Raw genomic sequence first — 57,671 nt, forward strand, 5'->3', positions numbered from 1 at the left:
CGCCGTGGCGCGGGCCTGCGGGGTGGGCGGAGCGGCTCATTTCCTCATCCTCATGTGACTGGCTGGTGGAGGCGCTGGGCTATGGAAAGGGGCGGCGACGGTCGTGGACCGACCGTCACCGCCCCGTCGTCGCGTCGGGGGCGGTTACATCCGCTCGGGGGCTGTCACGCCGAGCAGCGTGAGGCCGTTGGCGACGACCGTCCGTGCGGCCTCCACCAGCCAGAGACGGGCACGGTGCGTGTCCGTCGTCTCCTCGTCGCCCTTGGGCAGGAAGATGCAGTTGTCGTACAGGCGGTGGTAGACACCCGCCACGTCCTCCAGGTAGCGCGCCACGTGGTGCGGCTCGCGCGTCTGGCCGGCCTTGGCCAGGATCCGCGGGAACTCGCCGAGCGCGCCGAGCATGTCGCTCTCCCACTGGGTGGCGAGCAGCTCGGGTTTGAAGTCCTCGGCCGTGCCCTTGTCGACGCCCAGCTCCTTGGCCTTGCGGGCCACGCCGCACATCCGGGTGTGCGCGTACTGGACGTAGTAGACCGGGTTCTCGTTGCTCTGGCTGGTCAGCACGTTGATGTCGAGCGTGATGGTGGAGTCGGTGGAGGAGCGGGCCAGGGTGTAGCGGGCCGCGTCCACCCCGATCCAGTCCACGACGTCGTCGATGGTGATGATGTTGCCGGCCCGCTTGGACATGCGGACCTCCTCACCGTCACGCAGCATCTTGACGAACTGGCCGATCTTGACCTCGATGTTGCGGTCCATGTCGTCACCCGCGCAGGCCGCGATGGCCTTGAGCCGGTTGACGTAGCCGTGGTGGTCGGCGCCGAGCATGTAGACCGAGACCTCGCTGCCGCGGTCCCGCTTGCTCAGGTAGTAGGCGGCGTCGGCGGCGAAGTAGGTCGTCTCGCCGTCGGCCTTGATCAGGACGCGGTCCTTGTCGTCGCCGAAGTCGGTGGTGCGCAGCCAGATCGCGCCGTCCCGGTCGAAGACGTGGCCCTGCTCGCGCAGCCGCCCGATCGCCTCCTCCACCGCTCCGGAGTCGTGCAGCGACCTCTCCGAGAACCAGGTGTCGAAGTGCGTGCCGAACTCGGCCATCGAGCGCTGGATCTCGGCGACCATCAGCTTGAGGCCCTCGACCCGGAAGGTCTCCAGCTGCTCCTCGACCGGCAGGTCGAGCACGCCGGGGATGCCGGCCACCAGGGCCTTGGCGATCTCCACGATGTACTCGCCGACGTAGCCGTCCTCGGGCGCGGGCCGGCCGTTGGCGGCGGCCTGCAGCGAGGCGGCGAACTTGGAGATCTGCACACCGGCGTCGTTGAGGTAGTACTCGGTGGTGACGTCGGCGCCGGTGGCCTTGAGGACGCGGGCGAGCGAGTCGCCGACGGCCGCCCAGCGGACGCCGCCGATGTGGATCGGGCCGGTCGGGTTGGCCGACACGAACTCCAGGTTGATCTTCAGGCCCTTGAGCGCCTCGTTGCGGCCGTACGCGGCGCCCGCCTCGACGATCGTGCGGGCCAGCTCGCCCTGGGTGGCGGCGTCGAAGGTGACGTTCAGGAAGCCCGGGCCGGCGATGTCGACCTTGGCGACCCCGGGCAGCTCTCGCAGGCGGGCGGCGACCAGTTCGGCGACGGCTCGCGGCGGCTTGCCGGCCGGCTTCGCGAGCTGGAGGGCCACGTTGGTGGCGTAGTCGCCGTGGTCCCTGTTCTTGGGCCGCTCGACGGTCACGTGCTCGGGCACGGCGACGGTCAGCTCGCCCGCCTCGACGGCGGTGCGCACTGCGGCCTGGACTGCCTGGGAAAGCTCTGCGGGTGTCACGACGCCAAGCGTAGGCGAGAGGGGGCACCCGGCCGCCACCCGGTTTACCCGTTGAGACGCCGGTCGGCGGTGGGCCCCGCACGCCCCACGGGCAGCCGACCGGCACGCCGTTGACCCTCCGGGCCGTCGGGAGGGCCGACCGTCAACCCCGATCCGTTCGCTGAGAGCGGAAATCTCCCGGGCCACCGAAGGGTTTGCCGAGCCGGCCGCCCCCCGTCGCTCCGCCGAGCCCTACGCCGTCACCGAAGCCGAACGCGAAGCCCGACGCGCGCTCGCCGCCGGTGCGCAGCGCCATCAGCCGGTGCACCAGCGCCACCAGATCGGCCGGGTCGAACGGCTTGCCGAGATACCCGTCCACCCCGACCGACTCGCCGCGGTCCAGATCCGCCGGGGTGCAGGCGCTCACGATGGCGATCGGCAGCCGACTGGTCGCCGGAGCGGCCCGCAGCCGGGCCGCCGTCCGCAGGCCGTCCAGCCGCGGCATCATCACGTCGAGGGTCACGACGTCCGGGTCCACCCGGCGGACCACCTCCAGGCATTCGGCGCCGTCGGCGGCAGTCACCACCTCGAAGCCCTCCAGCTCCAGGTTGACTCTGATCAGCTGGCGGATCACCTCGCTGTCGTCCACCACGAGGACCCGCCCGGACACTCCAGACACCTCACCGAGGGTAGCCGCGCCCCCACCGCGCCGTCCGGCCTTTGCGCACTTCCGTCCACCCGCGCGGGACCGCTCGCGACGCGGCCGTCAAAACCCGTGCACGGACAGCGCCGACGGCCTGGTAATGTTCTCCACGTCGCAGCAGGATCGCGACAGAGCAGGCCCCCGTAGCTCAGGGGATAGAGCACCGCCCTCCGGAGGCGGGTGCGTAGGTTCGAATCCTACCGGGGGCACTTCGCGAGAAGTGCTGAAGAGGCCCAGGTCAGCGGTTAGTTACCGCCAGCCTGGGCCTTCGTCATGTGCGGGGACGGGCGGTGCCCGTTGACGCTCGCGCGCCCGGCGGCGGCCGTGCCCCTCACGTCCGGGCGCGGTTCGGGGGCACGGGCTTGGACCGACGGGGCGTCAGGACGCCTCGGCCACGGCGGTTGCGTACAGGCTCGCGATGGTGTGGTCGAAATAGGAGCTGTAGGAGACGTCCGGGCTGTTCCCGCCCTCCTGGTAGCCGCCGATCAGGCCGATGACCGCACCGGTGGTTGTGCTGACCCAGGGGCCGCCGCTGGTGCCGCCGGGGAACGCGGGGCAGTCGATCACGCGCTGGTAGGTGTCCTGGCGGCCGGTGGAGTTCACGCAGACGATCGGGGTGTCGTCGGAGCTCGCGTAGCCGAACAGCCGGACCTCCGCGGTGAAGGTCTCGTCGGTGCCCAGGGGATGGGAGCCGACGACGTCCTCGATCTCGCGGCCGCCGGACGGGGCGACCTCCAGGATCGCGAAGTCCTCGTCCGGGTCCTTCTGCTGGTCCCAGCCGGTCGTGGTGTGCACCCCGGTGACCTTCCAGGTCCCGTACGGGGCCGAGCCCTCGCGGTAGCCGGGGACGAAGGTGGTGTTGCCCGAGCTGCTCAGGCAGTGGGCCGCGGTGAGCAGCAGGTTCCTGGTCGGGCTGTGGACCACGCTGGCGGTGCAGAAGTGCTTGCCGGTCGACACGGCGCCGCTGAACAGGGCGCCCACCTTGGCGGACTCGGCGTCGGCCGGGGCGTCCTGGGTGACACCGAGACGGACGCTCGCGCTGGGGCTCGCGGCGGCCCTGGCCGTGGCGGTCGGCGAGTCCGAGGACGCGGGCGAGGACGCGGGCGAGGCCGACGGTGGATCGGCGGCCCCGGCCGGGTCCGCGGAGGCCGTGAGCGCCGGATCCGCCCCGGCCCCCGCCACCAGGTCGGCGGACGAGGACGGGGCGGCGGGGTTCCGCGCGGTCAGGGCGTGGGCCCCGGTCAGGACGGCGACCACGGCCAGGGCGGCGCAGGTCGTCAGGACGGCCGGACGCAGGATTCGGCGACGACGTGGTGTACGGCGGTGGTGGGCCATACCGTTCCTCCTGCCCCGGCGACGGTTTGTCTACCGTCCGACTATGGGCCGCGGAGCTGGGAGCTCGGTGATCCTGGGCTGGGAGGCGGATGAGAATCCCCCGGGCCGCCCGACCGGTGCGCCCCGCGCGGCCCCGTCGGGCTGCCCGACCGGGGTGTACCGGGCCGACCACGGCGCGCGAGGTACGCCCGCACTCCGGCCGCCGGTGGTGGCCGGCGGCCGGCGGTCCGGACGGCGGGCGCCGTCAGGACTCCGATCTCAGCGAGTCGGACCGCCGGACGGCCAGCACGTCGGCGTTCGCGTCGGCGTCCGTCCTCGGGGGCTCGGCGGACTGCGCCTCGGAGGTCGCCGCCGCGCTCCGGCCGACACCGGCGGTCGCGGTCGCGGTCGCCGCCGCTGCCTTCTCGTCGTTCGTCGCCGGGTGGCCGGTGGCCTCGCCGGGCGCCGGGCGGTGGTTGATCATCAGGAACGCGATCAGCGCCGCCACCACCAGGATGACCATCGCCACCGTCGTGGCGACCGCGTAGCCGTGCACCGCGCCCTTCGCCTGGACCAGCGGGTCGGAGGCCACCCGGGAGGCCAGGTAGGTCGCGGTCACACTGGCCGCGATGGTGTTGAGCAGCGCGGTGCCGAGCGAGCCGCCCACCTGCTGGGCCGAGTTGATGGTGGCCGCGGCCGCACCCGCCTCGTTCGGCGCCACCCCGAGGGTGGCCAGGCTCATCGAGGGCATGAAGATCATGCCCATCCCGAGTCCGAGCAGTATCAGGCCGGGCAGCACCGTGGTCACGTAGGAGCTGCCGATGTTCAGCTGGGTCAGCACGGCCAGGCCGCCGGCGGCCAGCAGCAGGCCCGGAGTGATCAGGTTGCGGGACGGCACTCTGGTCATCAGCCGCGCCGCGATGCCGGTGGAACTCAGGACGATGGCCACTGTCATCGGCAGGAAGGAGACACCGGTCAGCACCGGCGAGTAGCCCTTGATCACCTGTAGGTAGTAGGTCAGGAACAGGAAGACGCCGAACAGGCCGATCATGGCCAGGCCCACCGACAGCGCCCCGCCACCGCGGTTGCGCTCGCCCACGATGTGCAGCGGCAGCAGGGGATGGGTGGTGTGCTTCTCGACCAGCACGAAGGCGAGGAGCAGCAGCACGCCGAGGATGAGCGAGCCCAGCACCAGCCAGTCGATCCAGCCCCGGTTCACGGCCTCGGAGGTGCCGTACACGATGGCGAGCAGACCGCCGCAGCCCAGGAAGGCTCCGGGCAGGTCGAGTCTCACCCGGCGGCCCTTGGCGATGTGGTCGGAGGTGAGCACGTAGAAGGCCGCGAAGGCGGTCACGATGGCGATCGGCGTGTTGACGAAGAGGCACCAGCGCCAGTTCAGGTACTCGGTGAGCAGGCCGCCGGTGATCAGGCCGATCGCGGCGCCACCGCCGGCGATCGCACCGAAGATGCCGAAGGCCGTACTGCGCTCCCTCGGATCGGAGAAGGTGGTGGAGAGCAGGCCCAGGGCGGAGGGGGCGAGCAGGGCGCCGAACGCGCCCTGGAGGGCGCGGGCCGCGAACAGCATGGTCGGGCCGCCCGCCGCACCGCCGATCGCGGAGGCCGCGGCGAAGCCGAGCAGGCCGATCACGAAGACGCGTTTACGGCCGAAGAGGTCACCCAGTCGTCCGCCGAGCAGCAGCAGCCCGCCGAAGGCCAGCGTGTAGGCGGTGATCACCCACTGGCGGTCGGCGTCGCTGATGCCCAAGTCCTTCTGGGCCGACGGGAGGGCGATGTTCACGATGGTGATGTCGAGGACGATCATCAGCTGGGCGACGGCGATGACGGCCAGCGCCCACCAGCGGCGGGAGTCCGCCGATCGATCGCCACTCAGAGCATGAGAAGACACTGGAGAGCCTTCCGGAGAGATCGGAGAGGACACGCAGTCGCCTTCCAGCCAAACGCCGGAACCGGCGATTGGCAAGGAAAATTGCCCCCAAATCCTCCCAACTGGGACTTAAGTCCCAAACATCTCGTTCTTCTGTCCCGGATCGGCGGTCGCCCGCGGCGAGGGGACGGGGAGCCGGGGCCCGCCCCCGGTGGCCCCCGCCCCGGCCGGGCCCCGTCCCGCCCCGCCCCGGCTACAGCGCGGCCAGCTCCGCGACCAGGTCGTCCAGGCCGAGCGAGCCCTGCGACAGCGCGGCCATGTGCCAGGCCTTGAGGTCGAAGGCCTCGCCGCGCGCCTCGTGCGCCGCCTTCGCCGCCGCCCGTCCGCGCAGCCAGGCCCGCTCGCCGAGCTTGTAGCCGATCGCCTGGCCCGGCATGCCGAGGTAGCGGACCAGCTCGCTGTCCAGGAAGTCGGCGGAGAGCCCGCAGTACTGCCCGAAGAACACCCGGGCGTCGTCCGGCAGCACCGGCTCACCGGGCTTGAACGGCGAGTCGGCGGGGAAGTCCAGGCCGACGTGCATGCCGATGTCCACGATCACCCGCAGCGCCCGCATCATCTGGGCGTTGAGGTAGCCGAGCCGGTGGCCGGGCTCGGTCAGGTAACCGAGCTCGTCCATCAGACGCTCGGCGTACAGCGCCCAGCCCTCCAGGTTCGCGCTCACGCCGCCCAGGCTGACCTGGTAGGTCGACAGCCGGTCGGCGACGTAGTTCCACTGCGCCAGCTGCAGGTGGTGGCCGGGAACGCCCTCGTGGTACCAGGTCGAGACGAGGTCCCAGACCGGGAAGCGGTCCCGGCCCAGCGTCGGCAGCCAGGTGCGCCCGGGCCGCGTGAAGTCCAGCGACGGCGCCGTGTAGTACGGGGCGGCGGCGCTGCCGGCCGGGGCGAGCCGGGACTCGACCCGGGTGACCGGCTCGGCCAGGTCGAAGTGGGTGCCCTGGAGATCGCCGATCGCCTGGTCCATCAGGCCCTGGAGAAAGTCGCGGGCGGCCTCCTCGCCCTCGATCGCCGGTCCGTGCGACTCCAGCCACTTCATGGCCTGCATCGGGGTGGAGCCGGGCAGCACCTTCTCCGCCTCGGCCCGCATCCGGGCGTCGATGTCGTGGAACTCCCGCCAGGCCCAGCCGTACGCCTCGTCCAGGTCGAGGTCGGAGCCGGTCCAGTAGCGGACCCAGCGGGCGTAGCGCTCGCGGCCGGTGGTGTCCGGCGCCCCGGCCGCGGCCGGGCCGTAGACGTCGCGCAGCCAGTCGCGCAGGTCGGCCAGGGCCTCGGCGGCGCGGACGGCGATCTCGGTCAGCCCGGTCCGCAGCCCCTCGGGGGCTCCCTCGACGAACTGCCCGAACCAGCCACCGGGGGTGTCCTGGTCCAGCCACTCGCCGAACTGGCCGATCACGGTGGTGACCTGCCGGGGCCCGGAGAGCAGCCCGCGGGCGACGCCCTCCTCCAGCGTCACGCGGTACTCGGCGAGCGCCTGCGGCAGCCGGGCGAGCCTGCGGCCGATCCGCTCCCAGTCCTCTTCGGTGGCGCTCGGCAGCAGCGTGAAGACCTCGCGCACGTTGTGCACGGGCGAGCCCAGGTTGCGGACCGCCCGCAGGTTCTCGCCCGCGTCGTGGACGGCGAGTTCGGCGGTCAGCCGCTCGCGCAGCAGCCGGGCGCAGCGGCGCTCGGCCTCGTCGGCCGAGGCTCCGGCCGCCTCGGCCGCGTCGAGCTCGGCGAGGACGCGGCGGGCGAGGTCGGCGAGGGCCTCGGTGCCGGCCGGGGAGAGGTCCGGGAGTCTGTCGTCGTCGGGGTCGAGGCCGAGGTAGACCGCGGTCAGCGGGTCGAGGTCGGCGAGGGCGCGGACGTAGTCGTCCGCGATGCGGCGGGGGGTGGTGCCGCCCTGGCGGGAGTTGATCAGTTCTTCAACCATCCGGACATCCTGTCGCAGCCCGGCGCGATTGCAAGCCTCTCCGGGCAGGCTCCCGCCGACCACCCGGCGGCGCGTACCCGCCGGGCCGGGCCGGGTGGCGGGAGCGGCGTGGTGCGGGTGAGGTGACGGGCCGCGTCGCCGTCGCCGCCTCGGGGCCCTGCGGCAAGGGGCCCCGACGGTCAGGGTCGGATCGCCTGGTCCGCCGCTACGCTGACCGGCATGAACGCCAGCCCAACGCCTGACCCGTCCTCACCAGAGGCCCGTCCCCGCCGCACGGGCTACCGGCGGCTGCCGGTGCAGCAGCGGCGTGAGCAGCTGATCGCCGTCGCGTTGGAACTGTTCGCCGCCCGCCCGCCCGAGGAGGTCGGCCTGGACGACGTGGCCGAGGCCGCCGGCGCCTCCCGGCCGCTGGTCTACCGCTACTTCGCCGGTGGCAAGCAGCAGTTGTACGAGGCCGCACTGCGCAGCGCGGCCGAGGAGCTGATCAGCCGGTTCAAGGTGCCCAAGGACGGCACGCCGACCCGGCAGCTGGCTGCGGTGCTGGACAACTACTTCGCCTTCGTGGCCGAGCACGACACCGGGTACGCGGCCCTGCTGCGCGGTGGCTCGGTGGTGGAGACCGCGCGGACCTCGGCCATCGTCGACGAGGTGAGGCGCACGGCGCTGCGCCGCACCCTGCGGCATCTGGGGGTGCGGCAGGCCGGGCCCCGGCTGACGATGCTCGTGCGGTCCTGGATCTCGGTGGTCGAGGGCTCGTCGCTGAGCTGGCTGGACGAGGGCCGGCAGATCCCCCAGGACGAACTGCGGGACTGGCTGGTGGACGAGTTCGTGGCGATGAGCGCGGCGATGGCGCCGCGCGATCCGCAGACCGCCGAGGTGCTGGCCGGGATGCTCGCGCTGGAGGAGCCGGACGGCCCGGCGGTGGTACTGCTCGGGCGACTGCGCTCGCTGCTCGGACCGGACTCGGCGCTCGGACCGCGCTCGGCGCTCCGACCACGGAGCCTCCGGCCGCGGGAGCCGCCGGCCGTCCGACCGCCCGGGCACCGCTCCGCCCGCGATCCCGGCGCCGCACCGGTCGCCCCGGCCCCCGTGCCCGGGGCCGGGTCGTCCGGTCAGGCCTTGCCGAGCACCTGGCGCTGGCGGCCGAGGCCGTCGATCTCGATCTCGACCACGTCGCCCGGCTGCAGGAAGGCCGTGCCCCGGTGGCCCAGGGTGACGCCCGCCGGCGTGCCCGTGACGATCACGTCGCCCGGCTCCAGCACCATGAAGTGGGTCAGGTAGCGGACGATCTCCAGCACCGGGAAGATCATCTCGGCGGTGGAGCCGTTCTGCCGCAGACCGCCGTTGACCCAGGCCCGTACCGGCAGCCGCTGCGGATCCGGAACCTCGTCCGCGGTGACCAGCCAGGGCCCGAGCGGGGTGAACGTCTCCGCCGACTTGCCCTTGTCCCACTGGCCGCCGCGTTCGAGCTGGAACGCCCGCTCGGTGACGTCGTTGGCCACCGTGTAGCCGGCGACGACGTCCGCCGCGTCCCGGTGGGTCTCCAGGTAGCGGGCCCGGCGGCCGATCACGACGGCCAGTTCGGCCTCGTAGTCGGTCTTCTCGGCGCCGCGCGGCACCAGCACCTCGTCGTACGGGCCGACCACGGTGTCGCTCGGCTTGAGGAAGACCACCGGTTCGGTGGGGATCTGCGCCCCTGCCTCGGCGGCGTGGTCGCGGTAGTTCAGGCCGATGCCGACCACCTTGCCCGGCCGGGCCACGGGCGCGCCGACGCGCTGCCCCGCGATGTCGGTGACCGGCAGGTCGCCGGCGGCCACCGCCCGGGCGAGTTCGGCCGGATCCAGCCCGGCGAGGAAGGCGCCGTCGAGGTCGGGGGTCCGGCCCGAGAGGTCGTACGCGGTGCCGTCGGGGCCCAGTACGACCGGGCGCTCGGCGCCGGGAGGGCCGACACGGAGGAGCTTCATTTGACCGTCACCACCTGGTTCGTCGCAGCTCACCGGGCAGGCCGCACACCTCACCCGGTCTATGCATCCGAGGTATATCAACCCTTCACGCCTGCGAACCAGACCGTCCGGCTCGGCGAATTCCTATCAATTCCTCCAAAGGGCCGGGCTCGGGAATCGGTCGCCCGTACGGTTGACAACGCCCCGGGCCCCGCCCGGCCGACGCGGCGCGGGCCTCGCCGCGCGCGCTCAGGTCTCCCGCTGCGGCCGGTACTCCTGCTCGCCGATGCCGAACGTCCAGGCGACGCCCGCCCGGGCGGTCCGGGTGGTGGGCGGCACCCGCAGCCAGTACGTCCGGAAGGTGCCGTCCGGCTCGGCGGTGGAGTTCACCACCTCGACCATCACCGCCGGCTCGTCGCCGGGCAGCAGGATCCGCCAGAGCACGCCGGTCTCGTCCCGGTGCAGCGGCTCGGCACCGGACTCGGCGAGGTAGCGGTCGTAGCCGTAGTGCTCCAGCATGACCCGGCGCAGTTCGGCGTTCTCCTCCTCGCGGATGCGCTCGGCGGTCAGCTCGCCCAGCCCGGCCAGGAAGTCGGCGGGCACCGGCATTCCGCGCCAGGCGTGCACGGCGAAGCCGTCGGGGTACGCGAGTGCCGGGCCGTCCGCCCGGTCGAGGCGGCCGGCCTCGTCCCGGTGCAGTTCGGCCGGACGGGCGCTGAGCAGCGCGACCCGCTCGTACGGCCACCACCAACCCGAGCCACGGGCCACGGCGGCCAGCCCGGCCAGCGGCTCCGTGTCGCCGGCGAAGCCGGGGCCGGCGGCGTCGAAGACTGCCAGCCAGGGCGCGTCGTGCTGGCCGAGGACGGCGTCCAGCAGCGCCAGCCGGACGGCGCCGACGGCCCCGACGGCAGCCTCCCGAAGGCCCTGGTTCGCGCCCTCGTCGACCTCCGGGGCCAGCCGGTCGCCCACCACCCCGCGGATCCGGCCGGCCAGCGCCTGCGTCTGCGGCCACAGCTCACCGCCGGTCAGCGCCCAGAGCGAGGCCCAGCCGGACGCGCCGAGCCGCTCGTGCACCAGCCGCCTGGCCCGCTCCCACGGCCCGGTCCGAACCGCCTCACGGACGCTCGCCCCGCCGGCCCCGGCCACCGCCGCCACCCCGGCGGCGGACAGCCGCTCACCGGCCGCCGCGAGCACCGCGGCGGCCCCCGCCGCGCCGGGGCCGGCCAGCACGGCGGCCGATCCGCCGCCGAGCAGCAGCGCGGCCGCCGTCGCCTCCAGGGGCGACTCCAGCCAGACCACCGTGTCGGGCTCGCGGAGCCCGGCCGCGCGGTAGGCCGCGCGGACACCGCGCTCGGCCGCCGCACGGTCCGCCCCGGCCGCCTCACCGGCGGGCGCGGTGGCAGCCGCCACCCGGCGCCAGTCGGCCGCCACCTCGGCGGTGCCGCTCACGCGCCCGGCCTGCTGGGCCTGCGTCATCGTCTCGTTCCCCTCTTCGTCACTGCGGGCCCGGCTCGGTGGACCCGGCTCGGCGGACCCGGCTCGGTGGACACGGCTCGGCGGACCCGGCTCGCGGGACCCGGCTCGCGGGAGTCCGGTCGGGCGGGTTTCGGGTCGCCGCGGACCCGGTCAGTCGGCCACGACGCGCACCGCGCCCGGCGTGTACTCGCGCTGGCGCACCACCCGGTACCAGCCCTTGGGAAGCGGGATCACGGCGTGCTCCTCGTGCACCACCCGCCCGCCCTCCGGCAGGCGCAGCCAGGCCGCGGCGAACGGGCCCGGCTCCCGGAGCAGTTCGCCCGGCCCGACCACCGCGTGCGCGTGACCGGTCACCTCGCCGAGCGCCAGCACCAGCCGGCCCCGGGCGTCACGCGGCTGCCGGGGCAGCGCGCCGGTGCTCGCGGGCACCAGCGCCTCCTCCACCGGAACGATCAACACGTCACCCTGCCGGTACACGGCGCCTCCCCACGTTGCCTGCGTTCTGACGACCGGGCAGACGCTACGGCGAGGGTCCGACAGCGGACCCCGTCGACGGCCCGTGACCGGCGGCTGATAGGAATCCCGGGACCAGCACGGGCCATGCACAGGGAGCGGAATGACCATCGGCGCGCACCTCAGGGAGTTCCACGGCCTCCCGGTCCTCGACTTCCCCAGGCCCGGCGACCCGACCGAGCTGCCCGCGACCGGCAGCGTCGCCTGGCGGCTGCGGGTCGACGAGCAGTGGGAGTCCGGGCCGTCCTACCGCCGCCACCTGCTGGAGCCGTTCGCACAGAAGTGGGAGCGCTTCGTCGCCACCGTGGATCCGGCGCAGGTGAAGGCTCTGGTCGTCGGCCGGTGGGCGGAGTACTTCGAGGTGCCCGCCGAGGAGATCGTGGGACTGCTGACCGGCGCCGCCGACCGGTTCACCGGGCTGCGGGCGGTCTTTCTCGGCGACCTGGTCGGCGAGGAGTCGGATCTCGCCTACATCCAGCTCTGCGACCCGGCCCCGCTGCTGGAGGCGTACCCCCTGCTGGAGGAGCTGGCCGCCCGCGGCGCGGACACCTTCGCGCCCGTCCGGCACGAGGCGCTGCGCACCCTGCGCTTCGAGAGCGGCGGCCTGCCCTCCGCCGTCCTGGACGGCGTCCTCGGCGGGGAGTTGCCCGCGCTGGAGAGCCTGGACCTCTGGCTGGGCGTCGACGAGTACGGCGCCGACATCACCGTGGCGCAGCTCCAGCCGCTGCTGGACGGCACACTCTTCCCCCGGCTGCGCCACCTCGGCCTGGAGGACAGCGAACTCCAGGACGAGATCGCGGCCGCCGTCGCCGGCGCACCGGTGGTCCCCCGGTTGGAGAGTCTGAGCCTCGCCCTCGGCACCCTCACCGACGACGGCGCCGCCGCACTGCTGACCGGCCAGCCGCTCACCCACCTCAAGCGGCTCGACCTCCACCACCACTTCCTGAGCGACGCCCTGACGGAGCGCCTGCGCGCCGCCCTGGAGCCGGCCGGGACGGAGCTGGATCTGGCCGACCCGCAGGAGCCCGAGGAGGAGGAGGACGGCGAGATCTGGCGCTACGTCGCCAACGCCGAGTAGCCCGCGGCCCCGGGCGCCGTTCGAGTCCGTCGCCTGAAGCCCCACCGCTTCGAGCCCGGCCGCTCGAAGCCCCACCGCTGCGAGCCCGGCCGCTCGAAGCCCCACCGCTGAAGCCCCACCGCTGCGAGCCCGGCCGCTTCGATCCCTGTCGGTGGCTGCTGGTAGACAGGCTCTGCCCCCTTTCGTCCCGAGGAGAAGCGCCATGACGGTCAACAAGCACATCGAGGAATTCCACGGCCTGCCGGTGTTCGACGTCGCGGGCGCACTCGCCGACGGCAGGGCGCTGCCCGCGCCGGGCGACGTCGCCTGGCGGCTGGACGTGGACTTCGACTCGTCCGGCACCTTCGCGGAGCTGTGGGAGGCGTTCCTCGGCGCGGTCGACCCGGCCGGCGTCCGGGCCGTGGTGGTCGGCTCCTGGTGGGGCGACGACCCGATGCAGCCGCTGACCGAGTCGCTCGCGCTGATCGTGGGCAGCGCGGGGCGGCTGCCCGCCCTGCGGGCGCTGTTCCTGGGCGAGGCGACGTTCGAGGAGAGCGAGATCTCCTGGATCCAGCCGACCGACCTGACCCCGCTGCTGGAGGCCTACCCGCTGCTGGAGGAGCTGGCCGCCCGTGGCGCCTACTCCACGTACGGCGAGCTGCCGCCGCCGTACCTGCGGCCGGTGCGGCACGAGCACCTGCGGGCGCTGCGCTTCGAGTCGGGCGGCCTCTCCGGCACGGTCGTGCAGGCGATCGGCGCCAGCGAGCTGCCGGCGCTGGAGCGCCTCGACCTCTGGCTCGGCACCGACGACTACGGCTGCGACGTGACGCTGGAGGACCTCGCGCCGGTGCTCGACGGCGGCCGCCTCCCGGCCCTGCGCCACCTGGGCCTGGAGAACAGCCACCTGGCGGATGAGATCGCCGGGGCGGTGGCCGGCGCGCCGGTGGTCGCCCGGCTGACCTCGCTCAGCCTCGCCCTGGGGATGCTGACCGACCAGGGCGCCGCCGCGCTGCTGGCGGGCCAGCCGCTCACCCACCTCGCCTCGCTCGACCTGCACCACCACTACCTCGGCGAGGAGATGCAGCAGCGCCTGCGGGACTCCGTGGCGGCGGCCGGCGTCGCGCTGGACCTCTCGGACGCCGAGGGGCCGGACAACGACTGGCCCTACGTCGCCACCGGCGAGTGACCGGCGATCCGACGGACCACCCGGCCATGACCTCTCCGCGGCTCACCGTGCTGGGCGTCCCGGGCCACCGGCGGGTGACGCTGTTCGCCGCCGCCGCGCGGGCCGCCGGGCTGCCCGAGCCCGCCGTCCTGCCCTGGCTGGACGTGCTGCGCGGCTCGTACCGGATCGAGCCGGGCACCGTCCTGCGGGTGGACTCGCCCGGCGAGGACGCGGCGGTGGACGCGCTGCTGCGCGGTCCGGCCCTCGGCAGCGGGTACGCGCCGACCCGGGTGGAGGGCACGGCCGCCTGGTACGCCGGGTTCACCGCCGCGCTCGCGGGGGTGGCCCGGGCCGTCCGGGCGGCGCCCGGTGCCCGGCTGCTCGCCGATCCGGCCGAGACCGGCGTGATGTTCGACAAGCGCCGTACCCACCGGCTGCTCGCCGGGGCGGGTGTACCCGTCCCGCCGGCGCTGGAGCAGGGCGCGGAGCCCGTCCGGGGCTGGGCGGATCTGCGGGAGCGGCTGGCGGCCGCCGGTCTGCACCGGGTCTTCGTCAAGCCCGCGCACGGCTCGTCCGCCTCCGGCGTGGTGGCCCTGGAGTTCGGCCCGCGCGGGCAGGTGGCCGCGACCACCTCGGCGGCCTGGCAGGGCGGTGAGCTGCACAACTCACTGCGGGTACGGCGTTACCGGGAGGAGCGGGAGGTCGCCGCGATCGTCGACCGGCTGGCGCCGGACGGCCTGCACGTCGAGCGGTGGATCCCGAAGGCGTCCCAGCGCGGGCGCTCCGCCGACCTGCGGGTGGTGGTGGTCGCCGGCCGGGCCACCCATGTCGTGGTGCGCACCAGCGGCGGCCCGATGACCAACCTGCATCTCGGCGGCGCCCGGGGCGATCCGGAGCTCGTCCGGGCGGCGGCGGGCCCCTGCTGGGCGGATCTGCTGGAGACCGCCGAGCGGGCGGCCGCCTGCTTCCCCGGCTCCCCGATGGCCGGGGTCGACGTGCTGCCCTCGGCCGGGTGGCGGCGCTACCTGGTCGGCGAGGTCAACGCCTTCGGTGACCTGCTGCCGGGGCTCACCGGCCTGCCCGGCGGCCCCGCCGAGGACCTCGACACCTACGGCGCCCAGATCGCGGCCCTCCTGACGGCCGGCCGGGGAGCCACCCCATGACCGAACGGACGAACAGCCCCGTGCAGCGGACGAACCACCCGATCCCCGACATGAACCAGGTCGTCGGCAGCCACGACCTGCTGCTGGTCACCCTCGACACGCTGCGCTTCGACGTCGCCGAGGAGCTGGCCGCGGCCGGGCGCATCCCGCACCTCGCGGCCGTGCTGCCCGGCGGCCGGTGGGAGCGCCGGCACTCCCCCGGCAGCTTCACGTACGCCGCGCACCAGGCCCTCCTGGCGGGCTTCCTGCCCACCCCGGCGAGCCCGGACGGGCCGCATCCGCGCCTGTTCGCGGCCCGCTTCGCCGGCTCCGAGACCACCGAACCCCGGACCTGGGTCTTCGACACCGCCGACCTGCCGTCCGGGCTGGCCGCGGCCGGGTACCGGACGGTCTGCATCGGCGGCGTCGGCTTCTTCAACCGGCAGGGCCCGCTCGGCTCGGTGCTCCCCGGGATGTTCCAGGAGAGCCACTGGGAGCCGGAGTTCGGCGTGCCCTCGCCGGTCTCCTTCGAGGCCCAGGTGACCCGCGCCGAGCAGGTGGTCGCCGCCCAGCCCGCCGGGCAGCCGCTCTTCCTGTTCCTCAACGTGGCCGCGCTGCACCAGCCCAACTGGTTCCACCTGCCCGGCGCCACCCGCGCGCACGGCGACAGCCGGGCCAGTCACGCCGCGGCCCTGGAGTACGTCGACCGGCACATCGGGCGGCTGTTCGGCGCGATGAGCCGGCGCCGCCCGTGCTTCGCGATCGTCTGCTCCGACCACGGCACCGCCTACGGCGAGGACGGCTACACCGGCCACCGGATCGGCCACGAGGTGGTCTGGACGGTCCCGTACGCGCACTTCACGCTCCCCGCCACCACCCCCGCAGCCGAGGAGGCCCCGCCCCGATGACCACCGCCCTCCCCCTGCTCCCGGCCGACACCCCGGCACCGGACTCCCCCTACCGCAGCTACGTCTACGCCTACCCGCACAAGACGGCCTACCGCCCGCTGCCCGAGCGGCCCGCGCTGCGCGACCTCTGGGCGGGCGAGCCACAACACGCGCTCTCGCTCTACCTGCACATCCCGTTCTGCGAGGTGCGCTGCGGCTTCTGCAACCTGTTCACCCGGATCGGCAGCCCGGACGGCCTCACCACCGCCTACCTGGACGCCCTGGAGCGGCAGGCCGGCGCCGTCCGCGAGGCACTGGACGCCGACGCCCGGTTCGCCCTCGCCGCCTTCGGCGGCGGCACCCCGACCTACCTCACCGCCACCGAGCTGGAGCGGCTCTGCGACATCGCCGAGCAGCGGATGGGCGCCGACCTGCGGGCCGTCCCGCTCTCGGTGGAGGCCTCCCCCGACACCGCCACCGCCGACCGGCTGGAGGTGCTCGCCGCCCGCGGCACCACCCGGCTCAGCCTGGGTGTGCAGTCCTTCCTCGACGAGGAGGCGAAGTCCGCCGTCCGCCCGCAGAAGCGCGCCAAGGTGGAGGCGGCGCTCGGCCGGATCCGGGCGGCCGGCTTCCCCGTCCTCAACATCGACCTGATCTACGGCATCGACGGCCAGACCACGGCCAGCTGGCTGCGCTCGCTGGACGCGGCACTGGCCTGGGCGCCCGAGGAGCTGTACCTCTACCCGCTGTACGTCCGCCCGCTCACCGGCCTCGGCCGGCGCCCGGGCGAGCAGGACCCGCGGGCCTGGGACGAGCAGCGCCTGACGCTCTACCGGGCGGGCCGGGACCACCTGCTCGCGCGGGGCTACCAGCAGGTGTCGATGCGGATGTTCCGCCGGTCCGGCTCGCCGCAGGCCGGCACGAGCGAGTACAGCTGCCAGACCGACGGCATGGTGGGTCTGGGCTGCGGCTCCCGCTCCTACACCTCGGGCCTGCACTACTCCTTCGACTACGCGGTGGACGCCGGCGAGGTCCGCTCGATCATCGACGACTACGTGGCGACCACCGACTTCACCCGGGCCGAGGTCGGGCACCGGATGGACGCGCAGGAGGCCCGCCGACGCCATCTGGTGCAGTCGCTGCTGCAGGCCGAGGGCCTCGACCCGGCCGACTACCGCCGGCGGTTCGGGAGCGACCCGGGCGCCGACTTCGCCGCCGAGCTGGCCGCGCTCGGCGCGGCCGGGTGGCTCGCCGACGGCACGGACCGGCTGCGGCTGAGCCCCGAGGGGCTGGCGCACTCCGACGCCGTCGGGCCCGAGCTGTTCTCCCCCGCCGTCCGGCGCCTGATGGCCGGTTACGAGGCGAAGTGACCGGGCACCCGAGCACCGCCGACCTGGGCATGCCGGGAGTGCGTCCGCCCGCTCCCGAACCGCTGGACCTGACGGTCCTCTACCGGGGCCCGCTCGCCTCCTGCGACTACGACTGCCCGTACTGCCCCTTCGGAAAGCGCCGGGACACCCCCGAACAGCTGCGTGCCGACCGCGCCGCGCTGGCCCGCTTCGCCGACTGGGCCGCCGAGCAGCGTGGCGACACCCTCTCGCTGCTGTTCACTCCGTGGGGCGAGGGGCTGGTCCGTTCCTGGTACCGCGAGACGCTGGCGGCGCTGAGCCGGCTGCCGCACATCCGCCGGGTGGCGATCCAGACCAACCTCAGCTTCCGCACCGACTGGCTGGCCGGCGCCGACCGGGACACCCTCGCCCTGTGGACGACGTACCACCCGGGTGAGGTCACCCACGAGCGGTTCCTCGCCAAGTGCCGGGAGCTGAGCGCGCTCGGCGTGCGGTACAGCGTCGGCGTGGTCGGCGAGCCCGAGCACCTGGCGCCGGCCCGGCGGCTGCGCGCCGAGCTGGCGCCGGAGGTGTACCTCTGGGTGAACGCCGCCGAGGGCCGGACGTACACCGACGCGCAGGCCGCCGAGTGGGCCGCCCTCGACCCGCTCTTCTCCTACTCCCGCACCCCGCACCCGAGTGCCGGACTGCCCTGCCGCACGGGCCGCTCGGTCATCTCGGTGGACGGCGACGGCACGGTTCGCCGCTGCCACTTCGTCCGGACCGAGCTGGGCAACCTGTACGACGGCTCCTACCGAGCCGCGCTCGGGCCGCGTCCGTGCGAACTGGCCGTCTGCGACTGTCACATCGGCTACGTGCACCTGGAGACGCTGCCGCTGTACGACGTCTTCGCCGGCGGGGTCCTGGAGCGCGTCCCGAACGGCTGGTGAGCGAGGCAGAACAACCGCCCGGGGGCGGCACGGACCGGGGGCGGCACGGACCGACACCGACCGGGCGCGGGCGGTGGGATCCCTGCGCCCGACGCGCTGCCGCCGGACGGCGCGGCGGTGGTGTTCGGGCACGGCGATCCCGTGGTCGGCGGCGCCTCAGTCGTGCTGCGGACCGCCGCCGAGCAGCACGCCCAGCCCCGGGCCCGCGCCGACTGCGCCCTGTCTCCGCGCGGCCCGCTCCCAGCGGACGATGTCCCGAGCGACGTCCGCCGCGGTCTCCTCGTCGTGCGCCGTCCCGGGGACGATCTCACGCAACAGGGCCGCCGCCTCGCCCGGTTCGCCGGAGCGGGCGAGCCAGAGCGCGAGGTCGTGGCAGGTCCGCAGGGTGCGCGGGTCGGCGGGGCCCAGCACCCGCGCGAAGTCGGGGAGCAGCTCCACCAGCAGCCGGACGGCCTCGGCCGGCTCCCCGTCGACGCCGCGGGCCCAGGCCAGGTCGGCCCGCTGCCGCAGCTCCTCCGGCTCCGGCGCGGCAGGCATCGGCCCGGCAGGCATCGGTACGGCAGGCTCCTGCGTGGCAGGCTTCGGCACGGCCCGCTGGCCCGGCACGGCGACCGGCACCGTGGCGGTCCCCGCCGATGCCGCGGGCGCCGTGGGGAGGCGTCCGGCGGGCGAGGCCGCGATCGCCGCCAGCGCGCGGCGGACCTCCGCGGCGTCCGCCGGGCGGTCGGCCGGGTCCTTGGCCAGCAGCCGCAGGATCAGCTCCGCCAGTGCCGGCGACGCCCCGCTCGGCGCGGCCGGCGTCTCGTTGAGGTGCTGGTACATCAGGGAGACCGCACTACGGCCGTCGAACGGCCTTTTCCCGGAGCAGAGTTGGTAGAGGACGCAGCCCAGGGCGTACAGGTCGGCGCGGCCGTCCACCACGGCGCCCGCCCAGCGTTCGGGCGACAGGTAGTGCGGGCTGCCGATCACGCTGCCGGTGCTGGTGAGCCCGGCCGAGTGGTTCTCCAGGCGGGCGATGCCGAAGTCCAGGACCTTGGCCTCGCCCGACTCGGTGATCATGATGTTCTCGGGCTTGATGTCCCGGTGCACCACGCCGGCGCGGTGGGCCGCGTCGAGCGCGCCGCAGACCTGACCGGCCCAGCGCAGGGCGTGCTCGGGCCCGGGCGGGCCCTCCCGCAGGACGTCCGCCAGCGAGCGGCCGCGGACCAGCTCCATCACCAGGTAGTGGACGGCGGGGCCCGGGCCCCGCCGTACCTCCCCCAGGTCGTGGAGGGTCACGATGTGCGGGTGCGAGAGGTTGCCGACCGTCCGGGCCTCGGTGACGAAGCGCCGGACCTCCCGGTCGTCGGCCGCGTGCTCCTCCGAGATCACCTTCACCGCGACCGGCCGGCCGACCTTGCGGTCGAAGGCCTCCCACACCACTCCGAAGCCGCCCCTGCCGAGCTGTTCCACCAGCCGGTACCGGCCGTCCAGCACGTCCCCGACCCGCATGCCTGCCCCCAAGTCCACCGGATTCGAACGCTGTTCACGATAGCGGCGGGGGCAGGCGGGCGGGCGGTGGACCCGCCCCGGGCGCGGGGTGGGTCAGGGGTTGGTCTTGGGCAGCCCGGGCGGGTTGATCTCGGAGGTCTGGACGGCCTCGTTGTCCAGACCCCAGCGCTTGAGGGCCTGCCCGTAGGTGCCGTTCTTGATGATCTCGTTGATCGCCTCGTTGAGTGCCTTGACCAGGCCGTTGTCCTTCTTGGTGGTCGCCGCGATCTTGCCCAGGACGTTGGCGCCACCACCGGAGTAGGTGCCGATCACCTCGCTCTGCCCGGTCTGGACGACGTGGAAGGCGGCGCTCGGGTTGGGGCCGAGGTAGGCGTCGATGCGTCCGGAGGAGAGCGCCAGGTAGTAGTCGGAGGCGTTCTGGTAGTACTTGATGTCGACCGGCTTGAGGCCCGCCTTGACGTTCTGGTCGTTCCAGTCGATCAGCAGCTTCTCCTGGTTGGTGCCGGAGCCGACCCCGATGGTGTGGCCCGCCACGTCCGGGGGCCCGGCGACCTTCCAGCCGCTGCCCTTCTTGGCCTCGAAGCCGAGCACGTCCAGCCGGTAGGTGGCGAAGTCGTACTTCTCCTTGCGGGCCTCGGTGACGGTGATGTTGCTGAGGCCCACGTCGTACTTGCCGCTGTCCAGGCCGACGAAGATGTTCTCCCAGGAGACCGGGTTGAGCTCGACCTTGAGGCCGAGCACGTTGCCCACCAGGTAGGCGATGTCCGGCTCGACGCCGATGATGGTCTTGTCGTCGTCGGCGTGGAAGTCCAGTGGCGGCACGGTGCCGAGCGAGTCGACGACCGTCAGTGTGCCCCGCTTTCTGATCTCCTCCGGTACGAGCGCCGCGATGGCGTCCACCTTGGGCGTGGTCACCCGGTTCTGGTCGGGACCGAGGTTCACCGTGACGCCGTTCGGCGCCGTGGTCGCCTTCGGGGCGCCGAGGTCGGCGGAGGCGGTGGAGGAGGAGCCGCAGGCCGCCAGGGTGAGGGTGGCGACGGCGGCGAGCGAGGCGGTGACGAGGGCGCGACGGGGTAGGGACATGGCGACGACTCCGTTGTTCGGCGGGCTGGTGCGGAGGACTGTTCAGAGAACCTTGGACAGGAAGGACCGGGTGCGCTCGTGCTGCGGATCGTCCAGCACGGCGGCCGGCGGCCCCTGCTCGACGACGACTCCGCCGTCCATGAAGACCACCGTGTCGGCCACCTCGCGGGCGAAGCCGATCTCGTGCGTCACGACGATCATGGTGGTGCCGGTGTGCGCGAGGTCCTTGATCACATCGAGCACCTCGCCGACCAGCTCCGGGTCCAGGGCCGAGGTCGGCTCGTCGAAGAGCAGCACCTTGGGCTGCAGCGCGAGCGCCCGGGCGATCGCCACCCGCTGCTGCTGGCCGCCGGAGAGCTGGCGCGGGTAGGCGTCCGCCTTGTCCGAGAGGCCGACCCGGGCGAGCAGCGCGAGCGCCGCTGTCCTCGCCTCGGCCTTGGGCTGCTTCAGCGCGCTGATCGGCGCCTCGACGATGTTCTCCAGCACGGTCAGGTGCGGGAAGAGGTTGAAGTTCTGGAAGACGAAGCCGATGCCGGTGCGCTGGCGCAGCACCTCGCGCTCCTTCAGCTCGTGCAGCCTGCCGCCCGAACGGCGGTAGCCGATCAGCTCGCCGTCGATCGAGACGAAGCCGCGGTCGAGCTTCTCCAGGTGGTTGATGGCGCGCAGCAGCGTCGACTTGCCCGAGCCGGACGGGCCGAGCACCACGGTCACCGAGCCGGCCGGGACGACCAGGTCGACGCCGCGCAGCACCTCCAGCGCGCCGAAGCTCTTGTGCACTCCCCGGACCCGCACCATGGCGTCGGCGTCGGCAGTGGCGGTGGTCATGAGAGGCCTCCGGTGGAAGGTGCGGTGCGGCGGGTGGCCTGGACGTGTTGGACGAAGCCGCGGACCCGCTGCAGCGGGCCGGGCGGCGGGGTGCGCTGCGCGCCCCGGGCGAAGTACCGCTCGACGTAGTACTGACCGATCGAGAGCAGCGTGGTGAGCAGGATGTACCAGACGGTGGCGACCATCAGCAGGGGCACCACCCGGCCGGTGCGGCCGTAGATCACCTGGACCTGGTAGAAGAGTTCGCCTATCGCCATCACGTAGACGATCGAGGTGCCCTTGAACAGCGAGATCACCTCGTTGGCGGCGGCCGGCAGGATCCCGCGCATGGCCTGCGGCAGGACGATCCGCCAGGCCTGCCGCAGCCGGGGGATGCCGAGGGCGGCGGCGGCCTCCAGCTGGCCGTTGTCGACGGCGATGATGCCGCCCCGGATGATCTCGGCGGCGTACGCGGCCTGGTGCAGCGCGAGGCCGAGCACGGCCGCGCCCATCGCCCCGAGGACGCTGATGGTGTCGAAGGACAGCACCGTCGGGCCGAACGGGATGCCCACACCCAGCCGCTTGTACAGATAGGAGAGGTTGAACCAGAAGACCAGCTGGACGATCAGCGGAATCGACCGGAAGGCCCAGATGTACACCCAGGCGATGGTCTGCAGGACGGCGCTGCGCGAGAGCCGAAGCGCGGCGATCCCGGCGCCCAGCAGGAAGCCCAGGATCGTTCCGTAGAAGGTGAGTTGGAGCGTGATCCAGACGGATTTCAGGATCGTGCCGGTGGTGACGAAGGCCCGGAAGGTCGGCCAGTCCCAGCCCGGGTTGGTGGCCATGCCGTGGACGAACTGGGCGACCAGGACGGCGGCGGCCACGCCGGCCGCCCAGCGCCAGGGGTGGCGGGCGGGGACGATGGTGAGAGCGGCCGGGTCGTCGGGGAGAGCGGCGGTGGTCCGCTCCCGGCCCGCGACGAGGGCGGGTTCCTGCTCGGTGCTGAGAGTCATGGTGGGATTCCTCCGAAGCGCGGACACGGGATCACGGGTGCTCGGGCGGGCTGATCAGGGACTCCTTGATCGCGGAGTCGGTGACTCCCCACTTCTTCAGGATCCGGTCGTACGTGCCGTCCTTGATCAGTTGGTTGACCGCGCCCTGGAAGGCGGGGGCGAGCGGCGATCCCTTCTTGAAGGCGAAGCCCACGTCCAGACGGTGGAACTCGCCGAGGAACTTCGTCCCGGCGGCCGCCTGGGAGGCCTGGTAGCGCAGCCCGTTGATGGTCGACATGACGACGTCGATCCGGCCCTGCTGGAGCCCGGTCAGGACCGCCGCGTTGTCGGAGAAGGCCTTCACCTCGTACGGCTTCTTGCCCGCGTCGGAGCAGACGCTCTTCTTGCTGTTCAGGGTCGTCTCGAAGGTGGTGCCGGCGCCGGTGCCGACGTTCAGGCCGCAGAGCTGGGTGAGGTCGGTGACGGGCTGGAGGGTGGTGTTGTCCTTCTTCACCGCGAAGCCCTGGCCGTCGTCGATGTAGGTGACGAAGTCGACGGTCTTCAGCCGGACGGCGGTGACCCCGAAGTTGCCGGTGCCGACGTCGTACTTGCCGCTGCCCAGAGCGGGCAGGATGGTCTCGAAGGAGGCCTCCTCGCGCTGGACCCCCAGTCCGAGCACCTTGGCCACGGCGTCGGTGAAGTCGATGTCGATGCCGGCCGGCTTGTCACTCGCCCCGTCCGGGTGGAACGCGCTGGGCGGCGCGTTGACGGAGCTGCCCACCTTGAAGCTGCCGGACTTGCGCACGTCCTGCGGCAGCAGCGCGGCGATGCTGTCGACCTTCGCGACCGACGAGACGACGTCCTGGCTCGCGGCGGCGACTGCGGACCCGCCGGCGGGCGCGGCCCCGGCCGGGGAGGCCGGGTCGGAACCGCAGGCGGTCAGGGCCAGCACCGGGAGCAGGGCGGTGGCGGCGAGCAGGCCGCGGCGGGCGGTGGTGGCTCTCACGGGGTGTGGCGCCTTTCGGTGACGGCCGGACGGCTGGCGCCGGCCTGGGTAAGGAGTGCGGGACTGCGAGAGTTCGGGACTGCGGGAGTGCGGTGGGCCGGAGCTTGAGGGCTTCAGAACTTCAGGGCTTCAGGACTTGAGCGGCCCGGACGTCCGGGCGCCCGGCGGGAGGCGCGGCGAGCCGCTTCTCGAACGCGAGCGGACCGACGGTCGAGGGATCGGCCGTCACGTCGAACAGCGGCGTGTACCCGGTCGCCAGGTAGAGACCCTTGGCCTCGGGCTGGAGCGGACCGGTGGTGAGGTACATCCGGCCGTGGCCGGCAGCGGCCGCGGCCGCCTCCAGTTCGGCCAGCACCCGGCGGGCCAGACCGCGGCGGCGGTGGCCGACGGCCGTCCACATCCGCTTCACCTCGGCGGTCCGCCCGTCGTAGCGGCGGTAGGCGCCGCCGGCCACCGGCACTCCGTCCTCCAGCAGGAGCAGCAGCAGACCGTGCGGCGGGTGGAACTCGCTGCTCGGGTAGCGGGCCATCTCCTCGTGCGCCCGCTCGCCGTAGCGGCCGAGGTACTCCTCGGTGAGTCCCCTCAGCAGCGGTTCGGCCAGCGCGTCGTCGGGGCTCACCCGGCGGATCTCGACGACCGCCGGATCGGCCGCCGTCCCGCCGCTCATACCTGCGCCGCGATCAGCTGGTGCCGGTCGTGCTCGGCGCGCTCCTGCCGGGCGGCCTCCTCGGCGGCCTTCCGCGCGTCCCGCCGGGCGACCTCCTCGCGGACGATCGGGATGACGTAGCGGCCGAAGTCGATGGTGTCGTCGAGCAGCGCGTAACCGCGGGCGGAGAGGATGTCGACGCCGAGGTCGTAGTAGTCGAGCAGGGCCTCGGCGACCGTCTCGGGCGTGCCCACCAGGGCGTTGGAGTTGCCGGCCCCGCCGGTGGCGGCGGCGGTCGGGGTCCACAGCGCGCGGTCGTAGCGCTCGCCCGCCTCGGCGATGGCGATCAGGCGCTGGGAGCCGGTGTTCTCGGGGCTGTGGGTCGCCGGCTTGCCGCCCTTGCCCGGAACGCCGAGGTTCTGCCGCCGGACGAAGGCACCCCCCTGCCGGCGCTCGTTGATGGTGGCCACCGTCCGGTGGGCCTTCTCCCAGGCCAGCTCCTCGGTCGGCGCGATGATCGGCCGGAACGCCACCTGGATCCGCGGCGGGTCGGTGCGCCCGGCCGCGAGTGCGGCGGCCTTCACCGTCTCGATCTGCTCGGCGGTCTGGGCGAGCGGCTCACCCCAGAGGCAGAAGATGTCCGCCTCGGCCCCGCCGGCCGCGTAGGCCGCCGGCGAGGAGCCCCCGAAGGAGACGTTCGGGCGCGGCGACTGGACCGGGAAGACGTCGGAGACGAAGTCGTTGAAGCGGTAGTACTCGCCCTCGTGGTCGAAGGGCTCGGTGCTCGTCCAGGCCCGCTTGACGATCCGGATGTACTCGCGGGTCCGGTCGTAGCGCTGATCCTTCGTCAGGAAGTCGCCCTCGCGCTGCTGTTCGTGGTCGTTGCCACCGGTGATGAAGTGCACGGTGAGCCGGCCGTCGCTGATCCGGTCGAGCGTGGCGAAGGTCTTGGCGGCGAAGGTCGGGTAGGAGACGTTCGGCCGGTGGGCCAGCAGGATCTGCAGCTTGTCGAGCCGGGCGGCGATGTACGCGGCGGCCGGTGCCGGGTCCGGGGCGCCGGCCGCGTAGGCGAACAGGACCCGGTCCCAGCCGTTGTCCTCGTGGGCGCGGGCCAGACGCAGGGTGTAGTCGCGGTCGAAGGCGGCGGTCGTCCGCACCTCCGTCTCCGAGCCGTTTCCGGTGGCGGCGATACCGAGGAATTCGACGGGCATGGTGGCTGACCTCTAGTTCTCTCTGTGCGATCCGCCCGGCGTGGGCGGTTTCGGGCACGGCGGAGCCCGGCGCGACGAGGCGCTGGGCGTGCCTGGGGGGGAGCCGCTGCGCGGGCCCGGGTGGGTGGGGAGGAGGAAGCGGACGGTTCGGCCGGCGGCGCGAGCGCCTCGGTCGGCAACGCGTGACGATGGTGCGGCTGGAGTGAGGAGGCGGCAGCGTGCGCCTGAACAACCACCGGTGCAGAGCGTGCAGGTGGCTTCCCGGCCCGCGACGGGGCACCGAGGGAGGGTCTCCGAAGGAGAAGGGCCGGTCAGATCAGACGGCCCGCTGCCGGAATCAGCCGCGACATGCCGCTGACCACACTCGACCGAAGTCGATGTGGTCGCGGGTGACCAGGGGCTGCTCGGCGTACATGGGTCACAGTTGAGCAGTCATCGGTGGAATCCGTCAACCACTGTCCATCAACCGGCCGCTGAGGGCCCCGACGGACGGCGCCGCCCTTGACACCCACCGATCGGTCATGCGTACGATCCTTCCGGAGTGAGTGCACGCCGGCCGCGTTGAGGGACGCGGTACGCGCGACGGCAGTACGTGACGACGCCCCGCCTGCCCGCACCTCCTCCACGCCTGGAGCCCTCCTCATGGCCACCCCGCAGGACGTCCTTCCCGTCACCGGCCCGCCTCCGCGCCTGCTGGGCAACCCCGCAGCCACCACCGACCGCGCCACCGCCGACCGCGTCACCGCCGACCCGCAGCCCGGCGACGGCGGCCGACTGCCCGACGCCCTCACGGACGCTCCGATCGTCGCCCGCCGGCGCCCCTGGCAGCTGGTCTCGGCGGCCGTCGCGCTGCTCCTGCTCGCCATGGCGGTCAACTCGGTCGTCCGCAACAAGGCGTTCCAGTGGGGGGTGGTGGCCGACTACTTCACCTCCACCTCCGTCCTCGACGGCCTGCTGCTCACGCTGTGGCTGACCGCCGCCACCCTGTCGCTGGGGTTCGTCCTCGGCACCCTGCTGGCCACCATGCGACTGTCCGCCAACCCGGTCCTGCGCACCATCAGTTGGGGCTACGTCTGGCTCTTCCGATCGACGCCGCCGCTGGTCCAGCTGCTGTTCTTCTTCAACATCGGCGCCCTCTACCCGACCCTCGGCCTGGGCATCCCGTTCGGCCCGGAGTTCGTCACCTTCCGGACGGTCAACCTGCTCGGGCCGACCCTCACCGCCGTGATCGGCCTGACCCTGCTGGAGGCCGCGTTCGCCGCCGAGGTGGTGCGCGGCGGCATCCTCTCCGTCGACCGCGGCCAGCTGGAGGCCGCCCAGGCCCTCGGGCTCGGCCGGGCCCGGGTGCTGCGCCGGATCATCGTGCCGCAGGCCATGCGCACCATCGTGCCGACCGCGGGCAACATGCTGATCAGCGCGCTCAAGGGCACCAGCATCGTGAGCGTGCTCGCGGTCTCGGACCTGCTCTACTCGGTCCAGCTGGTCTACAACCGGACGTACCAGGTGATCCCGCTGCTGGTGGTGGCCACCCTCTGGTACCTGCTGGTCACCTCCGTGTTGTCGGTCGGCCAGTACTACCTGGAGCGCCGCTTCGCCCGCGGCGCGACCCGCGAGGGCCTGCCACCGACCCCGCTGCAGCGGGCCCGGGTGCTGTACGGGCGGCTGCGCTCGGCCGTCGACCAGGCGCCCTCCGGCCCCGCCGGGGAGGAGCGGTGAGCACGCTGGTGATCGTCGGCGCCGGGCCGCGCGGTGCCGGGCTGCTGGAGCGGATCGCCGCCAACTCCGCCGAACTGCTGCCCGCCGACCGGCCGTTGCACATCCACCTGGTCGATCCGTACCCGCCCGGGGCCGGCCGGATCTGGCGCCGGGAGCAGTCCCCGCTGCTGCGGATGAACTCGATGGCCGAGGACGTCACGATGTTCACCGACGAAAAGTCGACCATCGAGGGCCCGGTCCGCCCCGGCCCCTCGCTGGCCGAATGGGCCGCCCGAAGCGAGGAGTTCGCTCCCTACCGGGAGGTGGGAGACCCCGCCGTCCGGGACGAGCTGCGCACCCTGGCCCCGACCGACTTCCCGACCCGGCGGGCCCAGAGCGCCTACTTGGACTGGGTCCTGCGCCGCGCGATCGCGGACCTTCCGGCGCACATCACGGTCACCGTGCACCGGGACACCGTCCAGGAGGTCACCGGCCCGGCCGACGGACCGCAGCTGGTCCGGCTCGGCCGTCGCACGCTGAGCGCCGACCACGTCACCCTGACCATCGGGCACCTCGACTCCGCACCCGACCCGCGGCACGCCCCGATGGCCGAATTCGCCGCCCGGCACGGCCTGTTCCACCTCGCACCGGCCTACTCCGCCGACGCGGACCTCTCCGGGATAGCCCCCGGCGAACACCTGGTGCTGCGCGGCCTCGGGCTCGCGTTCGTCGATCTGACCGCGCTGCTCACCGAGGGCCGCGGCGGCCGCTTCGAGGAGACGCCGGCCGGCCTGGTCTACCACCCCTCCGGCCGCGAACCGGTGATCCACACCGGCTCCCGACGCGGCGTCCCCTACCACTCGAAGACCGAGTACCGGCTGCAGGCGGCGCCCGCGCCACTGCCCCGCTACTTCGGCCGGGAGGCCGTCGACGGCGTCCTCGCGCGCCCCGGACCCCTCGAACTACGCCGTGACTTCTGGCCGTTGATGGCGAAGGAGATCGGCTTCGGCCACTACCACGAACTGTTCCGGGCCCACCCCGAGCGCACCGCCCTGCCCTGGGAGGACTTCCTCGCCGCGTACGACCGGCTCGACTGGTACTCCCCCGCACTGGCACGGCTGATCGACACCGCCGTCCCCGACCCGGCCGACCGGGTGGACTTCGAGGCGCTCGACCACCCGCTGGCCGGGCTGACGCTGGACAGCGGCGAGGAGCTCCAGCGGCACCTGCGGGCGTACATCACCGCCGACGCCGACCGCCGCGCCGATCCGGCCCACAGCGCCGACCTCGGCGCCTTCCTGGCGCTGCTCTCGCTCTTCGGCCAGCTGCCCCGGGTGATGGCCTCCGGGCGGCTGACGGCCCGGTCGGTCGGGCAGGAGCTGGACGAGTGGTGGTTCGGCTTCTTCAGCTTCCTCGCCTCCGGCCCGCCCGGCTTCCGGCTGCGCCAGCTGCTCGCCCTCTCCGAGGCGGGGGTGGTGCGCTTCCTGGGCGCCGACCTCGCGGTCGAACCGGACGAGGCCACCGGCACGTTCCGCGCGAGCAGCCCGACCGTCCCCGGCCGGGTGGTCACCGCCACCGCGCTGATCGAGGGCTACCTCCCCAAGCACGCGCTCGCCCGCACCCGGGATCCGCTGCTGCGACAGCTGCACGCCGACGGGCGGATCATCGAGGAGGTCGTCCAGGACGAGGACCACACCCATCGCTCGGGGCTGCTGACCATCTCGCCCGCCGACAGCCGCATCCTGGACCCGGCGCTCGGCGGCGCCCCGCACCCGCGCCGTACCGCGCTCGGCCCGCACACCAGCCTGCGTGCGGCGGCCGCCTTCGCCCGGCCGCGCACCGACTCCCCCGGGTTCCGCCAGACCGACGCGGCCGCCCGGGCCATCCTGCGCGACCTGGCGGAACCGGCCGGGCCGGCGCAGGGCGCCCGGCCCTCGGTGGACGGTCTGGCCACGGCGGCGGCCGGGAGGTGACGGGGGCCCGGCGGGCGGCGACGTGACGGCGGGGCTCAGTAGGCGGGGAGCGGCGGCGGACCGGCCCCCGGCGGGGCGCCCAGCGCCGCCGCGGCCACCTGCTCGGCGCTCAGGTGGTCGGGGGCCAGCAGGATCCGGTCCATCAGTCCTCGGGCGCCGGTCCGGCGCTCCAGCTCCTTCAGGCAGACGTCCGCCTCCCGGTCGCTCTCGAAGTCCCAGACCAGCAGACGATGGACGATCGCCACCGCCTCGGCCCAACTGAGCCCGGCGGCCCGGCCGGCCGGGCTCAGCCCCCACAGCTCGGCGTACCGGCCGAGGTCGAGCCGGGTCTCCGCCAGCAGCGGGTGTCCCTCGCCCAGCGTCTGCTGGACCAGGGGCACGACCTGCTGCAGGTGGTGCAGCGCACGGCCGACGTCGCCGGTGTCGGCGATCTGCAGCGCCAGGTCGTGCCGGGCCTTGAGCACCCGCTCGTCGTACGGGCCGAGCACCGCGGACAGCTCGGGCACCAGCGCGTGCAGCTGGAGCACCGCGACGTGCGGATCGCCCGCGGTGCCGGTGAGGACGGCCAGTTCGTAGCGCGCCTGCAGGGTGTCCGGATCACCCGGGCCGAACGCCCGGACCAGGTCGGGCACCACCTGGGCGAGCAGCTGGTACGCGCCGGCCCGGTCGCCCGCCGCCTCGCGGTACCAGGCCAGCTCGCGCCAGGTGGTGAGGGTGTCGCGGTCGTACCGGCCCAGCCCGGCGACCATCTCCCGGGCGAGCGCCTCCAGCAGCCGCACCGCCTCGGCGCTCTCCCGCTCGCCCGCCTCCCGGCGCCGGCCCAGCAGCGCGGCCCGCGGGTCCCCGGCGACGGCCGGCCCCGATGCGGCCGCGGCGGACGCCTGCGGCGGTACGGCGGGCGGCACGGCGGGCATCGGCGGCGCGCCGGCGGGCATCAGCGGCGCGGCGAACGGCCCCTGCTGCGGTGCGTACGGCCCCGGGGGCGGCTGTTCGGCTCCGGTCGGCGGCATGATCCACGGCTCCTCTGCGTCGGCGGGCACGGCACATTCTGTCGCGCGCCACCACCGCGCCCCACACCGCCGGCCGACCCGCACCGCTGCCCGATCGAACACATGAGTGGAAGGATGGATGCCGGGGCCGGCGACGGAGCGGCCCGTACGACCCGGAGGACCCCATGGCGAAGCAGGCCCCGCAGAGCGACCCGGCCCAGGACGACCCGGCGGTGACCGCGCCCGGGCACGCGGCGGCCGGGCTCCCGGCCGTGGGCCACAGCCTGCGGATGGCGGCCGAGCAGATGAGCACCCGCCGCACCCTGGCGGTGCTGCGCAAGGTCAACCAGCCGGACGGCTTCGACTGCCCCGGCTGTGCCTGGCCCGAGCCGGACAAGCCGCACATCGCCGAGTTCTGCGAGAACGGTGCCAAGGCGGTCGCCGAGGAGGCCACCGAGCGGCGGATCACCGCCGACTTCTTCGCCGCCCACCCGGTGGCCGAGCTGGCCGGGCGCTCCGGCTACTGGCTGGGCCAGCAGGGCCGCCTCACCGGGCCGATGCTGCTGGACGAGGGTGCCACGCACTACGTGCCGGTCTCCTGGGAGGAGGCGTTCAGGACGATCGCCGAGGAGCTCAGGGCGCTGGACACCCCGGACGGCGCCGCCTTCTACACCTCCGGGCGGACCGGCAACGAGGCGGCCTTCGCCTACCAGCTGTTCGCCCGCCGGCTGGGCACCAACAACCTGCCGGACTGCTCCAACATGTGCCACGAGTCGTCCGGCTCCGCGCTGGTCGAGACGCTCGGGGTGGGCAAGGGCAGCGTCAGCCTGAAGGACCTGTACCAGGCCGACCTGATCATCGTCGCGGGTCAGAACCCGGGGACCAACCACCCCCGGATGCTCTCCGCCCTGGAGCGGGCCAAGCGGGCCGGGGCGCGGATCGTCAGCGTCAACCCGCTGCCCGAGGCCGGCCTCGAACGCTTCAAGAACCCGCAGAACGCGCGCGGACTGGCCGGCCACGGCACCAAGCTGACCGATCTCTTCCTGCAGATCCGCCTCGGCGGCGATCTGGCGCTGTTCCGGGCGCTCAACCAGCTGTTGCTGGCCGCCGAGGAGAAGCACGGCAACGTGCTCGACCGGGAGTTCATCGAGGAGCACTGCCTGGGCTTCGAGGAGTTCGCCGCCGAGGCCGCCGGCACCGACCGCGAGGAGGTCCTGAAGGCCACCGGCCTGCCGTTCGAGCAGATCGAGGAGCTCGCCTCGATGGTGCTGGCCTCGCGGAAGGTCATCGTCTGCTGGGCGATGGGCCTCACCCAGCACAAGCACGCGGTGCCGACCATTCGCGAGGTGGTCAACTTCCTGCTGCTGCGCGGCAACATCGGGCGGCCGGGCGCCGGGGTCTGCCCGGTGCGCGGGCACAGCAACGTCCAGGGCGACCGGACGATGGGCATCTTCGAGCGCCCGTCCACGGCGTTCCTGGACGCGCTGGGCAAGGAGTTCGCCTTCGAGCCCCCGCGCGAGCACGGCTTCGACGCGGTGGAGACGATCCGGGCGATGCGCGACGGCCGGGTACGGGTGTTCTTCGCGATGGGCGGCAACTTCGTCGCGGCGACGCCCGACACCGACGTCACCGAGGCCGCGATGCGCCGCTGCCGGCTCACCGTGCACGTCTCGACCAAGCTGAACCGCTCGCACGTGGTGACCGGCGCCCGCGCGCTGATCCTGCCGACGCTGGGCCGCACCGACCGGGACGTCACCGCCAAGGGGGCGCAGTTCGTCAGCGTCGAGGACTCGATGGGCATGGTGCACTCCTCGCGCGGGGGCCTGCGCCCGCCGGCCCCCGGGCTGCTCTCCGAGGTGGCCATCGTCTGCCGGCTGGCCCGCGCCACCCTCGGCCCGCAGGACGACACCCCCTGGGAGGACTTCGCGGACGACTACGACACCGTCCGCGACCGGATCGCCCGGGTCGTCCCCGGCTTCGAGGACTTCAACGACAAGGTCCGCCGCCCCGGCGGGTTCGCCCTGCCGCACGGCCCGCGCGACAGCCGCACCTTCCCGACCGCCACCGGCCGGGCCAACTTCACCGTCAACGCGCTGACCGCGCCCGAGGTGCCGCCGGGCCGGCTGCTGCTGCAGACGCTGCGCTCGCACGACCAGTACAACACCACGGTCTACGGGTTGGACGACCGCTACCGGGGCATCACCGGCGGGCGACGGGTGGTGCTGGTCAACCCCGCGGACGCGGACCGCCTCGGGCTGGTCGAGGGCGGTCATGTGGACCTGGTGAGCGAGTGGCGCGACGGCGTGGAGCGCCGGGCAGCGCACTTCAAGGTGGTGCACTACCCGGTGGCCGAGGGCGGCGCCGCGGCCTACTACCCGGAGACCAACGTCCTGGTGCCGCTGGACTCGACCGCCGACATCAGCAACACCCCGACCTCCAAGGCCGTGGTGATCCGCTTCGAGCCGGACAGCGGCCCGGTGGCCTGAGACCCCGCCCACCCGGAACCCGCCCCGGTGTCGTCGCCACCGACTAGGGTGCTCCTGGCAGTGCGGAGAGGGAGCGTGGGCGTGACGTCACAGGAAGCGGGCTTCGACCGTTCGGTCGCACCGTTGCGAACGGAACTGCTGGCGTACTGCTACCGGATGCTCGGCTCGGCCCACGACGCCGAGGACCTGGTCCAGGAGACGTATCTGAGGGCGTGGCGGGCGTGGGAGCGGTACGACCCCACTCGCAGCTCGCCGCGCACCTGGCTCTACCGGATCGCGACGAACGCCTGCCTGACCGCCTTGGAGGCCCGCGGCCGCCGACCGCTGCCGTCGGGGCTGGTGGCCGCTTCCGACCCGCTCGGGCCGTTCGTCCAAAAGGAGAACGCCACCTGGCTCCAGCCCCTGCCGGACTCGTTGCTGGACGCGGGCGATCCGGCCGGGGCCGTGATCGACCGCAGCAGCCTGCGGCTGGCGTTCGCGGCCGCGCTGCAGCATCTGTCGGCGCGCCAGCGCGGTGCGCTGATCCTGCGTGACGTGCTCGGCTTCCCCGCGTCCGAGGCGGCGGAGATCCTCGGCACCACCACCGTGTCGGTGAACAGTTCCCTGCAGCGGGCGCGTACCCGGATGAAGGACGCGGGAATCCGGCAGGAGCGTCTCGGCGAGCCGTCCTCGGCCGAGCAGCGCGCCTGGGTCGACCGCTACATGAAGGCGTTCGAGCACGCCGACGTCGAGGGCCTCAAGCGGCTGCTCACCGAGGACGTGCTGATGGAGATGCCGCCGCAGCTCAACTGGTTCGTCGGCCGCGGCAACTACGGCCTGTTCATGGAGTGGGTCTTCGGGGCGCTCGGAACGGACTGGCGCCTCAGAACGGTCTCGGCCAACGGCCAGCCCGGTTTCGCCGCCTACCGGCGCGACGGCGACGGATACCGGCTGCACACCCTCCAGATCTTCACCGTGACCGCCGAGGGGATCAGCCGGAACTCGGTGTTCCAGGGTCCCGAGGTGTTCGCGACGTTCGGTCTGGCGGCCGGACCGGACGACCGGGGTCCTGTCGACACCGGGGGTGGCGTCCAGCCGGGGCGGCGTCCAGCCGGGTGAGGGTGCCGGCAGTGCGGGGCGGCCGGGCACCGCGGGCGTCTCCCGTGCCCGGACGGGGCCGCGCCCGGCCCGCCTCGGCATCCTCCGGCCGCCGGCGCGATGAGTTCCGGCCCCGCCACCGGTATGTAGTGACGAGTTCGCCGGAACACCCCGTGCGAACCGGTCACGAGGGAGAAATCCGATGTCCGACAGTCGTACGCAGGACGAGGCCGCGATCAAGGCCGTGCTGGCCGCCTCCTACCGGGCGTGGGAAGCGGGCGACGCCGACGGCATGGTCGCCGACTACACGGCGGACGCGACCGCCGTCATGACCGGCTCGCTCCGCGACAGCCGTGACGTGATCCGCCGGAGCATGGCCCTGGGCTTCGAGGGTCCGCTCAAGGGCAGCTCGACCCGCAACAGGCAGCTCAGCATCCGCTTCCTGGGCAGGGACGGCGCGATCGTCGTCAGCGAATCCGGCATCCTGTTCGCCGGCGAGAGCGAGGTCCCGGACGCGCGCAAGGTGAACGCGACCTGGGTCCTGGAGAAGCGGGACGACCGCTGGCTGATCGCCGCCTACCACAACAGCCCGGTGGTGGCGCCCGGGAACTGAGTCGCGGCCGCGCGGCGCGAGGTCCCGGGGGTTCCGTCGAACGACGTGGGCACCGGCCGCCAGGAGGGCGGCCGGTGCCCACGTCGTCGACGCGCCGAGGTCCACGACGTCCCGGACGTCGCCGGGCAGCCACGCCCGCCGGGGCCGCCGGGGCCGCCGGGGCAGCCGGGCGGTTCTCGCCGGACACGTCCGAGGTGTCCGGGCCCGGCCTCCGGCGCCCTGGCGTGAACCCGCGCGGAGCAGTGCTAGAGGCTGGGCACCCGGGCGGAGGAGGAGGCCGCCGGTGAGACCGGCGTCGCGTTCGCGGAGGCCGAGGTGGTGGCCGGTGCGGTCGAGGAGGCGGACGGCTCCGGCGAGGACTGCGTCGGTGTGCCCGCCCCCGAGGGGCCTCCCGTACCGGAGGGGCTGCCCGTACCGGAGGGGCCGCCCGTACCGGAGGGCGTACCGGTGCCGGAGGGCGTACCGCCGGGGGTCGTCGCGGTGTCCGTCGGCGATCCGGTCCCGGTGGACGGGGTCCCCGGCTCCGACGGCGCCGTGGTGGGCGTGACCCCGGGCGCGGGGGTGCCACCGGGCGTCGGCACCGCGGGCACGGTCGCCGGCGGCGACGGCGCTATCGGTGTCGCGGTGTCCCAGTTCGTCGGCAGGGCCGGCACCTTCCAGGCGCCGCCCTGGTCGTCCGCGCCGGTACCGGGATCCGGCCGGACGGCGCCCAGGATCGGCATCGAGCCGATCGGCGAGACCTTGATCACCGCGCCGGGGCGCGGCGCCTGCACCACCAGACCGCCGCCGATGTACATCGCGACGTGAGTGGCACCGGCGAAGTAGATCACCAGGTCGCCCGGGCGCAGCTGGTTCAGCGGTACGTGCTGGAGCCGGGCCCACTGCTCCTGGCTCGTCCGCGGGATCGGGTTCCCGGCGTGCAGCCAGGCCTGCGAGGTGAGGCCCGAGCAGTCGAAGACGTCCGGTCCCGCGCCGCCCCAGACGTACGGCTTGCCGAGCTGCGCCAGCGCGTACGCCACCGCCGCCCGGCCGGCCTGCGAGGGCGTCCGCTCGCCCTTGCCGAGTGCGCCGGAGGCGAGGAAGACCAGCTGGGCCTCGTCCGCCTGGACCTTCTCCAGCTCGGCGAGCTCGCTGCGCTGGGCACCGGTGAGCGAGCCGACCAGCTGCTCGACGGACGTCAGCTCGGAGGCGACCGCGGCCTTGGCCGTGTCCTGCTGCGCCACCAGTTCCTGGGATTCCTTGAGCGCGCCCTCGGTCTGCTTCTGCACGTCGCCGAGCGAAGCACGGTCGGACTTGAGGTGGTCCAGGAAGGCGGACTGCGAGCGGCTGGCCGCCGCGAGCAGCTCCGCCATGGTCACGGCCTCGTAGGGGTCGTCCGAGAGGAGCAGTTCGGCGTAGGCCGAGGCGCTGCCGTTGCGGTACTGGGCCGCGGCCAGCTGGGCGGCGATGTCCGTCCCCGCGTCCACCAGCTTCTGCTGGCGCTGCAGCTGGTTCTGCAGGTCGACCAGGGTGGCCTGCTGCTGGTTCACCTTGGCGACGGCGCCGTTGTACTGCTCGGTCGCGGCCTCGGCGCTGCCGTAGAGCTGGTGCAGCCGGTCCAGCAGCGGGCCGAGGGTCTGCTTGGCGTCGGCGAGCGGATCGGCGCCGGGGGCCACGGTCGGCGCGGTGGCCGAGGGGGTCGGCCCGGGCGCGGCGAACGCGGCCTGGGTCGCGAAGGGCAGTGACAGCGCGGCCACGGCGAGCACGGCGCCGCATCTGAGGGCGGCCCGGACCCACGGCCGTACCCCGGTCGATTCCGTACGCCGCAACGCCCCGCCCATCGGACTGCCCTCCCCGCCCCGGTAGCTCTTCGGCATGGCTTTCCGGATCTCCGCCGAATCCTGTCATGCCGGAGCCGGACCGAGACAGACCGTGCCCGTACATATTGATGAATTCTTCAGGGACGGCGGGGCCACCGGAGGGGCGGACCCGCAGGTGACTGTGAGACAGGTCTCAACAAACCCCATCGAAGTCGGATGATCCGCCCGAAAATGCCCGAACAGAGGGGCTCTCTCCACGTTTTCACAAGATCTACGCAACCTCCCGGACATGCCGGGAACCGCAACGTCCGATCCAGTTCACCTTCCGTTCATCCACCATCCCTACGGTCGCCCGTGACACCAACATCAGTGCGACAACTACGACGATTGTTTGGGTATGGAACACATCTCGTTCCTGGTAGCCGTCGTGATCATCACGGCGCTCGCCTTCGACTTCACCAACGGGTTCCACGACACCGCGAACGCGATGGCCACCTCCATCGCCACCGGCGCCCTGCGGCCCAAGGTCGCGGTCACCATCGCGGCGGTCCTCAACTTCGCGGGCGCCTTCCTGTCCGTGAAGGTCGCCACCACCATCTCGGGTGGCATCGTCAACGAGAAGGCGGGCCTCCATCCGTCGATCATCTTCGCGGCGCTGGTGGGCGCGATCCTCTGGAACCTGCTGACCTGGCTGCGAGGTCTGCCGTCCAGCTCCTCGCACGCGCTGTACGGCGGCCTGATCGGCGCCACCGTGGTGGGTGTCGGCTTCGGCGGCGTCAACTTCACGACCGTGGTGACCAAGATCCTCATCCCGGCCGTGGCCTCCCCGATCGTGGCCGGCCTGGCCTCCTGGGGCGCCACCAAGCTGGCGTACCTGATCACCTCGCGCGGCAACGAGAAGACGACCACCAAGGCCTTCAAGACCGGCCAGATCGCCTCCTCCTCGCTGATCTCGCTGGCCCACGGCACCAACGACGCCCAGAAGACGATGGGCATCATCACCCTGACCCTGGTCTCGGTCGGCGCCCTGCCCAAGGGCGCGCTGCCCCCCACCTGGGTGATCATCGGCGCCGGCGCGGCCATCGCGCTCGGCACCTACATGGGCGGCTGGCGCATCATCCGCTCGATGGGCAAGGGCCTCGCCGACATCCAGCCGCCGCAGGGCTTCTCCTCCGAGACGGCGGCCGCCGCGGTCATCCTGACCTCCTCGCACATGGGCTACGGCCTCTCCACCACTCAGGTCTGCTCCGGCGGCATCATGGGCGCCGGTCTCGGCGGCCCGAGGCGCCAGCTCAACTGGAGCATGGCCCGCCGGATGGTCTACACCTGGGGCCTGACGCTGCCCGCCGCCGCCCTGGTGGCCGGCGCAGCGGCCTTCGTCGCGGACCAGGGCACCTGGGGCGTCGTCGTGGTCGGCGCGGTCCTGGTGGCCGGCTCCGGTGCGATGTACCTGTTCTCCCGGCGCCAGCCGGTGCACTCGGGCAACGTCCGCGACGGCGCGGCGGTCGAGGTCACCCCCGTCCCGACGGCGGCCTCCCCCGCCCCCGTCCAGACCACCGTCGCGGCCTGAAGGGCAACGCCATGAACATCAAGTGGAACGCGCTGGCCCAGACGGCCGGTATCAGCTTCGGCATCACCGTCACCGTGGTCGCGGTCTTCGCCCTCGGCATCCTGGCCCTGTCCCGCCGCGAGGCCGCCCCGGAGAGCGGCTCGGCGCCGGGCCGGACCTCGGGCCGGGGCTCGCTCGCCCTGGCCGGCGCGAGCGTCTGCTTCGCCGCCTGCGCGGGCGCGGTGCTGTACGGACTGAGCCTGATCGCGGGCTAGCCGCACGCCCCACGGGGCGGGCGCACGACGGACGGGAGCGCGGGCCGGCGGCGGAGAGATTCCGCCGCCGGCCCGCGCTCCCGTCCTTGCCGGGCCCGTCGCCGCCCGGCTGCTCGTCGTCGCGGTGTTCGACGGCGGACCGTTCGACGGCGGACTGTCCGCCGCCCGACCGATCGACGGCAGGGCTCGTTCGACGGCAGGCCCGATCGACGGCCTGCCCTCAGCCGCCGTTCCCGGTCCGCAGCGGGACCTCACGGATGAAGAGCACCACCAGGAAGGCCAGCAGCGCGAACGGCGCCGCCACCAGGAAGACCACACCGACGCCGTGGCCGAACGCGTCGGTGACCAGCGGGACCACCGGCGCGGGCAGCGTGTGCAGGTCCGGGATCTCGCTGCCGCCGGCGCCGCCCTGGCCGGCCGGGATTCCCGCGGCCGTCATGTTCTCGGTGAGGTAGCGGCCGACCCGGTTGGTCATCAGGGCGCCGAGCGCCGAGACGCCCATCGCGCCGCCCATCGTGCGGAAGAAGGTGACCACCGAGCTGGCCGCGCCGAGCTCGCTGCGCGGCACGGTGTTCTGCACGGCCAGGACGAGGTTCTGCATGGTCAGGCCGAGCCCGATGCCCGCCAGCGCCATGTAGAGCGAGAGCCAGCCGTAGCCGGTGTCGTCCCGGACGGTGCCGAGCAGGCCGAAGCCGACCGCCAGCAGGAAGGTCCCGGCCACCAGGAAGCCCTTCCACCGGCCGTACCGGGTGATCAGTCTGCCGGCGACGGTGGAGGAGACCGCCAGGCCGAGGATCATCGGCAGCGTCATCAGGCCGGCCATCGTCGGCGACTTCTCCCGGGCCAGCTGGAAGTACTGGCTGAGGAAGGTCGTCGCGCCGTACATCCCCACCCCGACCAGCACGCTGGCGGCGGCGGCGAGGGTGACGGTGCGGTGGCGGAAGAGCGCCAGCGGGATGATCGGCTCGGCCGCGCGGCTCTCGACGAGGAGGGCGAGCGCGCCGAGCAGGACGCCGCCGCCGACCATCACCAGGGTCTGCCAGGAGACCCAGGCGTAGTTCTTGCCGGCCAGCGTGATCCAGATCATCATCAGGCTGACGGCGCCGGTGATGACGGTGGCGCCGAGGTAGTCGATCTTCGCCTTGCGCTTGACCACCGGGAGCCGCAGGGTGCGCTGGAGGACCAGGATCGCGATCAGCGAGAACGGGATGCCGACGTAGAAGCACCAGCGCCAGCCGAGCCAGTCGGTGTCGACGATCACACCGCCGATCAGCGGGCCGCCGATGGTGGCCAGCGCGAAGACCGCGCCGAAGTAGCCGCTGTAGCGCCCGCGCTCGCGCGGCGGGACCATCGCCGCCAGGCAGATCTGCGCCAGCGCGGTCACGCCGCCGGCGCCGACGCCCTGGAGCACCCGGCAGCCGATCAGTTCGGCGGTGTTCTGGGAGAGGCCGGCCAGGGCCGACGAGACGATGTAGATGACCAGTGCTATCTGCACCAGCAGCTTCTTGCTGACCAGGTCGGAGAGCTTGCCCCAGATCGGGGTGGACGCGGTCAGCGAGAGCAGGGCGGCGGTGATCACCCAGGTGTAGGCGGACTCACCGCCGTGCAGGTCGGTGAGGATCCTGGGCAGGGCGTTGGAGACCACGGTCGAGGAGAGCACCGCGACGAAGAGGCCGAGCAGCAGCCCGGAGAGGGCTTCGAGCACCTGCCGGTGGGTCATGGGGGTGTCGTCGGTGGTGGCGGCTCCGGTCGAGACGGGGGAGCTGACGGTCATCGGGGTCCTTCGGCTTTTTGGTACGAAAATTTGTTGCCTTGAGCAACCATAAAGAGGATGGTTGACCCGGGCAACTTTCTTCAAGCCCAAGTAAAGTTCTCGCCAGGTCCCTTTGCCCGCCCTTTGCCGGGCCGTCGGGACAGGTGAATCCACTCCCCGGGGGACGCCGCGCCCGGCCCGCGCCCGATCCACGACCGGCGCCGCCGGTCAGCTCCCGGCCGGCTCCTCGGTCAGGTCGTTGAAGCGCACCAGCAGGTCGGCGAAGCGCACCACGTCGTCCTGCGGCCAGGTCTCCAGCAACTCCCGGAACCGCGCCGTACGGGCGTCGCGCACCCGCAGATAGCGCGCCGTACCGTCCTCGGTCAGCGACACCAGCGCGGCCCGGCGGTCCAGCGGATCGATCTCCCGGGCCAGCAGCCCGATCTCCTCCAGCGCCTTGACCTGCCGGCTCACGGTGGCCTTGCCGACCGAGAAGTGCGCCCCGATGTCGGTCAGCCGCACCTTGCCGGCCTGCTCGACGAAGCCGAGCATGCTGTACCCCATGCCCTCCAGCTCCGGGTGCACCTGTCGCGACAGTTCCCCGACCCTGGCCCGCCCCCGCCGGAACAGCAGGGCGATCTCCCGCTCCACCGCCAGCAGAGCCTGCTCGTCACTCACCCCGCCAGTATCGCGCAGACATCGGCGCGGGATTCCCGGGCAGAGACGTACGTGATGGTACGAATCATCTGATTGGCACCCAATCGTCCTGACAGTAGGGAGATGTCGATGGCCGCCTCCGAGCCGGGCTTCGCCGCGGAACTCAAGGATGCGGTGACCCCTCGCACAGCACTGCTGGTGGTCGCGGTCCTCCTCCTCCAACTGGCCTTCATCGTGTCGTACGTCGGCGCGTTGCATCACCCGACGCCGCATCAGCTCTCCATCGCCGTCGTCGCCCCGCCGGCGGTCCAGCCGAAGCTGGTGGCGGCCCTGGAGGCGGTGCCGGACGACGCGGTCAGGACCTCCACCTCCCCCGACCGGGACACCGCCGTCGCGCGGATCAAGGATCAGAAGATCTACGCGGCACTGCTCTTCGACCCCAGCGGCACCCAGGACACCCTGCTGGTCGCCGACGCGCGCGGCCCGGCCGCCGCCAGGGCCGCCGAGACGATCGTCACCGCGATCGACAAGAACCAGGGGCGGACGGTCGTGGTCGACGACGTGGTGCCGCTGGCCCCGGGTGACGCCGAGGGGCTCTCCTCCTTCTACCTGGTGATCGGCTGGTGCGTCGGCGGCTACCTGGTCGCCTCGATCCTCGGCATCAGCGCCGGCTCCCGGCCCGCCAACACCGCCCGCGCGCTGATCCGGCTGGGCGCCCTGGCGCTGTACTCGATCGCGGCCGGCGTCGGCGGCGCCCTGATCGTCGGCCCGGTGCTGCACGCGCTGCCCGGCTCCACCTGGGGGCTGATCGGCCTCGGCACTCTGGTGGTGTTCGGGGTGGGCGCCTTCACGATGGCGCTGCAGTGCCTGTTCGGGATCGTCGGCATCGGGCTGGCGGTGCTGTTGTTCGTGGTCCTCGGCAATCCCAGCGCGGGCGGGGTGTTCCCGCCCCCACTGATGCCGGCCTTCTGGCGGGCCATCGGCGCGTGGTTCCCGAACGGCGCCGGGACCGACGTGGCCCGCTCGATCGCGTACTTCGGCGCCACCGGCATCGCCGTCCCCCTGATGGTGCTGACCGCCTGGGCCGTCGTCGGGGTCGCCGTGACCCTGGTCGCGGTGGCCTACCGGCCCGGCCGCGAGCGCGACCCGGCCCCGGCCCTCGCCTGAGCGGCGCGCACCCCTACCCGCGCGCACCCCTACCCGCGCGCCGCCCGGAAGCGCGCTCGGCGCGGGGGTGCGCCGCCGGAGCGCAGCGCCTCCCCCGCGCCTTCCCCGCGCCTCACACCCCCTCGGACCCCCGTCCGGAGAAGTGCCCCGGGTCGGCGACGATCGCCCGGACCACGCCGACCGCGGCGCCCAGCAGCGGTCCGCGGCGGCCCAGCTCGGAGACCGTCAGCCAGTCGTCGGCCCAGGGGCGGACGGTCACCCGCCCGGCGAGCTCCACGCGCATCGCCGGCAGCAGCCAGGGCGCCAGTTCCGCGTAGCCGCCGCCCAGCACCAGCTCCGCCGGGTCCAGCAGGTTCACCGCACCGGCCGCGGCGATGCCCAGCGCGGCGCCCGCACCGCTCAACGCGGCCAGCACGGCCGTGTCCCCGGCCGCCGCCCGCTCGGCGAGCAGCCCGACCCAGTCGCCGAGGACGCCCTCCAGTCCGGCCTCGCGCAGCACCGCCGCCTCACCCGCGTACTGCTCCAGGCAGCCGCGCGCCCCGCAGGCGCACGGCGGCCCGTCCGGGTGCACCGGTACGTGCCCGAGCTCTCCCGCGTAGCCGCGCGCCCCGCGCAGCAGCCGCCCGCCGACCACGATCGCGGAGCCGATGCCGGCCTCGGCCGACAGGTGGAAGAAGTCACCGGGGCGCCCTCCCAGCCAGAGCTCGGCCAGGCCGCCCAGGTTGGCCTCGTTGTCCACCTCGATCGGCAGCCCGGACAGCTCCTCCGCCCCGGCGGCACGAAGCGCCGGCCGCAGCTCGGCCGCGACCGGCACACCGGACCATCCGAGGTTGGGAGCCCGCTCGACCATGCCCTCGGCCGCGCCGACGAGGCCCGGCACGGCCAGGGCCAGACCGGCCGGGCGCAGCCCCGACTCCCGGGCGGCGCGGTGCAGCAGTTCGGCGAGGTCGGCGAGGACGGCGGCGGGCCGGCGCCCCCGGTTGGGCACCTCCATCCGCTGCCAGCTGCGGACCTCCCCGCTCAGGTCCACCACGCAGGCCGCCAGGTGCTGGACGCCGATCTCGGCCCCGAGGCCGCCGGGTCCGTCCGGGGCCAGCCCCAGTGCGGTGCCGGGCCGGCCGACCCTCCCGCTCGGGGTGGCCTGGCCCGCCTCGGTGAGCAGCCCGGCGGTCAGCAGCTCCTCGGCGAGCGAGGAGACCGCCGCGCGGGTCAGTCCGGTGGCCGCGGCGACCTCGGCGCGCGATCGGGGGCCCTCGGCGATCTGCCCGAGCACCAGGGCCAGGTTCGCCCGCCTCATGCCCTGCTGGCTGGCCGGGCCGGAATTGCGGGTGTCCGTCTCACGCATCGCTCGCCGCCTCTCTCACACCAAGGATCTCAGGCCCGGGAGACCGGCTCGGGGCGGCCCTCGGCCACCGGCTCGGGGTCGGCCACCGGCACGAACACCCAGCGCCGCATCGCCCAGTAGCGGAACACCATGGCCACCAGGGTGCCGACGAGCAGGCCGCTGACGAAGTCCGCGGCCTCCTGGGTGAACGCGCTGACGTCGGGCTCGCGGAGGTCCAGCAGGTAGCGCGAGACGATCAGCGGCACGTCGTTGACCAGGATCGCGACGGCACTGACCAGGAGGAACAGGACCGCCTCGCGCTGCCTGCCGTTCGCCCGGAAGGACCACTGGCGGTTCAGCACGTACGAGACGACGGTCGCGACCACGGTGGCGACGGTCAGGGCCACCACCGGCTTGTGCTCCAGCACGGTGAGCTTGAGCGAGAGGTTGACCATCATGGTCAGGACGAAGCAGGTGCTCCCGACCAGCAGGAACTTCACCGGCGTCCGGTGCTTCACCAGGAACGGACGCATCCGGGCCGGCACTCGGGCCAGGACGCGCTGGGTGGGGGACGGCATCCCCGCAGTGTCCCACGACGACCGGCCGCCGCCGGCCCGGTCCGGTCCTCGCTCGGCCTGGCCCGCGCCCCGGCCCAGCTCCGGGACGGGGCGCGGGGCGGCGGCCGCCGCCGGCCCGGTCCGCTACGGCGCGGTGACCCGCAGGACTCCGGTGGTGGTGCCCTGGTAGACGACTCCGCCGGGAGCGATGGAGCCGACCATCTGCAGGGTGTCGAAGAGGGAGGTGGCGCCGACGTACGCGGTGCGCACCGTGGCGCCCGTCCGCGGGTCGATCTCCGCGTAGAAGTAGGGGTCGGTGATCGAGGTGAGGTCGGTGAACGGGATGACGGGCAGGCGCAGGAAGGTGTGGATCAGGCCGTCGGCCGTGGACAGCCGGGGTACCGCGGCCGAGCGGGTCCTGGTGTCCCACACCGGGTCGCAGCCCGATCCGTCGGCGCGGACGTCCACCCGGGTGAGGCCGCCCACGAAGTCGGCGGAGGCCGGCACGGCGGGGCCCGCGTCGTCCGGAAGCTTCGGGTACGGGTAGCCGTAGGTACTGGCGACGAGGACGGTGTCACCCACCGCGACGGGCGAGTTCTCACTGCCGCTGCCGCCCGCCTTCAGGACCGGTACCGAGCAGACCGGTACGCCGGTGTCGGCCCGGTAGACCAGCAGGTGCACGGTCGGTGCGGCGTTGTCGACCACGGTGACGTAGTCGGTGCCGGTGCGCGGTCCGAAGAAGGTCGGGGTGGAGCCGGTGCCCCAGCTGAGCTGGCCCGGCTTGCGGCCCGGCCCCCGGTCGTACGGCTGCCGCCAGGCGACCGCGGGGGCTCCGTCGGCGCCGGCGGTGAGCAGGTAGGTCGCGTGGGTGGTGGCGACGGCGGTGCCGCCGGGGGCGGTGGAGATGCTGTTGGCGATCTTCTCCCCGGCGGGCAGCGCCAGGGTCCGGACGACGCCGGTGCGGTCGTCCGCGGTGCCGACCACGCCGCCGCCGGTGGCGAACCAGACCCGGCCCTGCCAGTCGGGCGAGACCCCGGTGACGGCGTCACCGTCCGGGACGGCGCCGGCCAGCGGGAGCCGGCTGTCGACGTACAGCTGCCAGTGGCCGGCCGCGTCGCGGCGGTGGCCGATCCGCAGCAGGTCGCGGTCGCCGTCGACGGCGACCAGGCGGTCCCGGTCGTCCAGGTAGGCGTACACGCCGCCGAGCAGCGAGCCCTTGGCGATCGGCAGCTCGGCGAGCGAGCGGCCGTCGGCGGGGTCGAGCAGGTGGACGGTGGGGACCAGCCCGAAGATCGTGGTGCAGAGCGCGACCGGGAAGCCGTCCGCGCCGACCAGGACGGTCGGGCAGGCGGACCGGAGCGCGATCCGGTCCGAGGTGAGCGGGCCGGGCGGGGGGCCGGGCAGCGCGGTGGCGTCCGAGGATCCGGTGTCGCCGTGCATGGTGGCGGTGCCGTCGGGGCCCGCGTACGGGTTGTGCGGTGGCAGCGGGCCGAAGGCGGGCACGGCCTGCGCCGGCGCGGCGCCGGCCAGTGCGAGCAGGGCGGCGGCGGAGAGTACGGCGGCGCGTGCGGGCAGCGTGAAGCGCATGGGATTCCCGTCCTGGGATGCGGTGGGCCCCTCCGGGGAGGCCGGGGAGGGAGGACAGCGGTGCGCACCACCCGGACGCTCTCCCCTGGCCGGGGAGCCCAGGCCGTGCCTGGGACAGGTAGGACCCGGACACGGCCGGGCGGGTCACCGCGCTGGGTCACAGAGCGCGGCGACAGATCGCGGAACACGCGCGGGCCAGGTCGACGTCGAGTCGACGGCTCAGGTGGGCGTGGCGATCCATGGCCCCATGCTGCTGGAGTGACGACGTGTCTCACAAGGGCGTCCCAGCATGCGGGCGCGCCCGACGGGACGTCATCTCCCGTCGGGCGCGCCCGGATGCGTCAGGCCGACACCAGCACCCCGGCCGGCTCCAGCGCCAGGCGCAGCACCTCCCGGACGTCGGCCACCGGGTGGACGGTGAGCCGCTCCAGCACCTCGGCCGGGACGTCGTCGAGGTCCGGCTCGTTGCGCTTGGGGATGATCACGGTGGTGATCCCGGCCCGGTCGGCGGCGAGCAGCTTCTGCTTCACCCCGCCGATCGGCAGCACCCGGCCGGTCAGTGAGACCTCACCGGTCATCGCCACGTCGGTGCGGACCTTGCGCCCGGAGAGCAGCGAGGCCAGCGCGGTGGTCATGGTGACACCGGCGCTCGGTCCGTCCTTGGGGACGGCTCCGGCCGGAACGTGCAGGTGTATGCCGCGGTCGCGCAGCGAGGTGACCGGCAGTTCCAGCTCGGCGCCGCGCGAACGCAGGTAGGAGAGCGCGATGTGCGCGGACTCCTTCATCACGTCGCCCAGCTGCCCGGTGAGGGTCAGCCCGGTGCCGCCGGTCTCGGCGTCGGCGAGCGAGGCCTCGATGTAGAGGACGTCGCCGCCCGCGCCGGTGACCGCGAGCCCGGTCGCCACACCGGGGACGGCGGTGCGCCGCTCGGCCGGCTCCTGGGCGGCCTCCGGGGTGTGGTGCGGGCGGCCGATCAGGGCGCGCAGGTCATCGGCCCCGATCGCGGCGGGCAGCTCGCGCTCGCCCAGCTCGCTCTGTGCGGCGACCTTGCGCAGCACCCGGGCGATCGAGCGCTCCAGGTCACGGACGCCCGCCTCCCTGGTGTACTCGCCCGCCAGCAGGCGCAGCGCCCGCTCGTCGACCTCGGCGTCCCCGCCCGCCAGGCCCGCCTTCTCCAGCTGGCGCGGGAGCAGGTGGTCGCGGGCGATGACGACCTTCTCGTCCTCGGTGTAGCCGTCGAGGCGGACCAGCTCCATCCGGTCGAGCAGCGGCCCGGGGATGGCCTCCAGCACGTTGGCGGTGGCGAGGAAGACCACGTCGGAGAGGTCGAGCTCGACCTCCAGGTAGTGGTCGCGGAAGGTGTGGTTCTGCGCCGGGTCGAGGACTTCGAGCAGGGCGGCGGCCGGGTCGCCCCGGTAGTCGGAGCCGACCTTGTCGATCTCGTCGAGCAGGACGACCGGGTTCATCGAACCGGCCTCCTTGATCGCCCGCACCACCCGGCCGGGCAGCGCGCCGACGTAGGTGCGGCGGTGGCCGCGGATCTCCGCCTCGTCCCGCACGCCGCCGAGCGCGACCCGCACGAAGCTGCGGCCCATCGCCCGGGCCACCGATTCGCCGAGCGAGGTCTTTCCGACTCCGGGCGGTCCCACCAGCGCCAGCACCGCGCCGCCGCGGCGACCGCCGATCTGCCCCAGGCCCCGGTCGGCCCGGCGCTTGCGCACGGCCAGGTACTCGACGATCCGGTCCTTGACGTCGGCGAGGCCGGCGTGGTCGGCGTCCAGCACGGCGCGGGCGCCGGCGATGTCGTAGGCGTCCTCGGAGCGCTCGTTCCAGGGCAGCTCCAGGACGGTGTCCAGCCAGGTGCGGATCCAGCTGCCCTCGGGCGACTGGTCGGAGGAGCGCTCCAGCTTGTCGACCTCCTTGAGGGCCGCCTCGCGGACCTTCTCCGGCAGGTCGGCGGCCTCGACGCGGGCACGGTAGTCGCCCTCCTCGTCGGCCGGGTCCCCGTTCAGCTCGGCCAGCTCCTTGCGGACGGCCTCCAGCTGGCGGCGGAGCAGGAACTCCTTCTGCTGCTTGGCGACGCCCTCCTCGACGTCCTTGCGGATGGTGTCGTTGACCTCCTCCTCCGCGAGGTGCTCGCGCAGCAGGCTCAGCGCGTACTCCAGGCGCGCGACCTGGTCGGCCTCCAGCAGCACCTTGAGCTTCTGCTCGGCGGTGGCGAACGGCGCGTAGCCGATGTTGTCGGCGAGCTCGCCGACGCCCTCGATCTGGGCGACCCGGTCGACGATCTGCCAGGCGCCGCGCTTGCGCAGCCACTGGGTGGAGACGGCCTTGTACTCCTTGACCAGCTCGGCGGCCCGGCCGCTCGGCGGGGCCGCGAGCGCGGACTCGCGGAACGGCGTGGTCTCCACCCAGAGCGCCGCGCCGGGGCCGGTGGTGCCGACGCCGATCCGGACCCGGCGTACGGCCCGCACCAGCGCGGCCGGATCGCCGTCGGCCAGCCGGCCGACCTGCTCGACGGTGGCGAGGGTGCCCACCGCCGCGTACGAGCCGTCCACCCGGGGCACCAGCAGGACCTGCGGCTTGGCGGTGCCGGTGGCGGCGGCTCGGGCGGCTTCGACGGCGGCGCGGACCTCGGTGTCGGACAGGTCCAGCGGGACGACCATCCCGGGCAGCACGACGTCGTCGTCGAGCGGCAGGACGGGCAGGGTGAGCGGTGTGGACGACGATGCCATGATCTCTCCCCAGTCAGTGAAGTTGAGCTGACCTGACTAAGGTTTCCGGAAGCCGGGATGTTCCCCGGCCGGTGTTCGCCCGCAGCGAAAGGGCAAGAACCGGCCGCCGGGACGGTGGGCGCGGTGGGCCGGGGCCCGCCGGCGCGCTACACCCGGTCGAGCGCGGCCCGCCGACGGGCGCCCTCGGCCGGCTGCGGCTCGCGCCCGGGCGCACGGCGGCCGGGCCACCCGGCGCGGGGCGCGCGCTCCCGGCCCCGACGGCCCGGCCTGCGGCTCAGCCACCACCCGAGCGCGAGGCCGGTCAGCAGAGCCGTCGGATGCCCCACCCCGGTGACCAGATCCCGGTCGGTGACCACCTGCTCGGTGACCAGGAGCACCGCGCCGCCCAGCGCGAGCAGCCGGCCGACCCGCGGCAGCAGCGCGGCCAGCGCCCCCAGGCTGGCCAGGACGCCGTAGCTGACCCCTATGTCCAGGAGGTCCATCGCGTCGGCGCCCAGCTGCCCGGTCGCGACCGCGAGGAGCACCACGCCCTGCGAGAGCAGGGTGGCCACCACGTGCCCGGCGGCGAACACCCCGAGGGCCCTGGCCGGGCCGACCCGACGCTCCAGCGGCGCCACCGTGAAGGCGAAGGCCCACAGGTAGGGCATCCAGACCGGGCCCGCCACCCAGAGACCGCTGAGCAGCAGCACCCTGAGCGGGTGGTGGAGCAGATGGTGACCGTCGGTGCTGGAGAACTCCTGGAGGCGGTGCACCAGCGCGGGATCGGCCAGCCGGCCGAGGAGCGTGGTGGCGGCGAGGACGGCGAGATAGCCGAGCGCGAAGGGGTTGCGCCGGGGCGTCGGCACCCGGCGCAGGACCCAGGCGCACAGCCCCGTGCGCAGGCCGAACCGGAGCGCGCCGTAGGGCGGCCCGGGGCGCGCGGCGCCCTCGCGTGCGCCTGCCATGGCACCTCCGTCCGTGCTTGTCGTGCTCACGTTACGTCGAGGATCTGGGAGCCCGCTGAGAACAAGTCGTGAAGATCGCGCGCATGGCACCCGGAAGCCGACCGACATGGTCCGGACCATCCCTCTGTTCACGTACGAGCAGGGGCGCTCCTTCGGAGTGTGCCACCGGCTTGGGTGCATACGCACCGCTACGGGGGAAATTTTCGCCGGGTAAGGTATCGGCCCGTGCCAACTCCCGAACGGGCCGTGTCCCGGCCCCGAGGGTTGGCCCGGGGGCCGGAAATGCCCGGCCCACCTGCCGGGAGAGGCCCGCTGTCCGTACGCTGCCACATGTGCGGGAGAGGTGCGCAGTCCACACCTGCGAGCCTGTCCGTACACATCGTGCAGGGACGGCGGACCCGGCACAGTCCACGACGGAACAAGACTACGAGCGGAGCCCGCCGTCCCCCCGGACGGCCGGCCCGCAGCCCTGGGGGCGGTGGCGTGACCGTGACAGAAATTCAGCAGGACACCGGCAACACCGGCGGTGCGGTGAGCAGCCAGCGCAGAGTGCTGGTGGTGGAGGACGAGCCCACGATCGCCGAGTCGATCGCGGCCCGGCTGGGCGCGGAGGGCTTCAAGGTCGCCGTGGCCCACGACGGCCCGGGAGCCGTGGACGGCTTCCACACCTGGCAGCCCGACCTCGTCGTGCTCGACGTGATGCTGCCCGGCTTCGACGGCCTGGAGGTGTGCCGCCGGATCCAGGCACAGCGCCCGGTCCCGGTCCTGATGCTGACCGCCCGCGACGACGAGACGGACCTCCTGGTCGGTCTCGGGGTCGGCGCGGACGACTACATGACCAAGCCGTTCTCCATGCGCGAGCTGGCCGCCCGGGTCAACGTGCTGCTGCGCCGCGTCGAGCGCGCCCAGCAGGCCGCCCGGACGCCCACGCTCGGCAGCCTGCGCTTCGGCGAACTGGAGATCGACCACGTCCAGCGGCGGGTCCGGCTGGCCTCGGGAGACGTCCACCTGACGCCCACCGAGTTCGACCTGCTCGCCTGCCTGGCGGCCCAGCCGCGCGCGGTGCTCACCCGCGAACAGCTGCTCGCCGAGGTCTGGGACTGGACCGACGCCTCCGGCACCCGCACCGTGGACAGCCACGTGAAGGCGCTGCGCCGCAAGATCGGCGCGAGCTGGATCCGCACGGTGCACGGTGTCGGTTACGCGCTGGAGGCACCGGTCGCCTAGCGACCGGGCAGCAGCGGCATGGGCCACCGGGGGGCCCACTGCCGTGCACGGCGAAGCCGTGCCGCCACGGGGAATTCGTGGGGACCAGGCAGAGGACACATGACCTTTCCACAGCAGCGCAACGGGGACGGCAGCGCCGCCACGTCCGGGAGCACGAGCACCCGGCCGCCGAATCTTGCCGCCCGGGCGGCCCGCCGCGTCTGGGCCGACATCCGCCCGCTCGACCCGGTGCGCTCGATCAAGGGCAAGCTGACCCTGCTGGTGATCGTCTCGGTCTTCCTGGCCAGCGGCATGGTCGTGGTGGCCATCCGCTCGGAGACCCAGATCCGGATCATCATGATCTTCTCGATGATCGCCTCCCTGCTCTTCATGCAGTTCCTCGCGCACGGGCTGACGGCCCCGCTGCGCGACATGACCCTCGCCGCCCGCGAGATGGCCGGCGGCGACTACAGCCGCCGGGTCGAGGTGTCCTCACGGGACGAGATCGGCGAGCTGGCGGCGACCTTCAACAAGATGGCCGCCGACCTGGAGGCCTCCGACCGGCACCGCCGTGAGCTGGTCGCCAACGTCTCGCACGAGCTGCGCACGCCGATCGCCGCGCTGCGCGCCGTGCTGGAGAACGTGGTCGACGGCGTCGTGCAGCCCAATCCGGCCACCCTCGGCGCCGCGCTGGAGCAGACCGAGCGGCTCGGCCGCCTGGTCACCCACCTGCTGGACCTCTCCAAGCTGGACGACGGCGTCGTCCCGCTGGACGCCCGCCCGTTCGAGGTCCAGCCGTTCCTGGCCGGAGTGCTGCGCGGCGTGACGGTGGACGGCGCGACCGCCGGCGGGGCGTTCTCCCGGCGCGGGGACGTCCGCCTGGTGCTGGAGGTGGACCCGGCCGGGCTGAGCGGGACGGCCGACCCGGAGCGGCTGCACCAGGTGGTCGCCAACCTGGTGGACAACGCGTGCAAGCACTCCCCCGCCGGCGGGACCGTGACGGTCCGCGCGCGGCCCTCCGGCATCCCGGGCGGCCTGCTGCTCGAGGTGGAGGACGAGGGCCCGGGCATCCCGGTGCAGGACCGCAGCCGGGTGTTCGAGCGGTTCGGCCGCAGCGGCACGGCCACCGCGCAGGGTCCCGGCAGTGACGGCGGAACCGGCCTCGGGCTGGCGATCGCCCGCTGGGCGGTCGACCTTCACGGCGGTGAGATCGCGGTCGCCGAGGCCGCCCGGGGCTGCCGGATCGAGGTCCGGCTGCCCGGCCCCCGCTAGAGCACGTCCGCCAGGACCGGGCCGCCCGCGGCCCGGTCCTCCGCGGTTCCGCCCGGGTCAGCGCCCGCGGCCTGCGGCGGCCCGGCGACACACCGCCATGGCACCATCGGGACAAATGTCACAGAATTGGGACATAGCAACGCCACTGCCCCGACGTCCGCGATCCGAGACGCTCAGTGGCCAAGATTTGTCCGCTTTTAGCAGGATAAGAGCACTGATCGGACCCGATCACTTCCCCCTGACTCAGAACTTCTAACGTACATTTTCAGCCAAACCGCAGGTCGGGACTGTGATCTGGGTGACGCCTGGCCTCTGGGGACTGCGCGATGCCTGGTCAGGGGCGTAGCCTTAATCACCGCTGTCCAACCATCCCTTAAGGAAGCGGAAGAGGGCGGTTGCCGCCGTGTCGCCACAGTCCCCTGAAACCCCCAACAGCTCGGCCCCACGCACCACGACGAAGCCTTCGGGCTTCGGCCCCAATGAGTGGCTCGTCGACGAGATCTACCAGCAGTACCTCCAGGACCCGACCTCGGTCGACCGAGCCTGGTGGGACTTTTTCGCCGACTACAAGCCCGGTACCGAGGTGACTCCAGTGACCCAGGCCGCGACCCAGGTCGGCCCCACGCCGACCCCCGTTGCCGCCCCTGCCCCTGCTGCCGCTCCTGCGGCGCCCGCGCCCGCTGCCCCCGCCACCCCGGCGCCCGTGCAGCAGGCCCCCGCGCCTCTCGCCGCAGCACCGGCCGCCCCGCCGGCCCCGAAGGCCGCGGCCCCCGCCGCGGCTCCGGCGCAGGCCGAGGGCCCCGAGTTCGTGCCGCTGCGCGGCCCGGCGAAGGCCGTGGCGACGAACATGGACGCCTCGCTGGAGGTGCCGACGGCGACGTCGGTGCGGGCGGTGCCCGCGAAGCTGTTGATCGACAACCGCATCGTCATCAACAACCACCTGCAGCGCGCCCGCGGCGGCAAGGTCTCCTTCACGCACCTGATCGGCTACGCGCTGGTGCAGGCCGTCAAGGCCAGCCCGGGGATGAACCACAGCTACCAGATCAAGGACGGCAAGCCGTTCCTGGTCAAGCCCGAGCACGTCAACCTGGGCCTGGCCATCGACCTGGTCAAGCCCAACGGTGACCGCCAGCTCGTCGTCGCCGCCATCAAGAAGGCCGACACCCTCGACTTCTTCGGCTTCTGGCAGGCCTACGAGGACATCGTGCGCCGGGCCCGCGCCAACAAGCTGACCATGGACGACTTCACCGGCGTCACGGTCTCCCTCACCAACCCCGGCGGCATCGGCACCGTCCACTCCGTGCCCCGCCTGATGCAGAACCAGGGCACCATCGTCGGCGTCGGCGCCATGGAGTACCCCGCCGAGTTCCAGGGCTCCTCCCCGGACACCCTGGCCAAGCTGGGCATCTCCAAGATCATGACGCTCACCTCGACCTACGACCACCGCGTCATCCAGGGCGCCGCCTCCGGCGAGTTCCTGCGCACCATCCACCAGCTCCTGCTGGGCGAGCACGGCTTCTACGACGAGATCTTCGAGTCGCTGCGCATCCCCTACGAGCCGGTCCGCTGGGCCACCGACGTCGCCGCCACCCACGACGACGAGGTCAACAAGACCGCCCGCGTCATCGAGCTCATCCACTCCTACCGGGTCCGCGGCCACCTCATGGCCGACACCGACCCGCTGGAGTACAAGCAGCGCAAGCACCCCGACCTCGACGTCGTCGAGCACGGCCTCACCCTGTGGGACCTGGAGCGCGAGTTCGCCGTCGGCGGCTTCGGCGACCAGAAGATGATGAAGCTCCGCGACATCCTCGGCCTGCTGCGCGCCTCGTACTGCCGCACGGTCGGCATCGAGTACATGCACATCCAGGACCCGAAGCAGCGCAAGTGGCTGCAGGGACGCCTGGAGAAGCCGTACACCAAGCCCGAGCGCGAGGAGCAGCTGCGGATCCTGCGCCGGCTGAACTCCGCCGAGGCGTTCGAGACCTTCCTGCAGACGAAGTACGTGGGGCAGAAGCGCTTCTCGCTGGAGGGCGGGGAATCGCTCATCCCGCTGCTGGACGCGACGATCGACGCCGCCGCCGAGCACCGTCTGGACGAGGCCGTCATCGGCATGGCCCACCGCGGGCGCCTGAACGTGCTGGCGAACATCGTCGGCAAGCCGTACGGCAAGATCTTCGGTGAGTTCGAGGGCAACCTCGACCCGAAGTCGATGCACGGCTCCGGCGACGTCAAGTACCACCTGGGCTCCGAGGGCACCTTCACCGGTCTGGACGGCGAGACCATCAAGGTGTCGCTGGCCGCGAACCCCTCGCACCTGGAGACGGTCGACCCGGTCGTCGAGGGCATCGCCCGGGCCAAGCAGGACGTCCTGGACCAGGGCGGCACCACCTTCCCCGTGCTGCCGATCCAGATCCACGGTGACGCGGCGTTCGCGGGCCAGGGCGTGGTCGCCGAGACGCTGAACATGTCGCAGCTGCGCGGCTACCGCACCGGCGGCACCGTGCACGTCGTGGTCAACAACCAGGTCGGCTTCACCGCCGCCCCGGCCTCCTCCCGCTCCTCGATGTACTGCACCGACGTGGCCCGGATGATCGAGGCGCCGATCTTCCACGTCAACGGCGACGACCCGGAGGCCGTGGTCCGCGTCGCGCGCCTGGCCTTCGAGTTCCGCCAGGAGTTCCACAAGGACGTCGTGATCGACCTCATCTGCTACCGCCGCCGCGGTCACAACGAGGCCGACAACCCCTCCTTCACCCAGCCGCTGATGTACGACCTGATCGACGCCAAGCGCTCGGTGCGCAAGCTCTACACCGAGGGCCTGATCGGCCGCGGCGACATCACCATGGAAGAGGCCGAGCAGGCCCTGCAGGACTTCCAGGGCCAGCTGGAGAAGGTCTTCTCCGAGGTCCGCGACGCCGCGCAGACGCCGGTCGCCGCGGCCAACGGCAAGCCGCAGGCCGATTTCCCGGTCAACATCCAGACCGCCATCTCCCAGGAGATGGTGAAGCGGATCGCGGCCTCCCAGGTCAACCTGCCGGACTGGCTGACCGTCCATCCGCGCCTGCTGCCGCAGCTGCAGCGCCGCGCGGCCTCGGTCGAGGACAACACCATCGACTGGGCGATGGGCGAGACCCTCGCCATCGGCTCGCTGCTGATGGAGGGCCACCCCGTCCGCCTCGCCGGACAGGACAGCCGCCGCGGCACCTTCGGCCAGCGCCACGCCGTGCTCATCGACCGGGTCACCGGCGAGGACTACACCCCGCTGCTCTACCTGACCGAGGACCAGGCCCGCTACACCGTCTACGACAGCCTGCTGTCGGAGTACGCGGCGATGGGCTTCGAGTACGGCTACTCGCTGACCCGCCCCAACGCCCTGGTCATGTGGGAGGCGCAGTTCGGCGACTTCGTCAACGGCGCGCAGACCGTCGTCGACGAGTACATCGCCTCCGCCGAGCAGAAGTGGGGCCAGCACTCCGGTGTCACCCTGCTCCTGCCGCACGGCTACGAGGGCCAGGGACCGGACCACTCCTCCGCCCGCCCCGAGCGCTTCCTCCAGCTGTGCGCCCAGAACAACATGACGGTCGCCATGCCGACCCTGCCCTCGAACTACTTCCACCTGCTGCGCTGGCAGGCGCACAACCCGCACCACAAGCCGCTGATCGTCTTCACCCCGAAGTCGATGCTGCGGCTGAAGGCGGCGGCGAGTGCGGCGGACGAGTTCACCACCGGCTCGTTCCGCCCGGTCATCGGTGACACCACCGTGGACCCGGCAGCGGTGCGCAAGGTCGTCATCACCGCGGGCAAGTTCTACTACGACGTGGCCGCGGCCCGCACCGAGCGCGGCGTCACCGACACCGCCATCGTCCGCGTCGAGCGCCTCTACCCGCTGCCCGTCGCCGAGCTCCAGGAGGAACTCGGCAAGTACGGCGAGGACGTCCAGTTCGTCTGGGCCCAGGAGGAGCCCGCCAACCAGGGCGCCTGGCCGTTCATCGCGATGAACCTGGTCGACCACCTCCAGGTGGTCGTCGGCCGCAGCGCCGGCGGCGCACGGCTGCGCCGTGTCGCCCGCACCTCCTCCTCGGCCCCGGCCGTCGGCTCCGCCAAGCGGCACGCCGCCGAGCAGCAGGCCCTGCTGGAGGAGATCTTCACCATCTGACCCCGGTCGGTACCGAAGGGCCCGGCCCCCGCACGCGCTGCGGGGGCCGGGCCCTTCGGCGTCGGCGGGCCGTATTTCGCCGGCATCCCGTCAAAGTCCCAGCTCTGCAACCAAACGACGGACCGCTTGGGGGCGGAGCTGACGGGTCGATAGGTTATGGCGGTCACACTGCCGCGCCGTGCCCGTCACCCGCGCGCGGCGGTCGCCGTACCTCACCGTTTCAGGGGGACCACCCACATGACCGCCGACACGCCCCGGGACGCCGCCGCCCCGCTTGCGCCCGTCTTCCAGCCGCTGCTGCCCGAGGATCCGAGAGAGGTCGGGGGCTACCGGCTGTTCGCCCGGCTGGGTGCGGGCGGGATGGGGCGGGTCTACCTGTCGTACACGCCGGGCGGGCGCCCGGTCGCGCTGAAGGTGGTGCGCCCCGAGTTCGCCGAGGACTTCGAGTTCCGGCGCCGCTTCGCCCAGGAGGTCACCAACGCCCAGCGCATCCACGGGCTCTACACCGCCCAGGTGATCGACTCCGGACTGGACGCCGACGCGCCCTGGCTGGTCACCGCGTACGTGCCCGGCCCCTCCCTGCAGCAGGTGATCCGCGAGCACGGCGCACTGCCGGTGCGTACCGTCCTGTTGCTGATGGGCGGCATCGCGGAGGCACTGCAGGCCATCCACAGCGTCGAGGTGGTGCACCGCGACCTCAAGCCCGCCAACGTGCTGATCGCCGGGGACGGCCCCCGGGTGATCGACTTCGGTATCGCCCGCGCCGCCGACGCCACCGCGCTGACCGGCACCGGCTTCCGGATCGGCTCCCCCGCCTTCATGGCCCCCGAGCAGGCCCAGGGCCGGGCGGTCACCCCCGCCACCGACGTGTTCGCGCTCGGCGCGCTCGCCGCGTACGTCGCGGGCGGCACGCCGCCGTTCGGCGAGGGACCGGAGACCGCCGTGCTCTACCGGGTGGTGCACGAGCCGCCGGTGCTGGACGGGGTGCCGGCCGATCTGCGCCAGCTGCTGCTGCGCTGCCTGGCCAAGTCGCCGGAGGACCGCCCCAGGCCGGCCGAGATCATCGAGATCGCCCGCGACCACCCCGCGGTCGGCGGCCAGCTGCGCTTCGCCGACGACTGGCTGCCCCAGCAGATCAACACCGAGATCACCCGTCGGGCGGACCTCCCGAAGACACCCCCGACGCCGCTGCCCGTCGCGGCGCAGACCCCCGCCCCGCCGACGGCGGCCCCCGCCGTCGCACCGCCGCCGCCCGCCACCCTGCCGGCCTTCACGCCCCCGCCGGCCGCCCCGCCGCAGCCCCGGCAGGGCTTCGTCCCGCCGCCGCTCGGCTCCTACGGGGCGCCGCAGCCCGCTCACGAGGCGCCGACCGGCCCGGTGATCCCCACCCCGCCGACCGTGCAGGTGCACCAGCAGCCGTCCTTCGACACCCCGCCGCCGGCGCCGGTGCTGCCGGACACCGCCGCGGCCTCGTCGCAACCCCGTCGCAAGGGGGTGTCCTGGAAGGTGCTGCTGACCGTCGCTCTGGTGATGGCGGTCGGCGGCACGGCCGGCGGTGTGGCCCTGGTCAAGCAGATGGACAAGGGATCCGGGCCGAGCGACACCGCCGGCGGCGCCGGTCCGCAGTCCACGGCGAGCTCCCCGGCCGCCTCTCCCGCCGAGCACTCCCCGGCGGCGCTGCCCGCCGACGACGGCTCCCCGAGCGCGGACGACGCGGTCGCCTCCGACGACGCCTCGGCCTCCCCCGGCCCGGCCGCCGGGGGCTCGGCCTCGCCGCGCAAGGGCCACTACACCGCGGTCTACACCGACAAGGAGGGGGTCGCGCCGAGCAGCAGCTACAACTTCGACCTGCTCACCGGCAAGGTCGTCTCCAGCGAGGTCTCGCTCTCCTGGGACCTCTCGCCCAGCTACAGCCACTTCAACTGGCCGAGCGGCACGGACGCGTACATCGCCCGGGCCGCGACGCTGAGCCCGGAGGAGTGCTCGGCCGCCATCGACCAGGAGCCGGTGGCCGACCTGAAGTACGACGACCTGCCGCAGGGCAAGTACTTCTGCCTGCGCAACCGCAGCAACCTCAACGTGGTGATCGTCAAGGTGCTCGAACAGGGCAACACCAGCTCCGGCGCGGTCAAGCTCTCGCTCAGCTACTACCGCAACGACGGCTGATCCGCCCGGTCTATCCTGACCTGGTCAGATCCCCACCGGACCGGAGCGCACCGTGTACTTCACCGACCGCGGCATCGAGGAGCTGGCGAGCCGGCGCGGCGAGGAGGAGGTCACCTTCGAGTGGCTGGCCGACCGCCTGCGCGAGTTCGTCGACCTCAACCCCGACTTCGAGATCCCGGTCGAGCGGCTGGCCACCTGGCTGGCCCGGCTCGACGACGAGGACGACGAGTAGACGAACGGCCGGCGAAGGGCCCGGGAGGCGGTTGCCTCCCGGGTCCTTCGCGTTCCCACCGACGCCCCGCCGGGGCACTTGACTTCCCCGGCACGCGATATATCGTGTT

Annotated in this window: 44 protein-coding genes, 1 tRNA gene and 1 pseudogene (1 of these 46 cut by a window edge); 21 read left to right on the top strand and 25 right to left on the bottom strand. The window is 73.2% G+C overall.

The features are described 5' to 3' along the window. From lysA to OG823_RS12365, 3 genes are all read right to left on the bottom strand, one after another. Nucleotides 1–40 carry the start of a diaminopimelate decarboxylase gene (gene lysA / locus OG823_RS12355; RefSeq protein ID WP_371479536.1) on the bottom strand. Its footprint begins 1,352 nt before the window's first position, so the window shows 40 of its 1,392 coding nt (coding positions 1–40); it begins with the start codon at nucleotides 38–40; the stop codon falls past the left edge of the window. A gap of 104 nt (nucleotides 41–144) precedes the next feature. Further along, nucleotides 145–1,806 carry an arginine--tRNA ligase gene (gene argS / locus OG823_RS12360; RefSeq protein ID WP_371479537.1) on the bottom strand — a complete coding sequence of 554 codons (1,662 nt, stop codon included), beginning with the start codon at nucleotides 1,804–1,806 and terminating at the stop codon, nucleotides 145–147. Between the two features lie 142 nt (nucleotides 1,807–1,948). Continuing rightward, nucleotides 1,949–2,464, bottom strand: a complete 516-nt coding sequence (locus OG823_RS12365) for a response regulator (protein ID WP_371479538.1) — start codon at nucleotides 2,462–2,464, stop codon at nucleotides 1,949–1,951. A gap of 161 nt (nucleotides 2,465–2,625) precedes the next feature. Here OG823_RS12365 and OG823_RS12370 point away from each other — a divergent pair. Beyond that, a tRNA-Arg gene (locus OG823_RS12370) sits at nucleotides 2,626–2,697 on the top strand. Between the two features lie 169 nt (nucleotides 2,698–2,866). Here OG823_RS12370 and OG823_RS12375 read toward each other — a convergent pair. The 3 genes from OG823_RS12375 to OG823_RS12385 all read right to left on the bottom strand — a co-directional run bounded on the left by OG823_RS12375 (nucleotide 2,867) and on the right by OG823_RS12385 (nucleotide 7,653). After that, nucleotides 2,867–3,823 carry a serine protease gene (locus tag OG823_RS12375; protein WP_371479539.1) on the bottom strand — a complete coding sequence of 319 codons (957 nt, stop codon included), beginning with the start codon at nucleotides 3,821–3,823 and terminating at the stop codon, nucleotides 2,867–2,869. Nucleotides 3,824–4,067: 244 nt separating this feature from the next. After that, the gene (locus OG823_RS12380) at nucleotides 4,068–5,708 is read right to left on the bottom strand and encodes an MFS transporter (protein ID WP_371479540.1); all 1,641 of its coding nucleotides are present in this window, start codon (nucleotides 5,706–5,708) and stop codon (nucleotides 4,068–4,070) included. Between the two features lie 232 nt (nucleotides 5,709–5,940). After that, nucleotides 5,941–7,653 (bottom strand): DUF885 domain-containing protein, encoded by a 1,713-nt coding sequence (locus OG823_RS12385; protein ID WP_371479541.1) that lies wholly within the window; start codon nucleotides 7,651–7,653, stop codon nucleotides 5,941–5,943. Nucleotides 7,654–7,872: 219 nt separating this feature from the next. Here OG823_RS12385 and OG823_RS12390 point away from each other — a divergent pair. After that, nucleotides 7,873–8,610, top strand: a pseudogene (locus tag OG823_RS12390) (TetR/AcrR family transcriptional regulator); the annotation flags it as partial. Between the two features lie 155 nt (nucleotides 8,611–8,765). On the opposite strand, the gene OG823_RS12395 reads toward OG823_RS12390, so the two are convergent. From OG823_RS12395 to OG823_RS12405, 3 genes are all read right to left on the bottom strand, one after another. Then, nucleotides 8,766–9,617 (bottom strand): fumarylacetoacetate hydrolase family protein, encoded by an 852-nt coding sequence (locus OG823_RS12395; RefSeq protein WP_371479542.1) that lies wholly within the window; start codon nucleotides 9,615–9,617, stop codon nucleotides 8,766–8,768. Nucleotides 9,618–9,845: 228 nt separating this feature from the next. Then, on the bottom strand, nucleotides 9,846–11,072 hold the full coding sequence (locus OG823_RS12400; RefSeq protein ID WP_371479543.1) for a DUF6745 domain-containing protein: 1,227 nt from the start codon (nucleotides 11,070–11,072) through the stop codon (nucleotides 9,846–9,848). 150 nt (nucleotides 11,073–11,222) lie between these two features. Then, nucleotides 11,223–11,549, bottom strand: coding sequence for a hypothetical protein (locus OG823_RS12405; protein ID WP_371479544.1), 327 nt, complete (start codon nucleotides 11,547–11,549; stop codon nucleotides 11,223–11,225). Between the two features lie 139 nt (nucleotides 11,550–11,688). Between OG823_RS12405 and OG823_RS12410 the strand changes: the two genes are divergently transcribed. From OG823_RS12410 to OG823_RS12435, 6 genes are all read left to right on the top strand, one after another. Beyond that, on the top strand, nucleotides 11,689–12,663 hold the full coding sequence (locus OG823_RS12410) for an STM4015 family protein (RefSeq protein ID WP_371479545.1): 975 nt from the start codon (nucleotides 11,689–11,691) through the stop codon (nucleotides 12,661–12,663). Between the two features lie 202 nt (nucleotides 12,664–12,865). Then, nucleotides 12,866–13,828, top strand: coding sequence for an STM4015 family protein (locus OG823_RS12415; RefSeq protein WP_371479546.1), 963 nt, complete (start codon nucleotides 12,866–12,868; stop codon nucleotides 13,826–13,828). A gap of 26 nt (nucleotides 13,829–13,854) precedes the next feature. Continuing rightward, nucleotides 13,855–14,970 carry an STM4014 family protein gene (locus OG823_RS12420; protein WP_371479547.1) on the top strand — a complete coding sequence of 372 codons (1,116 nt, stop codon included), beginning with the start codon at nucleotides 13,855–13,857 and terminating at the stop codon, nucleotides 14,968–14,970. A 50-nt stretch (nucleotides 14,971–15,020) separates the two neighbouring features. Beyond that, nucleotides 15,021–15,857, top strand: coding sequence for an STM4013/SEN3800 family hydrolase (locus OG823_RS12425; protein WP_371484444.1), 837 nt, complete (start codon nucleotides 15,021–15,023; stop codon nucleotides 15,855–15,857). Continuing rightward, on the top strand, nucleotides 15,854–17,206 hold the full coding sequence (locus OG823_RS12430) for an STM4012 family radical SAM protein (protein WP_371479548.1): 1,353 nt from the start codon (nucleotides 15,854–15,856) through the stop codon (nucleotides 17,204–17,206). The genes OG823_RS12425 and OG823_RS12430 overlap by 4 nt, the downstream gene beginning before the upstream one ends. A 62-nt stretch (nucleotides 17,207–17,268) precedes the next feature. Next, on the top strand, nucleotides 17,269–18,114 hold the full coding sequence (locus tag OG823_RS12435; protein WP_371484445.1) for an STM4011 family radical SAM protein: 846 nt from the start codon (nucleotides 17,269–17,271) through the stop codon (nucleotides 18,112–18,114). Between the two features lie 156 nt (nucleotides 18,115–18,270). On the opposite strand, the gene OG823_RS12440 is transcribed toward OG823_RS12435, so the two are convergent. The 7 genes from OG823_RS12440 to OG823_RS12470 all read right to left on the bottom strand — a co-directional run bounded on the left by OG823_RS12440 (nucleotide 18,271) and on the right by OG823_RS12470 (nucleotide 25,347). After that, the gene (locus OG823_RS12440) at nucleotides 18,271–19,605 is read right to left on the bottom strand and encodes a protein kinase (RefSeq protein WP_371479549.1); all 1,335 of its coding nucleotides are present in this window, start codon (nucleotides 19,603–19,605) and stop codon (nucleotides 18,271–18,273) included. Between the two features lie 93 nt (nucleotides 19,606–19,698). Next, complete coding sequence (locus tag OG823_RS12445) at nucleotides 19,699–20,688, bottom strand: ABC transporter substrate-binding protein (protein WP_371479550.1); 990 nt, start codon at nucleotides 20,686–20,688, stop codon at nucleotides 19,699–19,701. A 42-nt stretch (nucleotides 20,689–20,730) separates the two neighbouring features. Then, on the bottom strand, nucleotides 20,731–21,513 hold the full coding sequence (locus tag OG823_RS12450) for an amino acid ABC transporter ATP-binding protein (RefSeq protein ID WP_371479551.1): 783 nt from the start codon (nucleotides 21,511–21,513) through the stop codon (nucleotides 20,731–20,733). After that, nucleotides 21,510–22,505: an amino acid ABC transporter permease gene (locus OG823_RS12455; RefSeq protein ID WP_371479552.1), complete on the bottom strand. Its 996-nt coding sequence runs from the start codon at nucleotides 22,503–22,505 to the stop codon at nucleotides 21,510–21,512. The genes OG823_RS12450 and OG823_RS12455 overlap by 4 nt, the downstream gene beginning before the upstream one ends. 31 nt (nucleotides 22,506–22,536) lie before the next feature. After that, complete coding sequence (locus OG823_RS12460) at nucleotides 22,537–23,490, bottom strand: ABC transporter substrate-binding protein (protein ID WP_371479553.1); 954 nt, start codon at nucleotides 23,488–23,490, stop codon at nucleotides 22,537–22,539. 121 nt (nucleotides 23,491–23,611) lie between these two features. Beyond that, the gene (locus tag OG823_RS12465) at nucleotides 23,612–24,157 is read right to left on the bottom strand and encodes a GNAT family N-acetyltransferase (RefSeq protein ID WP_371479554.1); all 546 of its coding nucleotides are present in this window, start codon (nucleotides 24,155–24,157) and stop codon (nucleotides 23,612–23,614) included. After that, entirely contained in the window at nucleotides 24,154–25,347 is a 1,194-nt protein-coding gene (locus OG823_RS12470) for an LLM class flavin-dependent oxidoreductase (protein WP_371479555.1), read from the bottom strand. The genes OG823_RS12465 and OG823_RS12470 overlap by 4 nt, the downstream gene beginning before the upstream one ends. A gap of 642 nt (nucleotides 25,348–25,989) precedes the next feature. Between OG823_RS12470 and OG823_RS12475 the strand changes: the two genes are divergently transcribed. Further along, a complete protein-coding gene (locus tag OG823_RS12475; protein WP_371479556.1) occupies nucleotides 25,990–27,063 on the top strand; it encodes an amino acid ABC transporter permease in 1,074 nt (357 codons plus the stop codon). Beyond that, a complete protein-coding gene (locus OG823_RS12480) occupies nucleotides 27,060–29,015 on the top strand; it encodes an FAD/NAD(P)-binding protein (RefSeq protein ID WP_371479557.1) in 1,956 nt (651 codons plus the stop codon). The genes OG823_RS12475 and OG823_RS12480 overlap by 4 nt, the downstream gene beginning before the upstream one ends. A 35-nt stretch (nucleotides 29,016–29,050) precedes the next feature. On the opposite strand, the gene OG823_RS12485 is transcribed toward OG823_RS12480, so the two are convergent. Next, nucleotides 29,051–30,055: a hypothetical protein gene (locus OG823_RS12485; protein WP_371479558.1), complete on the bottom strand. Its 1,005-nt coding sequence runs from the start codon at nucleotides 30,053–30,055 to the stop codon at nucleotides 29,051–29,053. 134 nt (nucleotides 30,056–30,189) lie between these two features. Here OG823_RS12485 and OG823_RS12490 point away from each other — a divergent pair, with 134 nt between their 5' ends. The 3 genes from OG823_RS12490 (at nucleotide 30,190) to OG823_RS12500 (ending at nucleotide 34,180) form a co-directional block, all read left to right on the top strand. Beyond that, nucleotides 30,190–32,490, top strand: coding sequence for an FdhF/YdeP family oxidoreductase (locus tag OG823_RS12490; protein ID WP_371479559.1), 2,301 nt, complete (start codon nucleotides 30,190–30,192; stop codon nucleotides 32,488–32,490). An 81-nt stretch (nucleotides 32,491–32,571) separates the two neighbouring features. Next, nucleotides 32,572–33,588 (top strand): sigma-70 family RNA polymerase sigma factor, encoded by a 1,017-nt coding sequence (locus OG823_RS12495; protein ID WP_371479560.1) that lies wholly within the window; start codon nucleotides 32,572–32,574, stop codon nucleotides 33,586–33,588. A 181-nt stretch (nucleotides 33,589–33,769) separates the two neighbouring features. Continuing rightward, nucleotides 33,770–34,180 carry an SgcJ/EcaC family oxidoreductase gene (locus OG823_RS12500; RefSeq protein ID WP_371479561.1) on the top strand — a complete coding sequence of 137 codons (411 nt, stop codon included), beginning with the start codon at nucleotides 33,770–33,772 and terminating at the stop codon, nucleotides 34,178–34,180. Between the two features lie 245 nt (nucleotides 34,181–34,425). On the opposite strand, the gene OG823_RS12505 is transcribed toward OG823_RS12500, so the two are convergent. Further along, complete coding sequence (locus tag OG823_RS12505; protein ID WP_371479562.1) at nucleotides 34,426–36,036, bottom strand: NlpC/P60 family protein; 1,611 nt, start codon at nucleotides 36,034–36,036, stop codon at nucleotides 34,426–34,428. A 340-nt stretch (nucleotides 36,037–36,376) separates the two neighbouring features. Here OG823_RS12505 and OG823_RS12510 point away from each other — a divergent pair, with 340 nt between their 5' ends. Together OG823_RS12510 and OG823_RS12515 are read left to right on the top strand one after the other, a co-directional pair. Continuing rightward, entirely contained in the window at nucleotides 36,377–37,549 is a 1,173-nt protein-coding gene (locus tag OG823_RS12510) for an anion permease (protein ID WP_371479563.1), read from the top strand. 11 nt (nucleotides 37,550–37,560) lie between these two features. Next, the gene (locus OG823_RS12515; protein ID WP_371479564.1) at nucleotides 37,561–37,803 is read left to right on the top strand and encodes a hypothetical protein; all 243 of its coding nucleotides are present in this window, start codon (nucleotides 37,561–37,563) and stop codon (nucleotides 37,801–37,803) included. A gap of 220 nt (nucleotides 37,804–38,023) precedes the next feature. Here OG823_RS12515 and OG823_RS12520 read toward each other — a convergent pair whose 3' ends face one another. Together OG823_RS12520 and OG823_RS12525 are read right to left on the bottom strand one after the other, a co-directional pair. Continuing rightward, entirely contained in the window at nucleotides 38,024–39,577 is a 1,554-nt protein-coding gene (locus tag OG823_RS12520) for an MDR family MFS transporter (RefSeq protein WP_371479565.1), read from the bottom strand. A 207-nt stretch (nucleotides 39,578–39,784) separates the two neighbouring features. Then, nucleotides 39,785–40,234: a MarR family winged helix-turn-helix transcriptional regulator gene (locus OG823_RS12525; protein WP_371479566.1), complete on the bottom strand. Its 450-nt coding sequence runs from the start codon at nucleotides 40,232–40,234 to the stop codon at nucleotides 39,785–39,787. Between the two features lie 108 nt (nucleotides 40,235–40,342). On the opposite strand from OG823_RS12525, the gene OG823_RS12530 reads away from it, so the two are divergent. Then, nucleotides 40,343–41,380 (top strand): DUF3533 domain-containing protein, encoded by a 1,038-nt coding sequence (locus tag OG823_RS12530; RefSeq protein ID WP_371479567.1) that lies wholly within the window; start codon nucleotides 40,343–40,345, stop codon nucleotides 41,378–41,380. 112 nt (nucleotides 41,381–41,492) lie between these two features. Here the strand turns inward: OG823_RS12530 and OG823_RS12535 are convergent, their stop codons facing one another. From OG823_RS12535 to OG823_RS12555, 5 genes are all read right to left on the bottom strand, one after another. Next, nucleotides 41,493–42,725 (bottom strand): ROK family protein, encoded by a 1,233-nt coding sequence (locus OG823_RS12535; protein ID WP_371479568.1) that lies wholly within the window; start codon nucleotides 42,723–42,725, stop codon nucleotides 41,493–41,495. Nucleotides 42,726–42,754: 29 nt separating this feature from the next. Then, nucleotides 42,755–43,282, bottom strand: a complete 528-nt coding sequence (locus OG823_RS12540; protein ID WP_371479569.1) for a GtrA family protein — start codon at nucleotides 43,280–43,282, stop codon at nucleotides 42,755–42,757. A gap of 123 nt (nucleotides 43,283–43,405) precedes the next feature. Then, nucleotides 43,406–44,848, bottom strand: coding sequence for a hypothetical protein (locus OG823_RS12545; RefSeq protein WP_371479570.1), 1,443 nt, complete (start codon nucleotides 44,846–44,848; stop codon nucleotides 43,406–43,408). Nucleotides 44,849–45,189: 341 nt separating this feature from the next. After that, a complete protein-coding gene (lon, locus tag OG823_RS12550; protein ID WP_371479571.1) occupies nucleotides 45,190–47,583 on the bottom strand; it encodes an endopeptidase La in 2,394 nt (797 codons plus the stop codon). 146 nt (nucleotides 47,584–47,729) lie between these two features. Beyond that, a complete protein-coding gene (locus OG823_RS12555) occupies nucleotides 47,730–48,527 on the bottom strand; it encodes a rhomboid-like protein (RefSeq protein ID WP_371479572.1) in 798 nt (265 codons plus the stop codon). A 489-nt stretch (nucleotides 48,528–49,016) separates the two neighbouring features. On the opposite strand from OG823_RS12555, the gene OG823_RS12560 reads away from it, so the two are divergent. The 5 genes from OG823_RS12560 to OG823_RS12580 all read left to right on the top strand — a co-directional run bounded on the left by OG823_RS12560 (nucleotide 49,017) and on the right by OG823_RS12580 (nucleotide 57,562). Continuing rightward, nucleotides 49,017–49,754: a response regulator transcription factor gene (locus OG823_RS12560; protein ID WP_371479573.1), complete on the top strand. Its 738-nt coding sequence runs from the start codon at nucleotides 49,017–49,019 to the stop codon at nucleotides 49,752–49,754. A 99-nt stretch (nucleotides 49,755–49,853) separates the two neighbouring features. Continuing rightward, on the top strand, nucleotides 49,854–51,005 hold the full coding sequence (locus tag OG823_RS12565; RefSeq protein WP_371479574.1) for a sensor histidine kinase: 1,152 nt from the start codon (nucleotides 49,854–49,856) through the stop codon (nucleotides 51,003–51,005). A gap of 403 nt (nucleotides 51,006–51,408) precedes the next feature. Beyond that, entirely contained in the window at nucleotides 51,409–55,164 is a 3,756-nt protein-coding gene (locus OG823_RS12570; RefSeq protein WP_371479575.1) for a multifunctional oxoglutarate decarboxylase/oxoglutarate dehydrogenase thiamine pyrophosphate-binding subunit/dihydrolipoyllysine-residue succinyltransferase subunit, read from the top strand. A 237-nt stretch (nucleotides 55,165–55,401) separates the two neighbouring features. After that, a complete protein-coding gene (locus OG823_RS12575) occupies nucleotides 55,402–57,330 on the top strand; it encodes a protein kinase (RefSeq protein WP_371479576.1) in 1,929 nt (642 codons plus the stop codon). Between the two features lie 52 nt (nucleotides 57,331–57,382). Beyond that, nucleotides 57,383–57,562, top strand: coding sequence for a DUF6104 family protein (locus OG823_RS12580; RefSeq protein ID WP_371479577.1), 180 nt, complete (start codon nucleotides 57,383–57,385; stop codon nucleotides 57,560–57,562). Nucleotides 57,563–57,671 lie beyond the last annotated feature (109 nt).

The organism is Kitasatospora sp. NBC_00315, from assembly GCF_041435095.1.
Classification (GTDB): Bacteria; Actinomycetota; Actinomycetes; order Streptomycetales; family Streptomycetaceae; genus Kitasatospora.

Coding starts and splice junctions, on each gene's coding strand:
- OG823_RS12400 (WP_371479543.1), bottom strand. CDS start 11,072: ATGACGCAGGCCCAGCAGGCCGGGCGCGTGAGCGGCACCGCCGAGGTG.
- OG823_RS12555 (WP_371479572.1), bottom strand. CDS start 48,527: ATGGCAGGCGCACGCGAGGGCGCCGCGCGCCCCGGGCCGCCCTACGGC.
- OG823_RS12440 (WP_371479549.1), bottom strand. CDS start 19,605: ATGCGGGTCGGGGACGTGCTGGACGGCCGGTACCGGCTGGTGGAACAG.
- OG823_RS12455 (WP_371479552.1), bottom strand. CDS start 22,505: ATGACTCTCAGCACCGAGCAGGAACCCGCCCTCGTCGCGGGCCGGGAG.
- OG823_RS12575 (WP_371479576.1), top strand. CDS start 55,402: ATGACCGCCGACACGCCCCGGGACGCCGCCGCCCCGCTTGCGCCCGTC.
- OG823_RS12510 (WP_371479563.1), top strand. CDS start 36,377: ATGGAACACATCTCGTTCCTGGTAGCCGTCGTGATCATCACGGCGCTC.
- OG823_RS12540 (WP_371479569.1), bottom strand. CDS start 43,282: ATGCCGTCCCCCACCCAGCGCGTCCTGGCCCGAGTGCCGGCCCGGATG.
- OG823_RS12515 (WP_371479564.1), top strand. CDS start 37,561: ATGAACATCAAGTGGAACGCGCTGGCCCAGACGGCCGGTATCAGCTTC.
- OG823_RS12445 (WP_371479550.1), bottom strand. CDS start 20,688: ATGTCCCTACCCCGTCGCGCCCTCGTCACCGCCTCGCTCGCCGCCGTC.
- OG823_RS12465 (WP_371479554.1), bottom strand. CDS start 24,157: ATGAGCGGCGGGACGGCGGCCGATCCGGCGGTCGTCGAGATCCGCCGG.
- OG823_RS12420 (WP_371479547.1), top strand. CDS start 13,855: ATGACCTCTCCGCGGCTCACCGTGCTGGGCGTCCCGGGCCACCGGCGG.
- OG823_RS12430 (WP_371479548.1), top strand. CDS start 15,854: ATGACCACCGCCCTCCCCCTGCTCCCGGCCGACACCCCGGCACCGGAC.
- OG823_RS12385 (WP_371479541.1), bottom strand. CDS start 7,653: ATGGTTGAAGAACTGATCAACTCCCGCCAGGGCGGCACCACCCCCCGC.
- OG823_RS12520 (WP_371479565.1), bottom strand. CDS start 39,577: ATGACCGTCAGCTCCCCCGTCTCGACCGGAGCCGCCACCACCGACGAC.
- OG823_RS12470 (WP_371479555.1), bottom strand. CDS start 25,347: ATGCCCGTCGAATTCCTCGGTATCGCCGCCACCGGAAACGGCTCGGAG.
- lon (WP_371479571.1), bottom strand. CDS start 47,583: ATGGCATCGTCGTCCACACCGCTCACCCTGCCCGTCCTGCCGCTCGAC.
- OG823_RS12545 (WP_371479570.1), bottom strand. CDS start 44,848: ATGCGCTTCACGCTGCCCGCACGCGCCGCCGTACTCTCCGCCGCCGCC.
- OG823_RS12530 (WP_371479567.1), top strand. CDS start 40,343: ATGGCCGCCTCCGAGCCGGGCTTCGCCGCGGAACTCAAGGATGCGGTG.
- OG823_RS12415 (WP_371479546.1), top strand. CDS start 12,866: ATGACGGTCAACAAGCACATCGAGGAATTCCACGGCCTGCCGGTGTTC.
- OG823_RS12395 (WP_371479542.1), bottom strand. CDS start 9,617: ATGAAGCTCCTCCGTGTCGGCCCTCCCGGCGCCGAGCGCCCGGTCGTA.
- OG823_RS12505 (WP_371479562.1), bottom strand. CDS start 36,036: ATGCCGAAGAGCTACCGGGGCGGGGAGGGCAGTCCGATGGGCGGGGCG.
- OG823_RS12475 (WP_371479556.1), top strand. CDS start 25,990: ATGGCCACCCCGCAGGACGTCCTTCCCGTCACCGGCCCGCCTCCGCGC.
- OG823_RS12425 (WP_371484444.1), top strand. CDS start 15,021: ATGAACCAGGTCGTCGGCAGCCACGACCTGCTGCTGGTCACCCTCGAC.
- OG823_RS12565 (WP_371479574.1), top strand. CDS start 49,854: ATGACCTTTCCACAGCAGCGCAACGGGGACGGCAGCGCCGCCACGTCC.
- OG823_RS12535 (WP_371479568.1), bottom strand. CDS start 42,725: ATGCGTGAGACGGACACCCGCAATTCCGGCCCGGCCAGCCAGCAGGGC.
- OG823_RS12375 (WP_371479539.1), bottom strand. CDS start 3,823: ATGGCCCACCACCGCCGTACACCACGTCGTCGCCGAATCCTGCGTCCG.
- OG823_RS12410 (WP_371479545.1), top strand. CDS start 11,689: ATGACCATCGGCGCGCACCTCAGGGAGTTCCACGGCCTCCCGGTCCTC.
- OG823_RS12500 (WP_371479561.1), top strand. CDS start 33,770: ATGTCCGACAGTCGTACGCAGGACGAGGCCGCGATCAAGGCCGTGCTG.
- OG823_RS12450 (WP_371479551.1), bottom strand. CDS start 21,513: ATGACCACCGCCACTGCCGACGCCGACGCCATGGTGCGGGTCCGGGGA.
- OG823_RS12490 (WP_371479559.1), top strand. CDS start 30,190: ATGGCGAAGCAGGCCCCGCAGAGCGACCCGGCCCAGGACGACCCGGCG.